Consider the following 57,671-nt stretch of genomic DNA (forward strand, 5'->3'; position numbering starts at 1 on the left):
GCCCTATTGATCTCTGCAGAAGATAGACTGCTTTGCAGAAGGACCGCCTTTCCCAGTGCTTCGGTGAACGCTTTGAGCTCCCGCTCTGCTGCGTTTCGCCTTTCGCGAACAAGCTTCAGTTCCGCTTCTGCCGTCTTCAGTTTTTCGTTCTGCGCCTTGGCCGCATCGAACTTGCTCTGAGCTCTCTGAATGGCCGCCTTGCGCTCTTCTCTTTCCGCAGGGCTGTCGAGTTCGACAAGTCTCGCCGCTGCGTTTGCACGTTGGTCCAGCGCTTGGCGCAATCGGGTTACCTCGGCTGCCAGCCGCGCCTCAGCCGCGACGAGCCGATCTCGTTCCTCAATCGCAGCTGCATAGCGACCGCCAGCCTTTGGTCTGCCGGTGGCCGTGACCATGTCTGACAGGGCTTCTTTCGCGGCCGCCATGATGTCGGCCATCCGGCGCCCGCCGGTGACAGCCTCCACCTCGCCCTGGACGGATTCGAGCAGGCTTTGGCGGACCTGCTTTTCTCCTTCCTCCTCGGTCCGGCTTCGCTTTTCCATGCCCGTAATGCCCTGGCGCACCCAAAGGAGGCCTGCAGGTCCGGAGGTCCCTCCCCTGATCAAGCTGGTGATGAAGTTCTCTGCCTCATCTGCCTGGGCGACGAGACGGCCGGATCCAAGATCCAGCACACGGGCTGATCGCCCACCATAATACTGCTTGGTAATTCGGAAGCTGCCCTCGCCGGTCGAGATATCCGCTTCGACCAACGGGTTCCCACCGCTATAGGGGCGCAGTCTCTGTACATCGCCCGGGGTGCCGGAATGAGGTTGGAAGAAAAGTGCATGCAAGGCTTCAAAGCTCGTGGACTTGCCGTACTCGTTGGCGGCGCAAAGCACGTTCACGCCATCTCCAATGCCTTCGATGGCAACGCCGCGGCCGCCAAACCGTTTGACGTTGAAAAGGCGCAGGGCTGAAATCTTCATGGCGTGATCGCCTGAGTATAGGAGTAGAGGCGCATCAAGGCCGCTCGCGCGATCTCACGCTCAGACAAGGGACGACGTTCATCCGTAGACTCGGCAAGGAGAGCATTGGCAGCTTCACGCAGGGCGCCGCCACGATCGATCTGGTCCAGGTCTTCCAGCTCGCATTCTGTGACCAACCCATCCTGGTCTAGCTCCAGAAAAGCGAAATCCGGAACTGCCCTTTCAACGGCGGCGACAAGCTCAGCGCGCGCTGCAAGGCGAGTATGCCCAGTTGCCACCACCCGGATCAGCGAGCTCCTACGTTCCCTTAAAGCCGGAAGAAGAGAATTGAGAGCAACCTCTGGGGCGTCGCCCTCAAGCAAATGAAGATCAAGGCTTCGCCAAGCGAACGTTGCCGTGGGCAAAACCTGGATTTCGGGTAGCATCGAGGGACCGGGAATCGTGACCAGAAGAGCTGTGCCTGGCGCATCATGCTTGAAACGGTCCGGCTCTGGCGCCCCACAATAATGGGTACGCTGGTCCACACTGACCGAACCGTGCCAGTCGCCAAGCGCAAGATAGTCGAGCCCTGCACGTCTTGCCCGATCTGGTGCAATGACCTCGGAGGTGGCCCCCTCTTCTGAAAAACTGCGAATGGCTCCATGAGCCAGTGCAATCCGCAGCGTCCCATCGCTCGTGGCTTGACCGTCCATCCACTCCGTCAGGTCTCGGCCAGGCCGGCGCGTCGTGCACGGTGCAGGGAACAGGACGGCACCGCTCGCCAATTCGATCGGCCGGGGCTCGACCGCAAGCACGACGTTTTCGGGTGCTTCTGCCTTCAACGTGGTCCACAGTTGAGAGGACTGCAAGGAATCATGATTACCTGGCAAGATCACCCATCTGATCTCGGGATCATGCGCCATCTCGGCAAAGGCCTGGCGTCGCACGTGCGGTGCCGGCGTCTCGGTATCGAAGGTGTCTCCTGCGAGCAGCACCGTTGTCGCGTTTTGCTCGCGAGCGTGTGCAGCCAGCCGATTGATCACGTGGTGTCTTGCTTCGCGCAAGCGGCTGGGCAGGTCACCCTCGAAGTTGCCGAAACGCTTTCCGAGATGGAGATCGCTGGAATGAATAAATCGAAACATGACCACCGGATGTTGAGAGGCACACGAGTATCTGCCCCGTTATGTTCACCCAAGTCTATCTCATTCTTTCCAGCGATGGCCATTGGTTTGAGCGAGTGGTGGCACCAGTCGACATGTCAAGCGAAGCTCCAGGCCTCAAGCTGGCCAACAACCCGGATGAGCGACAGTGGCAACGATGGCATCGAACGCTTCTTTGGCCTACTCTGCTTCGGGCGGGAGTGAGAAACTGGTTACAACGCAACCGACGACCTTCACCTTCCATCGGCACTCGAGTGAAATTTCTTAACGCCAGAACATCGGGTTTCTTTTATGTCACGCAACGCGCCGCACCGCCATCACTACGTTCCACAAATGGTGCAGCGAAACTTCGCCAACGCGAGCGGGGGGCTATTCTTCTGGTGGCGGGGCATGCCGATTGGAGAGGTGCGGGTGTCAAAGCCGGCGAACCTGTTCGTCGAGGACAACTTGTATACACTTGTTGATGAAAACGGTGTACGCGACCATTCGATTGAATATTGGTTTGGTCGATTGGAAAGAGCTGTAGCGCCGTTCATCCAGGAGTTGCTCGTCAAAGTGCGGGCTGGGGTGACGCCGATCATGCATCGAACGCATTTGGATTTGTGGCACACCTACGTTTACCATGCACAGAAGCGCACTGTGGCCTGGCATCAACGATTTCTCACTCCGGAAGACCTGCTGGTCGTCGTGAAGGAAATTGCTTCAGAGCAGCAGTGGCATGAGCATATCCGGCGTTGGGAGAAGGACCCGAAGGATGCTTTGCGCGAGATGAACAACGCGCGCATTGCTTCGCAGGTGACTCCGATGCCTGACGAAATGTTGCAAGAGTTCCGAAGCATGGGGCTAGCCATTTACATAGCACCCGCAAGGACTTCATTCATTCTCGGAGACGATATGCGCGGAGATGCGCTTCTCAGCCCGCGCTGGGTTCAGTTCATGCCAATCGCGCCTGATGTTGCTGTAGGATACTGCGATGCTCCTGGCGTGCGTATGGAACGTCTAACAGCCATGGACGTAAGGCGAATGAACGAAGCGATGACGAAGCAGTCGTATCTGATTGCTGGCCGATCGGAGGCGCAGATCGCTTCATTGTCACGAACCCCCTATGCTCCTCCCGAGATACTGAAGAGCTGGCTTGATCACCGACAGGTGCCCGCGCAATGAAGAACCAGCTGTGAATTTGGTGAGATTCATTTGCTGTCTGTGACCACGATGGGCATGATGAGGCGCATCAAGTGTTTCACGCACTGCAGCAGTAGTTTCAGCGATATGTTTGTTACCGCGTTTTGGTTTTGATGAGAAGCGAACTACAGACCTTTACTTTTGGGGCCTATCAAATTGGCGAATTTCTCCATAATTCAGAAGCTTAATCGGTAAGTTCTCGCCCAATTGCTCCGCCGCCCGCACCCTTAGATGGTCAAGAACATATGGTATCATCGCCTGCCTTGAATCAATCTCGACTAACATTCTGCCTTCACGTTGGCTCATCCCGAATTCTCGCGCGGTGACGAGCTTCTGACCTTCGGAGAGGTGGTCGGCGAGCCCCACGATTATCCTGGCACGGTCATGCCAATTCTTGTCGCGAGGTAGATCTCGAATTTGATTGATGAATGTTGAGCTCAGTATTCGTGCGAGAGCGAAGTCACGATAATCGGCATGCCGTTCATCCCAACCTCGCACTAGCCATCGGTGCCCTGTAAGAATCAGAGCTCGCGGCCAGAAATCTCGCTTGACGGAATTTGGCGTGCTCATTGACTGATACTCGATTGCTACGCCCTTGCCGGAGGTAATTGCTCGGCAAACCAACGCAAGAGTGTCTTTCTCGATGGCGGTCGGAAGCGACTTGACGGTGTCTACCGGCGGAAGAAACCCCAACAGCCTGCCGCGGTCCTGGTCTGGAAGCAACGCCGTTGCCCCGATTGTGGCAAGCACCATCGACGCAGTCTCATCAGCGAAAATGGGCTCGAATTTGTCGGTAGGGCGGAAGCATCTCTCAGTTACATCGTAGGTGAGATTACGCGGCGCGATTTCACGGTATCTCTGAAAATCCAGCGTGACATTACTGACGCTGACATCGAATGCCGCCGCCACGGCGCGACGTCCAACCTGCCCCGTCCAGATGGCTGATCTTTCTATAAATTGCAGCCGCCGTAGCTGATCAGCCGTAGGCAACTCACCGGCACGCTTGCGCGGCCGCCCTCTGCCCTGCCGGTCGGCGGCATTCATGGAAGTAATCATACGATTTATAATGACAATAAGAATAAATTTGTCTATCATTATTTTAATGATATTGGCGCTTTATGCTCTCGCCGTTAGAAGTTGAAAAATGGATAAGCTCGCCAACTTGACTGGGCCTTGGGTGGCGGATTTCGGGTATGCTGAAATCGACGGTGCCATGGTGCAAGGGACAGACGACTCCGTTGGCTTTCACCCCTTCGCTCCCGAGCTGAGGGCTATTTTCTCTTCGGATCGCGGCCTGTCGTGTGACGCGGTTTTCTGTGTCGATCGGGTGCCGACGGTTTGTCTGATTGACGAGCGGCGCCTGAGCGCCGATTCCGGCGAACGCCAACGCCAGATACGCGCGTTTTGCGAGCGCCTCTGGAACCAGAACCTGGCTCGCGTGGTGCTCGTGACAGATACGTCATCGTTGGAGGCGTGGTCTGTGGACAATCCGAACGCCAAGCCGCATCGCTACTCGATCAGTGAGCGCGAGGCCGCGCGCCAGGCCTGGTCCGTCTCTGGCCTTCTCGGCGGGGAGGCGCTGCGTGAACGCGATGCGTGGTTTGATCCGCAGAAACGCGTCGATAAGACCCTCCTAGACAGCATCTTGGTTCTAGTCGGAAAACTGGCGTCCTGCGGACTGGATCCTGCGGCGGCGAGGCGGCTTGTCGCGCGCTTGATCTTCATCACCTACCTTGAGGACCGTGACATCATTGGGGAAGCCTATCGCTCGCAACGCGGCGTGAAGCCCCTCTTCGAACTTGTGAGTGGGCGCGACCGCGCGGGCTTGCGGCACCTCATCAGCAAGTTGCGCGGCGATTTTAACGGTGACTTCCTCACGACGGCGGATAGCGAGCTCGGCTGGGAAAACCTGTCGGACGCCGCCTTCGACTGGATCGAGGGGTTTCTTAGCCGAACAGCGCTGCGCACTGGGCAAACCAGTTTCTGGCGGTACGATTTCAGTCAGATTCCGATTGAGCTGATCGCCAGCATCTACGAAACCTTCCTTGCCTCGAAGGATGAGGAGGCTGACGATCAGTCCAGTGATCAGGCAAAACGAAAGCAGGGCGCCTACTATACGCCCCGGCTGCTCGCTGACTGGGTTGTCGACTTAGCGATCGCGGACCGCAACATACTACGTGAGAAGATTTTCGATGGGGCTTGTGGGTCCGGTATGTTGCTGACAGCCGCATTTCGAAGAGTCGTCCGGGCATATGAGGTTCAGAACGCCAACGCAGGGATCGCCACTGAAGCGGATTTTGCAACTAGGCGGCAACTCCTGCTCGATCACATTTTCGGCGGAGACATCGACGAGGACGCCTGCCAACTAACTGCGTTCAGTCTCTACTTAGCCCTGCTGTCGGACCTCAACCCGCGCGATCTTTCGGTATTGCGAAATGGCGGGCACAAGCTTCCGACCCTCAGGAAGAACATCCGTCGCGGCGCCGAGGGTGATTTCTTCGGAGTGGACAGCGAAAAACACAATCGCGAGCGCTACACAATCTTCCTCTCCAATCCCCCTTGGCGGAAGCTGCGGACCAATGAGCCGGGCGCGCTAGCGATGGAGGCGTGGCGCGACAGGCAGGCGGCGCCCAAGCCCCATGTGCCCAAGCGTCAGATTGCCGCGGCGTTCGCGCTTGCCGCGGCCGATACCCTCTCGGCTGGCGGAAGGGTCGCGCTTATCCTGCCAGTGACGCCGTTCGTCTCCGGTGATCCTACTCAGCGCGATTTTCGGGCGCACCTGCTCGGCCGTTATCATATAGAAAAGATAGTCAACTTCTCCGACATGCGGCGACTGATCTTCGCCGACGCGGTCCATCCCTTCGTCGTTCTGATCGCAACAACGAGAGTTAGGGATGACCGTTTCAAGAGCATCGAGCGCGAGAGCTTCGCATATTGGACTCCCAAGACCGACATCGCTTTGGCCTTTGGTCGCTTGGCGGTCCACGGCGGCGATCGCGCCATCCTGCCGTCCACCTCGCTGCTAGAGGACGAGTCGCAGCTGGCTATCCGCTACTGGGGGAGCGAGCCAGACGTTGCGCTGCTAAAACGACTTAGGCGCCGGGGGTCTATCAAAGATCTAACGCGGAACGGCTGGGCTGAAGCGAAGGGATTTCACGCCAAGGACGAAGATCGCCGCCGGCTCCCTGAAACCTGGTACTGCGATGTTCCGCCCTGGATGGCCAAGGAAGGCTTCCTGCCGGCAAATGCACTTCCCAAGGATCTCCCATATGTGCCGCAAAGCAATCTTCGATCCTTCCCATTCGAAAAGATTGCGCGAGTGCCGGAAGAGCGATTGTTCCGGGGGCCGCGCGTCCTTTGGACCGATGGCGCTCATCCAGAGGACGGTGTCAAGGCGGTCTATGCCGATACCCCGTTTTCGTATCAACACTCGCTTGCCGTTCTCTCTGCTCCCAACACTGTCGAAGGACGTCTGACCGCTAGGTTCTTAACCGCTTATCTGCGCTCGCCAATGGGATTGTGGTTGCTTTTGCTGCTAAGCAGCAGCGTAGCGTCCGAACGTCCGAAATTGCATGTGCAGGAAGCGATGGACTGGCCGTTCTGGTCACTCGACCGGCACCCTTCGCCGGCGCGCGCCCTTGAGATCATGTTCGAGGTCGATGCGTTACTCACTTCCGTCGAGGCTGAGCATGAGTTCCTGCAGGCCGGAAAATGGCAAGACGTGCAGGAGCAGACGAACGCGCTGGTCTATCAATACTTCCAGCTCTCGCCTGACGACATCGCGCTGATCGAGGAACTATCGAAACTGGCAGGCGCGGCCCTCCAGCCGACCAGCCTCAGCCACCGGGCGCTTGCCAGGCCGCTGCGGCAGGCGCCGTCGGCTGCTCTCATGCGAGGTTACACGAATGCCCTGTCGCATACGCTCGCTGCATGGCGCGACGCCACGGGCGGATCCGGCAAAATCCATGTCGCGACCTGGACCGGACGAAGCGTTCCAATCGGGGCCGCAGTTCTGACGCTCGGTGAGCAAGAACCGTCCGATCGCCTATTCGATGACAGCATCGTCGAGACGCTCTCAAAGGCGCTCCAGCGGGTCACTTCTGAACCAATGGAAGGTCTGCTGACCATCCCCGACATCGCGATTGTAGATGGGAACCGAATATTTCTCATTAAACCACTCGTTTCACGCTTCTGGATGCGGCGCTGCGCAGTCGAGGACGCGAACCAGCTGGCCATGCAGCTACAGGCTCTTTCTAGGCGCCGGATGCAAGCATGACGCAACTCGCTGGTTTGCAGAACGACTCAGCCTGGACATATCTCGTCCGCCGTGCCCCCGCTTCCGATCTTCTGCGATATCTGCTCGAGAAATGGCGGGAATACGAACAGCTCTATTCGGGCCAGGGACAGCCTTTCGCAACTCGCTCGGAGCCCGAACTGACGGAGGGACTGACAGGGTATCTTGACGAGCAACGCGAGGCAAACGCCCAGCCATTTGATGGCGAGTTTTTTGCCGAACTACGACGTTTTGATTTGGGACCGGACGGAAAGCGTAGGGTCATCGGGCGATCGGACATCGAATGGCGGTTGCATGGCTCACCAAACTTCATTGTCGAGTTCAAGGTGATTGGAGGCGGACGTCCCGCAAAAGCCTACGTACTTGACGGCATGATCAGGTTCGTCGACGGCCGCTACGGACATCGTTCGACAGAAGGTGCCATGTGGGGCTTTATTCGACCTGGCTCGAAGGAAGGGGCATCAGATGTTGAAGCACTTATTGACTCGCACATCACCCCGTTGCGGTGTCAGGTGGACAATGGCGTTCATCGCTTTACGCCGTCAACGATTGCACCGAGCACTGCGAGCTTCGATTCTATCCATCTTCGTGATCCACACGCGCCAAACATCCGGCTAGCGCACGTTTTCGTCGACATCGCCCCACATCCGCCTTAAGCGACACATCGACATTTGGTTGGGCGGGAGCGCCTTATGGTCCGCCTCTAGAAGGAACCAGGTAAAAACCTGCTTTCTGACCTCATTCGGCGAATTGACCACCATAGAGATTGTCGCATCAGTCACTTCGCGCGATCTTTTTTGCTGGTTCAGAACTCACACTACCCCCCAGGCGCGAAACCTCCCCCTCCCCGTCATCTCGCGAAGCCCAAGCTCCTGCACAATGCGCCGCGCGCCTTGCGGCGTGACCTCAAGCGTCTTCGCCACCATGCCAGCCGAGATCAGCGGCCGCGCCATGACGAGTTCGACGAGCTCCGGCAGCCTGGATGACGTTCGCCGCCCCTCCAGTTTGCGTATCATCATCTGCCGCGCCAGCATCAACCGGTCATGCTCTTTCAGCCCCGTCTCGGCCGCGATGATCACCGCCCTTGCCATCGCCAACAACCGCGTCTCGCGATCACGATGCCGGCGCCGATCGACAGGAATGGCCTTGAGCCCCAGATTGATCGCCGCAAGGTGTCCACCGGTGGTAACGCCGCCCTCGCGCAGGATCGAGGCGGCCAGCAGCCGGCCGAGCCAGGGCGCGTGCTGGAGGACGGCGATGTCGTTCCAAGCATCGAGGGCGACGATGGCCTGAAGCACCGGCGGCAGATCCTGGGTTCGGCCGAGGACGGCCTGCCACTCCGCCAGCCGCTCGTCTTCATCCCAGTCGAGATCGTAGACGAAGGGATCCTTTTCCGGAGCGTTTTTGGCGCGCGCCGGCTTCTTCGCCTCTTCGATCGCGGCTTCCGAGCGGGCAAGCACCGCATCGATCGCGGCAAACGCATCACCCAGACCATCACTGTCGGGATCCACCGCCTCCCCTCCCCCGGCCGGAACTTCGCTTACCTGAACACTCCCCTCCGGCACCCCCTCCCCGTCTCCTCCCGATGATGCCGCGGGCCACGCCCGCCCGCGCAGCGAAGCGAGGCCTTGAGCAGAGAGAGCCCAGGCCGGGGGATGGGCGGCGATGCGACGGCGGGTTTTCAGGATGTCGCGGGCGATGGTGAGTTCGTGGGTGGGCGCGCGGATATCTCGAAGCGCATCATGCAGGACGAGGTCTTCGAGATGGACGAGTTCGCCATCGACCCAGAGCGAGGCGTGCGCATCGAGGAAATGCGAGCGCTCGAGGAAACCCTCGCCGACGGGGGAACGGGCGATGCGCTCATCGAGACGGGCAAGCGCGACGGCGGCCTCGGAGATCGGCCGCAGCAGTACCTGGAGCAAATCCGGTGGCACGAGGGATTCCTGTTTCCGGTAATTCATGATTCACTCCCGTTATGACGAAGCGCCGCCTGCCCATGGCCGAGCATGCCGACACGCTGTCGCTGAAGGCGCTGCGAGAGCTCGTGACCGGTCTGGTGGAGCGGGCTGATCGGGCAGACGCCCGAATTGAGAAGCTCGAAGCTGAAAACCAAAGACTTCGCGATGAGAACGATCAGCTCAGGCTGGAAAACACCCGGCTGAAGATCGACAACCAGCTTCTGCGCGACGAGATTGCGCGCCTGAAAAATCTGCCGCCCCGCCCACCCTTCAGACCGTCGGGCATGGAGAAAGCAACGGGTGACAAGCCACTCTCGGGCAAGGATCCCGCACCCCGGCCGCGAGGGCCGAAGAACGACACGAAGCGGGTGACGCGTGAAGAGGTGCTGCCTGCCAGTGTACCGCCCGGATCGCGCTTCAAGGGCTACAAAGACTGCTTCGTCCGGGATCTGGTGCTCAGCGTCGAGGTGGTTCGTTACCGGCGGGAGTGCTGGGTGACGCCAGAGGGAGAGACCATCACAGCACAGCTGCCTGCGGGGATAAGAGGTGGCTTTGGACCCAACCTGCGGCGGTTTTGTCTGATGCTGCATGCGCATGGGCAGGTCACGACGCAGCGAATGACGACCTTGCTCAACGACGTCGGTGTCGAGATCTCCAAGCGCCAGGTGGTGCGGTTCCTGACAGAAAGGCTGGATGGCTTTCATGCCGAGGATGCCGCCGTGCTGCATGCCGGCCTCGTCTCGGCGCCCTACGTGACGGTCGACGACACCGGTGCCCGTCACGCCAACCGCAATTTTCATACGACGCATATCGGTGGCGAGTATTTCACAGCCTTCCGCACGGCGTCCTCGAAATCGCGTCTGAACTTCCTCGCCCTGCTGCGCGGTAATTATCAGGACTATGTTCTCAACGACGCCGCTTTCGCGCTGCTGGAAGACCGCCAGGTCGACCCTGCCCTTGCTGCCCGGTTGAACACCCATGAACCGCTGAGGTTTGCCAACCGGGTGCCCTTCCTCCAGCATCTCGCCGAACATGGTATCGACATCTTCGATACGGAGACGCTTCGGCCATTTGCGGAGGCCGGCATATGGGGCGCCATCCGCCATCATGGCCTCGTTGGAAACGCGGTGATCGTCTCCGACGATGCCGGGCAGTTTCGGGTCGGTACACACGCGCTGTGTTGGGTCCATGCCGAACGGCTGCTGCAGAAACTGATGCCGGCCACGCCCGGCCAGGTGAAGCACGTCGAGACCCTGCGCGAGCTCATCTGGCACTTCTACAAGGCTCTCAAAGCCTATCGACGAAGGCCTGACCCAGCTATGGCCAAGGGCCTGCGGGCTCGCTTCGACCGGATTTTCTCCATTCGCACCGGCTATGGCGATCTCGACAAACTGCTGTTTCGCCTCAGGCGCCGCAAGCCGGAATTGCTGCGGGTTCTGGAGCGGCCGGAGATCCCGCTTCACACCAATGCGTCGGAGCGCGATCTGCGCGGCTTCGTCATCAAGCGGAAGATTTCCGGGGGCACGGTCAGTAGAAACGGACGCCAAGCGCGCGACAGCATGCTGGGCCTTTCTAAGACCTGCCAGAAGCTCGGCCTGTCGTTCTGGCACTATCTGGGTGATCGGCTGGGGATCAGCGACAAAGATCATCCTATTGCCCCGCTCGCCTCCCTGGTTGCGGCGCGTCCCTGACGAGCACCCTGCCCTCTCAGCAGCCGGTCCTGGCAGCGCGCCCAAGCCCCCGAAACTGCAGATTTTCTCGCCATTGCCACCGGATTAGCCCCGCTTACCCCGCAGCAGGTACCTGGAGCAAATCCGGTGGCACGAGGGATTCCTGTTTCCGGTAATTCATGATTCACTCCCGTTATGACGAAGCGCCGCCTGCCCATGGCCGAGCATGCCGACACGCTGTCGCTGAAGGCGCTGCGAGAGCTCGTGACCGGTCTGGTGGAGCGGGCTGATCGGGCAGACGCCCGAATTGAGAAGCTCGAAGCTGAAAACCAAAGACTTCGCGATGAGAACGATCAGCTCAGGCTGGAAAACACCCGGCTGAAGATCGACAACCAGCTTCTGCGCGACGAGATTGCGCGCCTGAAAAATCTGCCGCCCCGCCCACCCTTCAGACCGTCGGGCATGGAGAAAGCAACGGGTGACAAGCCACTCTCGGGCAAGGATCCCGCACCCCGGCCGCGAGGGCCGAAGAACGACACGAAGCGGGTGACGCGTGAAGAGGTGCTGCCTGCCAGTGTACCGCCCGGATCGCGCTTCAAGGGCTACAAAGACTGCTTCGTCCGGGATCTGGTGCTCAGCGTCGAGGTGGTTCGTTACCGGCGGGAGTGCTGGGTGACGCCAGAGGGAGAGACCATCACAGCACAGCTGCCTGCGGGGATAAGAGGTGGCTTTGGACCCAACCTGCGGCGGTTTTGTCTGATGCTGCATGCGCATGGGCAGGTCACGACGCAGCGAATGACGACCTTGCTCAACGACGTCGGTGTCGAGATCTCCAAGCGCCAGGTGGTGCGGTTCCTGACAGAAAGGCTGGATGGCTTTCATGCCGAGGATGCCGCCGTGCTGCATGCCGGCCTCGTCTCGGCGCCCTACGTGACGGTCGACGACACCGGTGCCCGTCACGCCAACCGCAATTTTCATACGACGCATATCGGTGGCGAGTATTTCACAGCCTTCCGCACGGCGTCCTCGAAATCGCGTCTGAACTTCCTCGCCCTGCTGCGCGGTAATTATCAGGACTATGTTCTCAACGACGCCGCTTTCGCGCTGCTGGAAGACCGCCAGGTCGACCCTGCCCTTGCTGCCCGGTTGAACACCCATGAACCGCTGAGGTTTGCCAACCGGGTGCCCTTCCTCCAGCATCTCGCCGAACATGGTATCGACATCTTCGATACGGAGACGCTTCGGCCATTTGCGGAGGCCGGCATATGGGGCGCCATCCGCCATCATGGCCTCGTTGGAAACGCGGTGATCGTCTCCGACGATGCCGGGCAGTTTCGGGTCGGTACACACGCGCTGTGTTGGGTCCATGCCGAACGGCTGCTGCAGAAACTGATGCCGGCCACGCCCGGCCAGGTGAAGCACGTCGAGACCCTGCGCGAGCTCATCTGGCACTTCTACAAGGCTCTCAAAGCCTATCGACGAAGGCCTGACCCAGCTATGGCCAAGGGCCTGCGGGCTCGCTTCGACCGGATTTTCTCCATTCGCACCGGCTATGGCGATCTCGACAAACTGCTGTTTCGCCTCAGGCGCCGCAAGCCGGAATTGCTGCGGGTTCTGGAGCGGCCGGAGATCCCGCTTCACACCAATGCGTCGGAGCGCGATCTGCGCGGCTTCGTCATCAAGCGGAAGATTTCCGGGGGCACGGTCAGTAGAAACGGACGCCAAGCGCGCGACAGCATGCTGGGCCTTTCTAAGACCTGCCAGAAGCTCGGCCTGTCGTTCTGGCACTATCTGGGTGATCGGCTGGGGATCAGCGACAAAGATCATCCTATTGCCCCGCTCGCCTCCCTGGTTGCGGCGCGTCCCTGACGAGCACCCTGCCCTCTCAGCAGCCGGTCCTGGCAGCGCGCCCAAGCCCCCGAAACTGCAGATTTTCTCGCCATTGCCACCGGATTAGCCCCGCTTACCGCAGCAGTACCTGGAGCAAATCCGGTGGCACGAGGGATTCCTGTTTCCGGTAATTCATGATTCACTCCCGTTATGACGAAGCGCCGCCTGCCCATGGCCGAGCATGCCGACACGCTGTCGCTGAAGGCGCTGCGAGAGCTCGTGACCGGTCTGGTGGAGCGGGCTGATCGGGCAGACGCCCGAATTGAGAAGCTCGAAGCTGAAAACCAAAGACTTCGCGATGAGAACGATCAGCTCAGGCTGGAAAACACCCGGCTGAAGATCGACAACCAGCTTCTGCGCGACGAGATTGCGCGCCTGAAAAATCTGCCGCCCCGCCCACCCTTCAGACCGTCGGGCATGGAGAAAGCAACGGGTGACAAGCCACTCTCGGGCAAGGATCCCGCACCCCGGCCGCGAGGGCCGAAGAACGACACGAAGCGGGTGACGCGTGAAGAGGTGCTGCCTGCCAGTGTACCGCCCGGATCGCGCTTCAAGGGCTACAAAGACTGCTTCGTCCGGGATCTGGTGCTCAGCGTCGAGGTGGTTCGTTACCGGCGGGAGTGCTGGGTGACGCCAGAGGGAGAGACCATCACAGCACAGCTGCCTGCGGGGATAAGAGGTGGCTTTGGACCCAACCTGCGGCGGTTTTGTCTGATGCTGCATGCGCATGGGCAGGTCACGACGCAGCGAATGACGACCTTGCTCAACGACGTCGGTGTCGAGATCTCCAAGCGCCAGGTGGTGCGGTTCCTGACAGAAAGGCTGGATGGCTTTCATGCCGAGGATGCCGCCGTGCTGCATGCCGGCCTCGTCTCGGCGCCCTACGTGACGGTCGACGACACCGGTGCCCGTCACGCCAACCGCAATTTTCATACGACGCATATCGGTGGCGAGTATTTCACAGCCTTCCGCACGGCGTCCTCGAAATCGCGTCTGAACTTCCTCGCCCTGCTGCGCGGTAATTATCAGGACTATGTTCTCAACGACGCCGCTTTCGCGCTGCTGGAAGACCGCCAGGTCGACCCTGCCCTTGCTGCCCGGTTGAACACCCATGAACCGCTGAGGTTTGCCAACCGGGTGCCCTTCCTCCAGCATCTCGCCGAACATGGTATCGACATCTTCGATACGGAGACGCTTCGGCCATTTGCGGAGGCCGGCATATGGGGCGCCATCCGCCATCATGGCCTCGTTGGAAACGCGGTGATCGTCTCCGACGATGCCGGGCAGTTTCGGGTCGGTACACACGCGCTGTGTTGGGTCCATGCCGAACGGCTGCTGCAGAAACTGATGCCGGCCACGCCCGGCCAGGTGAAGCACGTCGAGACCCTGCGCGAGCTCATCTGGCACTTCTACAAGGCTCTCAAAGCCTATCGACGAAGGCCTGACCCAGCTATGGCCAAGGGCCTGCGGGCTCGCTTCGACCGGATTTTCTCCATTCGCACCGGCTATGGCGATCTCGACAAACTGCTGTTTCGCCTCAGGCGCCGCAAGCCGGAATTGCTGCGGGTTCTGGAGCGGCCGGAGATCCCGCTTCACACCAATGCGTCGGAGCGCGATCTGCGCGGCTTCGTCATCAAGCGGAAGATTTCCGGGGGCACGGTCAGTAGAAACGGACGCCAAGCGCGCGACAGCATGCTGGGCCTTTCTAAGACCTGCCAGAAGCTCGGCCTGTCGTTCTGGCACTATCTGGGTGATCGGCTGGGGATCAGCGACAAAGATCATCCTATTGCCCCGCTCGCCTCCCTGGTTGCGGCGCGTCCCTGACGAGCACCCTGCCCTCTCAGCAGCCGGTCCTGGCAGCGCGCCCAAGCCCCCGAAACTGCAGATTTTCTCGCCATTGCCACCGGATTAGCCCCGCTTACCCGCAGCAGGCTCTGGATGGGCAATTTGGCGAGATCGTAAGACATTGAAATTATGGTAAATGATTCGTTAAGCGAAATCTATCTCTACATTTGAGTTCGCCACCTTATAGAATGCTTTAGGCCACGGCTCACCCCCGATAAGTAGCCCTTATCGGACGCTATGAGTACATGCTTGTTGTACGCTTCGATTTCGATGATAATCTGCCCTCGAAGCGCAAAACCGGAGCCAGCAATGCCTCAAACGCACTACAAGATCAGCGAGGCGCGCAAGAACTTCGCTGAGGTCCTCGATCGCGCCAATCAGGGCGAAGAGATCATCATCATGCGCGGTAATGAGATTTATGCCCGGATCGGTCCGGCAGATCCCGCCGGCAAGAGACCTTTCGGGCTTCTGGCGCGGCGGGGTCTTCCGGACGACCTGTTTGACGAGCATGATCCTGAGCAGGCCGCAATCGATGCCGGCGACTGGAACGACGACCTCGGGATCTTCCAAGGTGAAGCGGGCAACGGGGACAAGAGCTCGTGAAGCTTCTTCTCGACAGCCATGCAGTCTATTGGTGGACGATTGGTAGTGCACGACTTTCACCGAATGCGCGCTCCCTGATCGAAGACAAGCATAATGCCGTTCTCGTCAGCGCCGTCTCCTTCTATGAACTCGACAACAAGATGCGGCTGAAGAAGCTTGATCTCAAGCCGCAGGAATTGCGCGCCGCTATCACCTCCAGCGGCTTCCAGACTCTCGCCATCAGTGACTTGCATGCAGAACTTGCGGCGGCCTTCGACTGGGAGCACCGGGACCCATGGGACCGGATCCTCGCTGCGCAGACACGGCTCGAGCATTGCGCACTGATCTCGACGGACGTGGTTTTTGATGCCGTGCTGCAGGAGAGGGTCTGGTGAGGAGCAAGCTTTGAAAATTCTCGTTGACGTAAGGGAAGCGGCAGAACGGCTCGAGGAGTTGATTGACCTGGCATGTCGTGACGATGAGATCGTGATCTGCCGAGACAAAAGACCCATCGCGATGCTCACGCCGATTGCGCGGAAGATCACACCTGATGAGGATTTCCTTTCTCTGGCGGAGGAGGGTCGCAAAACTGTGCTGCCCGGCACAACCCCCGACCGTTCCGATTTTTACGATGAACACGGCCTGCCCAAATGAGTTCGGTTGATCGCCGCGTCCAGGATCTCGACACCATCGCCGCAGTCTTGCCGATGGAGCGCCGTGACGAACTGGCTGAGCTTCTGACCGACCAGGATATCGAGACGCTGCGTCACCTGGTCAACGAGGGCATGGGCGATAATACCCTTCGAGCCCTCACCTCTGATCTTGCATATCTACAGGCTTGGTCGCTGGCTACCACCGGCCGCTCGCTGCCTTGGCCCGCACCTGAAGCACTGCTTCTCAAGTTCGTCGCCAATCATCTCTGGGATGCGGAAAGGCGTCTTCATGATCCGGATCACGGCATGCCAGCTGACGTCGAGCAGAAGCTCCGCATTCAGGGATTGCTACGATCGCCAGGCCCTCATGCGCCTGACACCGTGCGGCGGCGGCTCGCGACCTGGTCGACGCTGACGAAATGGCGTGGGCTGGACGGCTTTTTCGGTTCCCCCGCCCTCAAGTCTGCAATCCGACTGGCCGTGCGTGCGACGCCGCGGCCAAGAAGGCGGAAAAGCGCCAAAGCCGTCACTGGAGATATTCTGTCCAGACTGATCGCGACCTGCAGGACGGGCAGCTTACGTGATGCCAGAGACCGGGCGATCCTGATGGTCGCCTTTGGATCCGGCGGCCGTCGCCGCAGTGAGATCGCAGGTCTCAGGTTCGAGCAGCTGCAGCCGGAAGAGCCGATTCATATTGACGGGGCCTCTCCCCTGCCCTCTCTTTCCATTCATCTCGGCCGCACTAAGACCAGCGGCCCCGACAACGATGAAGTCGTCTACCTTAGCGGGCGGCCCGTCGATGCGCTGAACGCGTGGCTTGCGGTTGCAAAAATCGACAAGGGCAGTGTCTTTAGGGCCATTGACAGGTGGGGGAATGTTTCGCGCCGGCCGCTGGACCCGAAAGCCATCAATGACATTCTCAAGCACAGGGCAGAAATGGCCGGGCTAGATCCGACGGAGTTTTCGGCTCATGGCCTGCGCTCCGGCTATCTGACTGAAGCTGCCAATCGCGGCATTCCCCTCCCAGAAGCAATGGAACAGTCCCGCCACCGATCTGTCCAGCAGGCGTCGAGCTACTACAACAATGCTCAGAGACGCAGCGGTCGTGCGACACGAATTCTCGACTGACAGCGGCCTAAGCAAGCAAGCCACAATCCGTCATCACTTGAGAAGCTGGAGCCGCACGGCGTCAAGCTGCCATATGCGTGTCTTCTGCAGCAAAGCTGTCTTCAATGGACCAGCCAAACAACCAGGCGTCGAATTTCAACTGCCACTGCACGAAACAAAAGCCGTTGTGTGCAGGCTCCGTGTGCGAAAGGGGGTTCGCACCCTTTGGAATACCCGCTTTTCGCGCGCTCATGCCACGGGTTTGCCAGTCCAGCAAAGTCTCAATCTCTGATGCCATAGCGATCCTCATGATCTTCATCAGCCAGTGCATCAACCTCAGGCTTTTCAGGTTGATACTTGAATCATAAATGATTCGTCATGAATCTAGCCCGGCGCAAAATTCTAGTCATGGAGATTTTTTGCATGCACCCCTCACCCTGATTTTACCGTATTTAACCAAGCTGAAACCCGAAAGTAAGCGCGCCGTGGCACTTGGGTAGTTCTTGAGTGAACAGGTGACACGATGCTTCATCAACTACAGCACGATGGCCAAACGGCACTGTACCCGACCAAGGCAGACGAGGCAGACCGCCTGACAGCACTGCAAACACTCGGACTCCTTGATAGCCCGCCAGACGTCAATTTCGAGATTATAGTCAAGCTGACCGGCATACTGTTTGACGTGCCCATCGCCTTCGTTGCAATGGTCGACGAACATCGCGAATGGTTCAAGGCCATTACCGGATGGCAGATGACCGAGGCGCCTCGGGAAGTCGCCTTCTGCAACTACACAATCTTGCAGGATGATGTGCTGGTCGTTGAAGACGCGACGCTCGACACCCGCTTTGCCCAAAATCCGCTCGTAACAGGAGCACCTTACACCAGATTCTATGCCGGCGTTCCTGTTGGACTTGACGATCAGCGACACCTCGGAACGCTGTGCATCGTCGACACCAAACCACGCGCACTCAGCAATAAAGACGCTGAACTTCTCAAAGAAATGGGCAAGGTGGTCTCAAACCTTCTAAGCCAATTTCATCAAACAAAAGAGCAAGTTAAACTCAGTGAAGAACTCGCAAGGGAGCGCTCTGCTGGTGAAACACGGGAGCAGCAGCTCAAGCGCAAGCAGGACCTTTTGGGCTACGCCTCCGAAATTGCCGCCATCGGGTCTTGGGAGTACGACCCGGTCAGGGATAACATCGTCTGGGGATCCGAGACTTATCAGATCTTCGGCATCGATCCGCACTCGGACGTGGACGTCGACACCATGGCCGACTTGCTCACAGACGACGGATGGGAAAGTTGGAAACAGGCCCTTAGTCACTTCTTAATCTCTGGTTCCTCGTTCCATTTTGAAGGCAAGATCTGCACGCCCAACGGGGAGAAGTGGATCCGCGTGTTGGGCAAGACCGAGATCAGCGCCGGCCTCCCGTATCGCTCAGGACTGGTGCAGGACATCACCCAAGAGCGTCGTTCACAGGAGCGCCTGAATGACCTCGCGACGCTTGACGGGCTAACCGGTCTGGCTAATCGCCGCAGTCTGATCCAGGAACTGCAAAGATTGCAGGCGAGCGAGGCGGCTTTCGCCTTCGTCCTTCTGGATCTAGACAGCTTCAAGACCATCAACGATACATTTGGTCACGCAGCTGGCGATGCGTGCCTCAAGCAGGTCGCCAACGGTTTATGCTCGCTCCCTCCGGACTGGAGGATCTATGCTTCGCGCGTGGCCGGCGATGAATTCGCGATCATTCTGCCGACGGAACTGGACAGTCCGCAGCTTGATCGCTGTCTGGACTATATTTGCACAATGCTGACATTTCCCGTGACCATCCGTGAGCAAAGCATCCAGGTGACGGTTTCTGCGGGCGTTACGATACACAAGCCGGACACTGACACCAGCCCAGAAGAACTGATGGCCCAGGCAGATCTGGCCCTGTATCAGGCAAAGAGTGGAGGGAGAAACCGGTACCAGCACTTCGAGGCCCGCATGAAGGAGGAGGCCGACCGGAGTTGCCGCATCCTCGGCGAGGTACGGCATGCGCTGCGAAACCACGAGATGCGTCTCTTTTATCAGGAGAAACTTCTTTTGGCCGACGGCAGCCATGCCGGTTACGAAGCGCTGCTGCGCTGGTGTCCTCCGGACGGCAGGGTCATAACACCAGAAGCTTTTCGGCCTGCCTTGGACGATCCGCTCCTCTCCGCGGAAATCGCAACTTTCGTCATGAACGAAGCGCTTACGCAGGCAGTCACTTGGATGAGAGAGGGAGGCTGCTGCTCGCCCATCTCAATCAATGTGGGCCATCACCAGTTCCGCGACCAGAAGTTTGCTTCCACTCTGATCGAAGAACTGGAGCGACGCGGGCTGCCTGCGTCCGCAATAGAGATAGAGGTGACGGAGGATGTATTCCTCGGGCGTGACGTGGAGGCGGTGTTAGAAACCTGCAAGAACTTCACACAACATGGCGTTCGGCTTTCGTTCGACGACTTCGGGACCGGGTTCGCGTCGTTGACCCATCTGCTGGATTTCCCCGTTCAGGCGATCAAGCTGGACCGGTCCTTCGTTAGTCGGCTTCTGATAGAGCATAGAGCGGCCGGCTTTATCAAGTCCGTCTGCGACCTGGCCCATTCCCTGTCAATCGAAGTCGTAGCAGAGGGCATCGAAACCGAAGAACAGTACACGATGCTCAAGGCACTTGGCTGTGACTACGGCCAAGGCTACCTCTTTCACCGCCCGAGCCCGCCAGAAACTATTGGTGAGTACGTTCGGGAAAACAGATCTCTTGCTTCATTGGGGAGAGGCGCCGCCTTCAGCTTGGACATGGCCTCTTAAAAAATCACTTGCCATACATTCGAATCTAAGCTCCTTGGAACTTGATCTGACAAAAGTCAAACTGACCTCAGGGGAACTTTACGATGAAAATACTTATCGTTGAGGACGAGGTCCTGGTTTCTAGGGCAATTGTCCGTGATTGGCCTGTAGCGTCGGACGAATTTGACATCGTTGCAACCTACTCTAGATGTTCTAGGATTCTCGCGAGCTCACGTATTTACGAATACGACGCTGTTATTCTTGACATGAACCTGCCGGACGGAAACGCCATTCAGCTGATCAGTGAGCTGCGATCTCGATCAGACATGCCAGCTGTGGTGATTTCCGGAGCTGGAAGTCCAGAGACACGTGCGAGCACGATTGACATTGGAGCAGACGACTACCTCATGAAGCCGTTCTCGATCCGAGAGCTTCAGGCCCGAGTTGCGCGAGCAGTCAACCGGCTCCACGGGCAGTTGAAGCCATCTGAAGTTATCGATTTCGGCAATTTCCAATTCGACTTGACATCCAAGTCCTTGAGAACGGCGCAGGGGCGATGGCGCTTGACGGATCTCGAGTTCCGACTTCTGTTTCAGCTTACCAGCCACGTTGGCAGGGCCTTCAGCAGGCAACACCTGTGTGAAACAGCATGTCTTCGAACCTACCGCCCGAATGACAAGACGGTCGACATTTACATCGCAAGGCTGCGCAACATATTTAGCCAGTTTGTCGAGGAAGAAGTGATCGAGACAGTTCGCGGTTTGGGTTACCGTTTTGTCCTGCGACCGTCAGCGTGAAAGGACCGGAAAGGTGGCAACCTTCAAGCCACTAATTCATATTCAACACTTTCCGCATCGTTCGGATGAAATTCTTACGAGTGAATGGTTTCGCCAGGAAATGCGTGGCAACAGCCCTGTCGCTCTCCCGAAGATGATTATCGGTATAACCGCTTATCAGAATAGCAGGAATTGGGGGCTCGCATTGGCTCGCAGCTTTAATCACATCTATTCCAGATCTAGTGCCTGGCATAACCAGGTCTGTAATCACGAGCCGAGGGCGCGCTGCTAGCATTTCGATCGCCGTCTCAGCCGAGTCTGCCTCGACAACCTGCGAGTCAAGCGAATTCAAGATACGTCCGATCTGGCGTCGCACGTCAGGATCGTCGTCGACGACGAGAACGGGGCCACCGGTCCCCAAGAAAGTTTCATTCGGGTTGTGCGCGTCAATTTCCTTCCTTCGCAGATCGGAGGCAGCCCGCGGTAGAATGAGAGTTAGAGTTGTACCATTAGGTTCGGCCCGGGATAATTTAACGTCGCCACCAGACTGTCGCGCGAAGCCCTGGACCATCGACAGGCCCAGCCCGGAACCGCCACGGTTTTGCTTTGTGGTAAAGTATGGCTCGAACACCCTCTCCACAATTTCAGCAGCAACTCCAATACCGTTATCGGTGACAGAAACTCCGACGTATTCTCCCGCAGGCAGCCAAGCACTTTCAGGCTCCAGGACCTTGAGAGGACGAATCTTGATATCGATACGCCCTCTTCCCTGCATGGCGTCGCTGGCATTTCTGACGAGGTTCGCCAAAGCTGACGTCAAGCCGGGTACATCCACATCGCAAAACTGCTTTTTGGGGCAAAAGGAGTAGTGCAAACGGATACCCTCCGGCACACTACCCGCCAATAGCCTCTTGATCTCGCGGATTGCTGCGTTCATGTCGATTCGGGACGGGTTCAGGTTCTGCCGCCGCGCATATGCCACAAGTTGCGAGGTTAGGCTGGCCGCTCGGCTAGAAGCAGTGATAATGTCGTCGACGACCTCTTTGTCTGCCGGATTGGTGAGCGTGGCATCCAAATGCTCGGCAGCGCTGAGGATTACCATCAGGAGATTGTTGAAATCATGGGAGACCCCGCCAGTCATCCGGGCAATAGTCTCAAGCCGAGTACGTTCAGCCATATCACGTTCTACACGTAGTTTTTCAGATATGTTACGTAAAACAGATATCGATCGGCGTTCACCGGAATTCAAACTAAACAAAATAGACGTCACTTCAATCTCGACAGGTCGTCCACACTTGTCTTTGAAGGTCAACTCTCCTTTGAAGGTACTTTCTCTAGCTCGCTGCGCTATTGCATATTCCAACGTTTCGTCTCTGGCAAAGAACAATGCCTCGCGACTCATTCCTACCATCTCCTGCTGAGAATATCCCAGCAGATCGCAGGCCGGCTTGTTGGCTGCGATGATAGTCTCGAGATCCAGGCCATCGTTGCTGGTCGCCGTGTAAACAACGCCGTCGACGCTATTCTCAAAAAGGAAACGGTAGAAAAAGTCTTTCTCCCCCAGCTCCTCTTTGAGCAAGCTCATCGTTGCGAGTTGTGTCGAGAGTGATCGCAGCCGCGGTTCCAAACGAAGAACCAAATCCAACGAGCTCTCTTCGGTAACAAGTTCAGAGGGCCACAGGACGAGTGTCTTTGTTTCCCTGCCACCAACAGAAACGAACTTCACAAATGCCACGTGTTCTGCATGGCCATCTCGACTGAAATAACCATCCAGTTGTATGACGCCGCAACTTTTGCCTTCGCGATGCCTGACGACAAAATCGAGCAAACTGGATGCATCTGTCGGCTCCAGCGCCTTCCTCCACTCCAGCTGCCCAGTGTGGCCACGGTTGTTCGAAATAAACGCCGCCTTAGCGTCAAGCTCATTTTGAGCTAGTAGCTCCTGTAGCTTCGCGCTGATAGGCGAAGGTCCTTCCTGCCCTCCTTCCACCGTCATGTTAAGCAAGGCGTTTCGTCTTTCGGCAATGGCGTGCAGCGTCGTTTCGGTTGCGATCGAAAGGATGCCCAGCACGGAGCCATCAGCTGACACGACGGGGCTGTAGCAGAAGTCGAAATAGCACTCTTGGAGCTCACCCTTGAATCGCCGTAGCGGCAGCAGGTAATTGGTGAACTCTTGCGGCTCGTGCGTTGTAGTAACGTGCACAAGTGCCGGCTCGAGGAATGGCCAGATTTCTGGCCAGCTTTCGACTGCCGGCGCACCAAAGGAAGCAGGATGCTTGTCCCCGTATATGAGGTTATAGCCATCATTGTAAACTTGAGTGTAGTTTGGCCCCAAGGCCAGACACATCGGAAACGTGGAGCGCATAATTGTCTCCACCAGGACGCGCACCTCTGTCGGCCAACTGGAAAATTCCCCAAGGGGGGTTGCCGTCCATTCCGTCCCGCGTAACAATTCTAAGTTATGCATTTTTTACCTCCACACGAAGCCACTCATGTACGGTACTGAATTCCTGTGACCATTGCCTATAGGCAACTCGTTTCTCTTTTTTGCCAAATCGAAGAATGAGATAAATCGACTAAAATCACATTATACTAATTTATACATGCTGCTAACCTCTCATTGCGTAAAATGCGGCACCCTCATCCGACACATGCTGAGGATGCCGAAGGGATGAACAAAAACTATCTATGGAAGGCCGTGTCTGGAGCAGAACGCCGATCATACGAAAGGTTTAAGTGCAACGCAGTTGTCCACCTCGTTTATCGCCGCGTAAGCCAAAAGATGAGCCAGTCCAGTCGTGCGGTCTTGATCGACATTTCCCAAGGCGGCTGTCGCATGAGGGTGACGATCCCCGAGCTCCCCGATTATTTTTACATCGTGATCGGCAAGTTCGACTACGCCATCGGATGCGTTACAATACGTCGTGAAGGCCAAGAATATGCGGTGGAATTTATAAAAGAGCAGCCACTGCGCCTGGTTGAAGCTTTTGCACTGCTATCCCTTCCAATGGCGCCGCTGTTCAGCCTGAAAGGTTTACTGAAAAACGAGATCGATATCACGCCAGTCGGCACGGCAATAGCTGCGGAATAAATTCATGACACACATCCTCTTAGTAGAGGACGAAAGTCTTCTAGCAATATTGACATGCATATCGCTCGAAGATTCTGGCTTTGAAGTCACTGTGGCTCGCGATGGACAAGAAGGATTCGATATTGCAACGAAAACCGCACCGGATATCGTCATAACTGACGTCCAGATGCCGATAATGACAGGCCTGGAGTTGATAACTCAGTTGCGGGCAGGGGGTTTTTCGGCGCCAATTATAATAGCAACTGCAATACAGCAAGAAATGCTGCCAGCTCGGGGAGGATATAACGCGTATATCGCCAAGCCTTATTCGCAGGAGCATCTGATCGACACCATATCTCGGTTGTTTCAGCCCATTGGGTACGCCGAGCCTGTGCGAGACGGCAGTTGAGCCGGACAACGCCGTTGAGATGGGCGAAGTGATTGAATAAGTGCGGCTCACCTCGAGTTTTGATTTTGGCCAGTCAAGCCATAATGAGTTGGCGGAACCGGCGAGATAGTATCTGCATGCATGGCAGGAAGGCGTACAACGCTGATGCGATCCACTGCGACCTGTCCAGCGAAAGACCTCTACCGGGTAAGACGCAGGGCAGATGGGATGATGGGTTAGCGCCGGGCTGAACTGTGTTCCATTCGTCGGTAAAGCCTATCTCGATGCCGCACCATTTCGGGCTGGCAGCTACGGTATCTCAGCCGCCTCAGTGAGGTATGCGCGGCAGCCTTGTTCTGCAATGCACACTGGGTGCTCGGTGGCGATAGGAGATGACACGGAAGATGGAGATAGCAAAGCTCGGCTTGACGTGCAGCTAGCTCCAGGCATTTCATGCTGTCACCGACAATCAGGAGCGAATCATTGTCGAAATTTTACTGGGAAATGGCGTGTTCCGCGAAAGAGAGACTGCCCTCAGAACATAGAATCCGGCAGATCTAATTTTCGGGTAACACTATTAGTGTACGATATGACTGACCTGCAAGGTCTCAGGCGCGAAACCTGTATTTTGTCTCAACTTTAGCAACAATTGTGGTAAATGTCAGACCTGAAGAAACAATCCGGCTATCCGTCAGTCTTGGTGCTTGATGATCAGAATGATGTGGCGGCGACGATAGCAAATCTTGTCGGATCACTCGGAGGAATAGCGCGAACATCGGACAGTGCAGAAAGCTTTTTCCGTCAGTGGGAGAAAGATCCGCCTGACGTTTCGATCATCGATCTTAAAATGCCGCAAAGAGACGGGCTGGACGTCCTGCACGAACTGGGATCCAGATCGAATGCTCAGGTGATATTGGTGAGCGGCTTCGACCTGAGCGTATTGGGGGCGGCACGCCAAGCGGCGCAAGCAAACGGCCTCCACGTCATAGGTGTACTAACCAAGCCGGTGCGGCGATCCGAGCTGGCAAAGCTCTTGTCGGAAGCTCAGTCTGGCCTGAAAACCGGACTCACGACCAAAAGTAACGTTGCTCCGCATGATATCAGCATTGAGGCGTTGACGGACGCGTTGAGACATGGACGAATAGTACCATACTTTCAACCTAAGATACGGTTACGCGATCGAACCATTACTGGCTTCGAGGCTCTTGCTCGGTGGCAGCAGCCTGATGGTAGCATCATTCCGCCCACAAGCTTCATTCCACTCCTTACCACGGCAGGGCTAGATCTAGAATTTATTGAAGAAATTTTACAGAAGTCGCTTGTGTTCCTGAGCTCGATTGGTAAACCCCATCTAACGATGGCGATAAATGTGCCCATGCATGTTTGCTCTGACGCGAATTTCGCCCGGACACTGCAGGATGTGCTGTCTGAACATCACGTAGAAAATGACAGAATAACAATTGAACTGACAGAGGCTGGCCCGTCTGAAATCTTGCAGCCCCAGATTGATATGCTGACGCGCTTAAGAATGGACGGGTTTAGATTGTCCATTGACGATTTCGGCACTGGAGTGTCCTCGCTGGAGCGGCTTGTTCGCATTCCTTTCAATGAACTCAAAATCGACAGACAGTTTGCGCGAGACATTTGCCAAGCGCCTCGCGCCCAACAACTTGTGCGTCATTTGGTGGGAATCGCGAGATCCATGGAGATGTCTACCACAATCGAAGGCGTAGAGAACTCATCGACCCTGGAACTGGCAGCGCTGCTTGGCTGCGAATATGCGCAAGGATATCATATCGGCAAGCCTATGCCGGATTCAGATGCGCGAGAGTGGTCTCTCAAGCGGCTAAACGGAGCATAGACCTTGTAGCGCAGCGGCTCATCGCAACCAGGCAATTTTCAGGTCAACTTTCGGCAACCGTATCGTCCAGTGCTTCGCGAATTTTCGCGGCAAGTTGGTCGCGTCGATACGGCTTGCTAAGCAGCTTCACGCCTTGATCCAGTCTTCCGTGATGGACAATGGAGTTTTCTGTATAACCAGATGTGAATAGCACCCTCAAACTCGGCCGTAGTTCTCGCGCGGCGTTCGCTAGCTCCCGCCCGCCCACACCGCCGGGCATCACCACATCGGTGAATAGCAGATCGATATTTTCTGAAGTTCGCGCCAAAATTTGCATGGCGACGGCTCCCGTTGACGCCGAGAGGGTCTTGTATCCCAATCTCTGAAGCTGAGCGATCACATACCCACGTACAGCATGATCGTCTTCAACAACCAGAATTGTTTCACCGCCTCCATCTATCTTGCGCTCCGCCCTATTTGTCACACCAATCCCCTGATTTGCCACACAGCGCGGAAAGTACATCTTGACCGCGGTTCCCTCACCAAGCTCCGAATAGATCCGAATATGCCCACCGGATTGTTTGACAAACCCGAACACCATACTCAGGCCCAATCCCGAGCCTTTCCCCACCTCCTTGGTTGTGAAGAATGGTTCAAACACCCGTTCGAGTGTCTCTGGCGCCATTCCGATGCCCGTATCGGTCACGACGATCACAACATACTGTCCGGGCCTGATATCGGGTTCCATGGCAGTGTAATCAGCATCGAGCATCGCATTGGCCATCTCGATGGTCAGACTACCTCCTTCAGGCATCGCATCGCGGGCATTGAACGCCAAGTTTAGAAGGGCGGACTCGAGTTGCGGCGCGTCCGCCTCGATTTTCCAGAGACCACCCGATCTAATAATCTCGATATCAACGTTCTCGGGAAGTGTACGACGTAGAAGGTCTTCGAGCCCCTGTACAAGTTGCGCGACATCTAGGACCTTGGGTTCCAACGCCTGCTTGCGAGAAAACGCCAACAGGCGACGGGTAAGTTCTGCCCCACGCTCGGCGGCATCAAGGGACATCTTGGCCAGCCTCTGCAATTCAGGCATCTCATTGAGTTCACTCTCCAGAATCTCAGAATTACCAAGAATGACGGTCAGCAGGTTGTTGAAATCATGGGCGACTCCCCCGGTCATCTGGCCGACCGCTTCCATTTTTTGCGCCTGGCGCAGCCTGTCTTCGAGCAATTTGTGCTCCGAAATATCGGTCAAGGATCCAAGGACACGGATTACGCCACCTTCGTCATTCTGCATCGCGAACGCGTTATCTTCCACGAACGCCCAGGTACCGTCAGCGCGCTGAAAGCGATACTGCAATCTTAGACGGGTATCCATGCCGGAAACCAGCCGCTCGGTAGCTATATCAACACCTGCCAGATCCTCAGGGTGAACATGCCATCGCCACGCTGTTTGCATTGTTCCATATGGACCTACCGGGTGTCCAAAGATGTCTTCCAACCCTTCACTCCACCAGTGCGTATCGCTTTCAACATCCCAGTCCCAGATCGCACTCCCCACTGCTTTGCTCACCAAACGAAAGCGTTCTTCATTGATTCGCAGAGAGAGTTCTGTCTGTTTGCGCTCCGTGATGTCCCGCTCCACGGCGATCCAATGAGTAAACCACCCCACCTCATTGGCGAGCGGCACAATGTCCAGCTCCAGCCAAAATTCCTTGCCAGACTTCGTGTAATTGATGAGCTCAGCACGTACCGGCTGCCAAGTCTCCAATGCTTGCCTGATACGGTCGAGTTCCTTCCGCTGGGTTTTGGGACCCTGTAGCATTCGAGGCGTCTGGCCTAGGACCTCTTCGCGTGAAAAACCGGTACGCCTCTCGAAGGCGTCGTTCACGTAGACGATCTTTGGTCCTCCGCCCTGAGCGTCAATTGGTTCTGCCTCAGTGATCAACAGGATGTCGTTCTGGCGCGAAACAGCTGCTTCAAGTAGGCGTAGCTGTGCGCCTTGTGCACGTTGCTGTGTGATATCCCGGAAATAGACTGCAAGCCCCCCAGGCGTCGGGTCCGCTGTTACCTCAAACCAACTTGTTAATGGCGCGAAGTACTCTTCGAACCTAACGGTAACCTTGTCGACAACCGCGCGCTTGTAATTCGTGTCGAATGCACTTCCGACAGCCTCTGGAAACTCATCCCAAACCGATTTGCCGATGAGCTCGTTCCGCGTCCTTTGCAGTAAGGATTCGGCGGTCGAATTGATAAAGGCGAAATGCCATGCATCATCGAGAAGGAAAAAGGCATCATTCATGCCTTCAAATGTTCGACGCAGGCGCTCCGACAAATTGCTTGCCTCGTCCTGAACTGCAATCAGGTCGGTGATATCTTGAAACGCACCCTCAATTGCAATGACCTTGCCTGTGTCGTCGTGAATCGGTTCGCCGAGGGCGCGAACCCAAACCCGCCGCCCTTTGGCGGTTTCGATTTGCATCGTCTCATTGAAGGGCCGGCCTTCATTGGCGCATGCCTCAACACAAAGTCGAATACGCTCCCGGTATTCGGGTAGGTAGTAGGAAATCCCCTGCTCTACAGTTGGAGAGAAGCCCTCTGGCTCGTCATGGATCAGGGCGGTCTCCTCACACCAGGTGACATGCGTTCCATTCAAGTCGAGGCTCCAGCTCCCGAGGCGTGCCAGACGGCCAGCCCGTCGACGGCGACGGGCCTGGCGCTGCAGTTCTGCTTCCGTCAATTTGATCGCACTGATGTCCTGGACGAAGCCAACAACAATTTCCCGACCGTCGACATGATGTCGTGCCCCGACACCGCGCACATATGTAATTCCCCCGTCAGCACGAACTATTCGATGCTGAAATTCGATTTCAGGTGTGCCGCTCTCAAAGAAATCCGTGTAGGTTGCGACCATTGCGCTCCGGTCATCGGGATGAACGAGGGCCACGTAATCATCAAAATCTGGCGCCCCCCGATCGCGAGGAGCGCCGTAGATGTCGAACACCCTATCCGACCAGTTTAATGCACCGCGTTCGAAGTCGTACTCCCAGGCCCCTAAATCCAAAAGCTTCTCTGCGGTCTTGAGGCGGACTTCGCGCTCCCGTAATGTGATGATCGTCGCGTGAGCCTCTGATACCCCCGAAGGTTCACGTCCGTTTGCGTCCTCCCTGTCTTCAAGCTGCGGGTTCGACGCTGCAAAGATATCCGTGACATCCTCTACGCGATGGACAATGTAGATCAGGTCGCCATCTGCGTTCAAAATTGGCTTGTTGCGAGGAAGCCAGAAGCGCACCTGGAATCTACCATCAGGCTGGCGCACGGGATAGCGTTGTACGTTCATCACATCCGTGACGCGTAACGCCTCAACACGTCGCAAGGACGCACGAAGGTTCCTAGTTCCGTCAGCGTCGGCTTCAGTCGGATCATCAGGAAATAGCTCAAAAAGGTGCCCGCCGAGCAATATGTCGCGGTCCACCATAACGGACTGAGCGTATTCATCAGTTGCTGCGACTATGCAGTATTCGCGAGGCGTAAGTACAAGCAGCTTACCTGGAAGACTGTCAAACAGCAAAGAAAGCTGGGTCGCAGACAAGTTAGCCCGCAGGCGCAGCGTCTCGTTCTCCTCGCTCAATGTAGCAGCAATCGCTTCAGCCCTAGCAATTTGCGTAACATCACGAATGCTCGCGACGATGGCCTCAACACCTTCGAAGGTGACTCGGCTCCAGGTAAACGAGGCACTGTATGTGTCGCCTGATTTCGAAACGATGGTCCAGGTTCCCGCTTCTGAGCTCGGTCCTCTAAACTGCCGAACCCGATAAACTATCCTGTCCCGTTCTCCTTCAGGGCGCAGATCGGCGATGGTCATGGCCTGAAGGGTCTTCTCGTCATATCCTGTCCAATCGCAGGCTGCCGCGTTAGCGCTCAGGATACGAAGAGTATCCACCGAGAACACCCACACAGGAACCGAGAGAACGTTGTAGGCGTCCAAGGATGCGCGAGAAATGAGAGGCAATTTCAACTTAGGATCCCCAAAGAGCTGATCAGGCAGTAAAGCGATTTCTTGTGTCTTCTCGAATAGGTACGTGTCAATGTCGAGCGAACTTTCCCAAGAAATGCTGAAGAAAAATTCCCCATTATGCCGACGCGGACGCCAGTGATTCTTCGACGCCACCCTTACGGCCAGCCAGATAATTTCGACCAACGGCACGACGAAATTATTGAATCAGAAAAAAACGACGGTAGGCCTCACTCCTTCGGCACAGATTAACATGGAAACAAATCTTCAAATATTACCGGTTTTGGGTGCCTTTTTGCCATTCTGAGCAACACAGTTGCTTAGACTTTGAATTCCCATTGTTCGCACAGTCTCATCTGAAAAACAGGTATTTCACCAGCGCGGCTGCAAGAAGGACGATCAGGACGATCCCAACAAGACTTCCGATGCCCATTCCCCACATCATCCCACTACCCATTGCATCATTCATCATGGCCTTTGTCCTTCTAACCGCCGGAGCGAGGAGCTTAAAAGCGTCATCTCCGAACCGCCTAGCAAACCCCAGCCCTTGATTGTTCCGTAGACCGCCGGGATCACGACCAGTGTCAAGATTGTTGATGATACCATTCCGCCGATCATTGGCACAGCTATCCGCTGCATTATCTCCGATCCAGCACCCGTGCTCCAAAGGATCGGGAGCAAGCCCGCCATAATTGCGACGACCGTCATCACTTTGGGCCGCACTCGTTCGACGGCTCCGACCATAATCGCTTTATCAAGGTCTTCCTTTGCAAATGGTCTGCCTTCAACCAGGCATTTCGCCTTCTCGTCCCGTAGAGCATGGTCGAGGTAAACGAGCATGATAACCCCTGTCTCGGCAGCGACACCGGCCAGAGCTATGAAGCCCACGGCGACTGCGACCGAAGCGTTGAAGCCAAGCCACCACATCATCCAGATGCCGCCGACCAGAGCGAACGGCAAAGACAGCATGACGATCATCGTCTCGATCAAGGCCTTGAAGTTCAGGTAAAGCAGCAGGAAGATCAAGGCGAGCGTCAGCGGGACGACAATGATCAGTCGGTCCCTTGCCCTTTCGAGATATTCATACTGACCGCTCCATGCGACTGAATAGCCAGCGGGCATCTCGACACTCGCCGCCACGGCAGCCTGGGCGTCAGCGACATAGCCGCCGAGATCGCGGTTGGCGATGTCGACAAAGATGTAGATGGCAAGCTGGCCGTTCTCGGTCCTGATGCTTGTCGCCCCGCGCGTAAGCTTGACCTCCGCCACTTCGCCAAGCGGAATTGTGCCGCCTCCTGGCAAGGAGATCTGGACGTCACGGGCGATGGACTGCGGATCACTGCGGAAAGCCCTTGGGTAGCGGATAGCAACGCCATAGCGCTCCCGCCCTTCGACGGTAGATGTTACAACCTCCGAGCCCAGAGCAATTGCAATGACATCCTGAACGTCATCAATTGCAAGACCATAGCGACCCAAGGCGATGCGATCGGGGATTACATCAAGATAGTACCCTCCTATGACGCGCTCAGCATAGGCGCTTGAGGTTCCCGGCACTGTCTTGAGGACTGTCTCAATGTCGCGCGCCACCTTCTCCATCTCATTGAGGTCTGTGCCGTAGACCTTCACGCCTACGGGTGTCCTGATGCCAGTCGAAAGCATGTCGATGCGAGCCCTGATCGGCATGGTCCAGGCATTCGAGACGCCAGGGAACTGAAGCGCCGCATCCATTTCCTGCTTGAGGCTGTCGGTGGTGACACCCGGCCGCCATTCGGTCTTGGGTCTCAAAGTGATGATGGTCTCGAACATTTCCATCGGAGCGGGATCGGTTGCGGTCAATGCTCTGCCCGCTTTGCCGAACACAGTCTCCACTTCGGGGAACGACTTGATGATGCGGTCCTGTATCTGCATCAGCTCAGCGGCTTTCGTCACCGAGAGGCCTGGCAGTGTCGTTGGCATATACATCAACGTGCCTTCATCGAGATCCGGCATGAACTCGCTGCCAATCTGCTGAACCGGCCATACTGTTCCGGCCAGAATTGCGATGGCCGCGACAATAGTCAAAGTCTTGGCCTTGAGGACGCCGGCAATGACCGGACGATAGATCCAGATCAGAAGACGGTTGAGCGGGTTCTTGCGTTCTGGAACGATGCGGCCGCGCACGAAGAGGATCATCAATGCTGGCACAAGCGTGATTGAGAGCAGCGCGGCTGCTGCCATCGCAAAGGTCTTGGTGAAGGCAAGCGGACCGAACAGGCGGCCCTCCTGCGCTTCCAGCGTGAAGACCGGCAGGAAGGAAACGGTGATGATTAGCAGGCTAAAAAACAGCGCCGGACCAACCTCGCTTGCCGCTTCGATCAGGACTTCGCTTCGCGGTTTATCCGGGGGAGCACGCTCCAGATGCTTGTGAGCGTTCTCGATCATGACGATGGCAGCGTCAATCATTGCGCCAATGGCGATTGCGATGCCACCAAGGCTCATGATGTTGGCACCAAGACCCAGCGCTCGCATGGCCACGAATGCCATCAGGATACCAATCGGCAGCATGATGATCGCCACCAGCGCACTGCGGACGTGCAACAGGAAGGCAATCGTCACAAGCGCAACAACAATTGATTCCTCGATCAAAGTAACTTTCAGGGTTTCGATCGCCGCTTCAATGAGTTGCGAGCGGTCGTAGACCGGTACGATTTCAGTACCCGCAGGCAGACTGGTCTCGACTGCCGCGAGGCTTTTCTTAGTATTGTCGATGACGGTCAGGGCGTTTGCCCCGTCCCGCTGCAGGACAATCCCGCTCACGACCTCGCCTTCGCCATTCAGTTCGGTAATGCCTCGGCGTTCATCGGGGACCAGCTCTACCCTGGCAACGTCCGAAAGGCGCAGCGGGGTGCCGGACGCCGTCTTGAGGACGATGCTCTCAATGTCCTTGATGCCCTGCAGGTAACCTTTGCTGCGAACCATGAACTCGAACTCGGCAAGCTCGATCGTTCGCCCGCCAACGTCCCGGTTGCTCGACCTCACCGCGTCGGCAATGTCGGACAGGGAGACGTTCTGCGACTTCAGCCGTGCGGGGTCGACGACGATGGAGTATTGCTTGACGAAACCGCCGACGCTTGCGACCTCCGCCACACCTTCAGACCTGGAGACAGCGAAACGCACCACCCAGTCCTGAAGCGAGCGCAGCTCCGCGAGCGACAGCTCCTTGGCGACCACGGCATACTGGTAGACCCAGCCCACGCCCGTTGCGTCCGGGCCGAGGCTCGGGGTGATACCATCAGGCAGGCGGGCGGCTGCGACGTTCAGATACTCCAGCACACGGCTGCGCGCCCAATAGGGGTCGGTTCCGTCTTCGAAAATCACGTAGACGAATGATACGCCAAAGAACGAGAAACCACGCACAACCTTTGACTTAGGGACGGTCAGCATGGAGGTAGTGAGGGGATAGGTAACCTGATCCTCCACGACTTGCGGCGCCTGACCTGGATAGTCGGTGAAGACGATGACCTGGACGTCGGAGAGGTCGGGAATAGCATCGAGGGGTAGCGTGCGAAGCGCGTAAACGCCTCCAGCAATGGAGAGCGCCGCACCGATGAAGATGAGAACGAGGTTTCGGGCTGACCAGGCGATCACCTTGGCAATCATGGTGTCACCTCGGCACCTGCCAATGCGCTCAAGGCTGCATTCAGATTGCTTTCGGCGTCAAGAAGGAAGTTGGCGGAAACGACAACGCGGTCGCCGGCTGCAATACCTTCCGTGATTTCCGTCAGATCCTCACCGCGGACGCCCAGAACGACGTCCATCGGCTCGAACCTCCCGCCCCCCCTGTCAACAAAGAGGATCTGACGGTCGCCCGTATCGATGACTGCACTGTTGGGAACCGCAATGACGGCTTCTGCTGCCCCGGCCTCGATCTCGACTTCCGCATACATGTTGAACATGAGTTGGCCATCAGAATTGGGAAGCTCGATCCTGACCTTCGTTGTGCGCGTCTCCATCTGGACCTCTGGATAGATAAGATCGACCCTGCCTTTGAAGGTCGTGCCGGGAAGGTTGCGGACACTCACGGATACGCTCGCACCTTGGCGAACGGCGTTCAGCTCATATTCGGGAACGTCGGCGATGACCCAGACCTTGGACACATCCGCAATCCGAAACAGGACATCACCCGCCTCTGCCATCATGCCACTCACGGCCATGCGTTCCAGTATCACCCCGTCACGTGGAGCGGTGTAGGCTATGCTCTGTGGCACCTTCCGCTCAGCTGCGATGCGGGCGATCTCCTCTGTTGGCACGCCCAGGTTCTTCAATCGAAGTGCCACGCCTTCGTCCGGGTTGGGCCTCGCCCCAGCGCGCATTTCTGCAGCATACTCAGCGCCGACGGTCGCGATCTCTTTCGAATAGAATCGGAAGAGATCCTGGCCTTGGATGATGCGATCACCAGTCGTTACATCCGCAACGTCCTCGATAAAGGCATCCGCTCGCATAGCGACGATGCTGACCATGCGCTCGTCAAGCATGACTGTGCCAGGCACTCGGATTTTCCGGCTGACGGTGGTCGATTCAGCAATGGCAGTCTTCACGCCCGTGCGCTGCAACTTGCCGAGTGGAACCGTGACCGAAGTACTGTCGCTCGCCTCCCCGTCATAGACGGGCAGGTAGTCCATCCCCATGGAATCCTTCTTCGGGACCTTGGAGGTGTCGGGCAAGCCCATGGGATTGCGGTAGTAGAGGATCTTTCGCTCGGCGGTGGCGGACGCCACGTCGACTACGGGCGCCATCGCGCCGCTCGCGCTGAGGCTGAAGTCTTCGCTGGCTCGGACAGCCAAAAAAGGCCGCCCATCGTCAGTGTTCCTTGGCTGGGCGGCGTATTGTGGGAGCCCGTCCGGGTGGCGGAAATAGATCACCGCACCCGTTCCTTCCGGCTGCGTTACCGTCTCGGTCGGCGCGACGGTCAGGCGACGGGAGGGGAGCAAGTCGGCTCCGACATCTTTTTTCCCAGCCCAATAGCCTGTGGCGCCGACGAAAGCAGCAATAAACACAGTGGTGATGATGCGCCCGGCGGTCATGGAACCGCCTTGAGGATCAGTTCACCGGTGACCGTTTCAGCTTCACCTTGCACCTTGGCCGCCAGCTGGAAACGCCACCCCCCTTCCATGGAGAGGTTCGTCGTGAAGGTATAGACGCCAAGCTCCGCTGAGGCAGATGGTTCCACGGTCGTGGTCATCGTTTCCATGCCATCGGGAGCCATGTCCATTCTCGTCGCAAAGATGACTGCGTCAGGGACGGCGTTGCCAGTTCGCTTGTCGATCAGCCTCACCGAGACAGTCGAACCTACTCCCTGCTTGATGTCAGTCTGCACCGCCTGGAATTCGTAGTCTGCTGCTCCGGCCAACGCGGCCGTCGCCCAGCCGAACAGGAATGCGCTCACGAGGCGACCTGCCCTCGCGTTCAAAATTATCGTTTTCATATTTCATGTCTCATCCGGACGGGTCAGGGACCGCGTCATCAATCGAAAGGAATCGTCAGCGCTTTCGCTCGTGCAACGCGTTGCACATTGCCGAAGACGTTGACCTGAACTCGATGCCTTAGGATCAGATTTTGGGAGGTCGTGCCGGAGGACTGACCAAAGAAGATGCCAGTTCGGCATCAGAAGCACTCAGGAGAGGGCTGCCATGCATGCGGGGACTAATCGACGAAATCGATTCAAACTCTGGATTAGCGACAATCACCGTGGTGCAGACAAGGGCCAAAGGACAAGCGCTACCGCCTGAGCCGGGTTTGATCGGCATATCGTCAGGGCAACACGGCATATCTGCAGACATATCCATCATGGACATCGCGATTGCTGAACCGTTTTCGGCGGCCCGCATGATGCTCCTTGCATGCCCAATGCTCATCGGACCAACGACGATCCCGAGCAGGGCAAGCACGAACAGCATCGGGCGGACAGACATTTTTGCCATGATGATATTCATTCGCACAGCTGGCTCCCCGGGGGAAGGTGCTCACGCAAAATTGGGCTCATGAATTTACCCGCAACGGCGCCTTTTGTTTCGGCTTGGTCAGCAAGCTCAGCAGCCCTATCTGTCCACATCTTGAATGCGCTCATGCCGCTGAAACTTATTCGCTCCTTCCTCCGTCCTTGTAAAGGTCAGTCAATCTGAAATCCTGGGAGGATCCAAAAATGCGTACTCAAATCCGAAACATCTTGCTCGCTGCCGGCTGTGTTCTTGCATTGGCAGGCACCGCTTATGCGCAAAACCCGATGGTTGGTGGCGCACCGATGTTCGCCGACAAGAACATCGTAGAAAACGCTGTGAACTCAAAAGACCACACGACTTTGGTCGCAGCCGTCAAGGCGGCTGACCTTGTTGACGTACTTCAGTCGGCCGGCCCTTTCACCGTATTTGCGCCCGTGAATGCCGCATTCGAGAAACTACCTGCTGGCACTGTCGATACGTTGCTGATGCCCAAGAACAAGGACGCGCTCGTCAAAGTGCTGACGTCGCACGTTGTTGCCGGCAAGTTATCCGCCTCAGATCTGGCACGGCGGGCTAAGGCGAACGGAGGGCGCTACAACATGCAAAGCGTCAGCGGAGCTCCATTGACGGCTGTTCTACGGGGCACCAAAGTCTACATCTTCGATCAATCCGGCGGCGCTAGCCTTGTGACGATTGCCGACGTGAACCAATCGAACGGCGTCATTCATGTCGTAAATCGCGTGCTGTTGCCACGTTGATCCGATGGATGAGCAAGGCGGGTGACATCATCCGCCTTTCCCAAAACCGGAACTGTAGGATGCAAACGCACGTCCTTCCTAATATTGCCCTATTGGCCGGACGTTTGCTTATAGCGGCACTATTTTTCAGTGGAGCCGCCCAAAAAGCTCTCGCGCCCGAGAATGTCCAGGATCTGTTGGTGACACAAGGGTTGCCAACATTGCTGGTATGGCCGGCATTGGTGTTTAACTTCTGCGCAGGCGTGATGCTGACCCTTGGGCTGCTTCTGCGACCACTCTCGGTCCTGCTTGCGGTCTATTGCGGTGTCACCAGTTTTTTCCACCTCATACCGCAGGACCCTTGGCAGATGTCTATCTTTGTAAAGAACTGGTCGATTGCAGGCGGCTGTCTGGTGATGGCAGTGGCAGGCCCCGGGCGCTACGCTTTAGCTCCTCAAAACTAAGCGACATTTTTCTCGCCGCCGCAACTCAAGCTCCGCATACCGCGACACGCGGAATTCGGCATCCGTTTTACCGTGCCAATCGCCAACCAATACAGGGAAGTAATTGACGCAGAAGAATATCACAGGCGAACTGGAGTTATTCAAGAATCTGGCCTTTAGGCCCCGACAAGTCCGCGCTTTCGGATCGCCGCTCTTGTGAGAAGCCGCCCCCAGAGGGCGGCCTCCAATGGTCGCTCTTCAGCCCTAACGGAAGAGCGAGAGGATGACTTCCGAGGAAGAGTTGGCGATTGAGAGCGACTGGACCGCTAGCTGCTGCTGGGTCTGCAGTGCCTTGAGGCGGGTCGATTCTTCGTTCATATCGGCGTCGACGAGACGGCCCACACCAGAGTCGAGAGAGTCGGACAGCTTGTTGATGAAGTCCTCTTGCAGTTCGATGCGCATGGCGATCGAGCCGATGTCTGCCGCCGCGCTGGTCATGCGTTGCAGACCATATTCCACCAGGGACAGAGCCTCCTGCATGCCAGCCGTGGTCAGGCCGGTAATGTCGAGCTGGTCGATAGATACACCCGCGATCTCGACAGCCGCGGCACCAGTTGTGCCATCGTTATCCCAGTCGACAAAAGCGTCGAAAGCTCCAGACGCGCTGCCGAGAATACCGGAATTATAGTCAATGATGCCGGTTGCGTCACCGCCGAACATCACAGTCATACCGTCTGCAGTCGTCGCATCGAGCGAATAGAGGGTCGTCGAAACGGACACGTTGCCGCTCGAGTCGCGAATGAAGCCGGAGACCACCGAGACGTCAACGGGCGCTGTTATCGTATCGGCCCCAGTGGCGACCCAATTTTGGCCGCTAAATGTTCCCGATTCGGCGATCGAGCGAAGCTGCTCCTGCAGCTGGTCGATTTCTTCCTGGATTTTTTGCTTGTCGAGACCCTCCTCGGTGGCGGCAACAACCTTTGCCTTGATCTCCTTCACCACGTCAATTGCGCTTTCCATCGCAGCATAGGCCGTGTCAATCTTGGCCGCGCCAAGGCCGAGGGCGTCCTGCACGGCGGACAGCGCCATATTGTCGGAGCGCATGGTGGTTGCGATCGACCAGTAGGCAGCGTTGTCAGAAGCTGCACCGACCCGCTGACCGGAGGACACCCGCGCCTGAGTGTCCTGCATATTCGAGTCGATGGAGCGCAAGGTTTGGAGTGCCGCCATTGCTGCGATGTTTGTTAAAATGCTGGTCACGATCGTGTCCCTTACTGCTGGATTTGGGGACATCCGGGTTCTTTCCGGGAACGATGAGGCGGCGTAAGGCCCTTAACCACTTGTTTGGTTTGGTTAACTCACCGTTACGTAACTTCCAATAATCGGGTCATGGTTAAAGCTTGGTTAACCGATTAAGTGAAGCCTAATTTGATCGTTGCTCAAGCCGTCCTTCAGTCGCGGGTGTCAAGCCGGTCGCAGTTGGCATTGCAGGTCAGGCTCATTGTTCTCCTTGAGGCCAGAGGTAACCCGGCAAAGTCGAACGTCGGGGCATGTGGGCCAGCGGCCGCATCATCAATTGAAAGCGATCACCAGCGCTTTCGCTAGCGCGACGCGTTGCTGATTGATGAAGACGTTGACCTCAACTCGATGAATTCGAACCAGATTTTTTTGGGAGGTCGTGCCGAAGACACTAACCAAAGACGATGCCACTTTGTCATCAGACGCTAGCAAAAGGGCTATCAGGCATGCGGGAACTGAACGACAAAACCGATCCAAACGCTGGATCACGGACAATTAAAAACGTGCGCAGAAATGTCAAAGGACACGCGTTACCGCCCCTTTTCCCCGAAGGAGACGTTTTCGGCGGCCAACGTGACGCATCTCGCCTTTCGCAAGTCTTATCGAGATGACGAGATGCCGAGCAGGGCAAGCAAGGCAGAAACGGGATGCTGTAGCCAATCGAGTTCGAGAAGCAGCAGAAACTTTGACCGGCTGGGATCTACGACACTCAGGGCTATTCAGTTGTTGATAAGGACCTCACGCAAATGTGCACTGATCCCTCTTCAGAAATACCCCGTACAGGAGGGGTGGTTGATCGTTGGGTAAGTACTGGCCTGCAAAATCGCCGGTGTGGGTAGGGGAAACGCATGAAGATACTTCATGAGGCAATGCGCCAGATCGCGGAGCGTAACGACGCGGGGAACGACGTCATACAGCGGGCCCTTGAAGCGGTGCGTACCCATCTGGGGATGGAGGTGGCCTATCTCTCCGAATTCGTCGGAAACGATTCCATCTTCCGTGTGGTAGATGCCCCGGGCCTGGAGGACCTTATAAAGCCGGGCGACACACGGCCACTCGATGAGGTCTATTGCAGACATATCCTCGCAGGGAGACTTCCGGAGCTGATACCAGACACAGCTGCGGAGCCACTTTGCCAGGCGATGCCGATCACGCGTGCCGTGCCGATCGGTTCACATGTCTCGATCCCTGTCCTTTTGCCGGACGGCAAGCCATACGGCATGTTCTGTTGCTTGAGCCCGCGCGCAAACCCGACATTGACAGATAGAGATCTCAACGTCATGCGCATGTTCGCTGACATGGCGGCCCATCAGATCGGCCGCGAAGTCATGCAGTCGCGCAGCCTGGAAGAAAAGCGCTCCAGCGTAGCGACACTCGTGGAACAGCGCAGCTTCTCTCTCGTGTTTCAGCCGATCATCGACCTTGGTTCAGGCGAGGTCAAAGGTTTCGAAAGCCTATGCCGTTTTAGGGCGGAGCCCTACAGAGCACCGAATTTCTGGTTCGCAGACGCCGCAGCAGTCGGGCTCGGTGCGGAACTAGAGCTTGCGGTAATCGCCTTGGCGATCGACGAAGCAGCAAAATTCCCTTCCGAGATCTATATCTCGATCAACGCATCGCCGGAGACGTTTCTCGATACTCGGCTTTCCAGCATCATCGACGGACGTGACCTTTCCTCTATCGTGTTTGAGATTACTGAGCATGCACCCGTCAGCGACTATGATGAGCTGACGACTGCGCTTGATCGGCTGCGCGCTCAGGGCGCACGGATCGCAATCGATGATGCGGGTGCAGGTTTTTCTAGTCTGCGTCATATCGTGCAGCTACGTCCGGACATCATCAAACTCGACATTTCGCTCACCAGGGCTGTCGACACGGATGTCGCAAGGCGAGCACTCGCCTCCGCATTGATATTCTTCGCGCGTGAGATCGGCGCATCCATTGTGGCAGAGGGTATCGAAACCGAAGCCGAGCTGCAAGCATTGAAGGCCCTCGGAATCTCTGCTGGGCAAGGCTACCTGCTCGGTCGCCCCGGTGACATCGTTACAGCTATTCTTCGTCATCGCGTGGCCCTTTAAACGGCCGGGGGAACTCACCTGGTGAATAATAAAAACCAGAGGATCAACGGTGCGGAAAGAGGCTCAGAGAGACCCGCGCCTGATATAACGGTGCAGAGCGGCGCAAGAAATTTGAAATAAGTAAGTGAAACAATAAGCCGATGAACGACCTACCAGATCCACCGGCGAGACCCCTGCGCCCTCATCGTCCTCGGGTGCTGAAGCGAGCGACTATTGTTAAGGGCCCGACAGACTCGGAAGTGCCCTGCACAGTACGCAACATGCACGCAGAAGGGGCCGAACTGAAGGTCGACGGGCTCGCTGCCGTACCCGCATCCTTCGCTCTGTATGTTCCATCAGATGGAACTGCATATGCCTGCGAATTGCGCTGGCGCCGAGAAGAAAGAATAGGAGTGAAAATAACCGGCGTGGTTCCCAAACCGAAATGGCATTACGGTTGACAGGCTGGAAATCCGCGTGGCCAAGCATGCGCATCTACGTCATTAACTGGCTCCCTCGCTCTCTCTCAAAAGGGATTTGAAGAGAGATCAAACGAAAATAATTCTGAGCCTCGCTCTTTGAACATAAAAGGCTATGTCTTATAGTAACCATGAGCATATTGTCGCCGCAATAGCTCCCCCCACTATGGAGCCCGTCAGATCTCTGACGGGCTCTTTGTATCGCTGGCGACCCTATCCAACGAATTCATGTTTTGGGTCAGAAGTTTATTGATCTGTGCCGCCTATGCTTGCCATTCTGTTTTTATGCGCAAATCTCTAGAATCGTTCACGAGCTGTTATGCAGCCGCTGTCGACTAAGGGTACCAGCGCTACGGGCATAACAAGGCTGGTGCGGGACCCCGTTGGCACTGCGTGTTCGCCGCTCACGTGCGCGGCGGAGGCTGTCGTCCTTTAGCAACGCAGACTGTTCAGTTGCAACAAGATAAGCCGTCCCGAATCCAAAGCAGGCTGATGATTACGAACGCGACGACAAGTGACGATCAGGCTGGGTGAGCGTGGCCGGGGCTGTCAGACAAATGAGTGTCCCCCTACCCTCGCATCAGTGGGAACGGATCGAGGTTCATTCCTGACAAATGCCGAGACAGCCGCCGTAGCTGGCTGAGGGCGATGGAAAAGGTATCCTTGCGCCGTCTTGCATCCAATGCTTCGAAGGAAGTCGGCTTGTTCCTGTGTTTCGACACCCTCGGCGACGACATCCGCGCCGAGACTTTCACCGATATCCACAATGGCTTTCACCAATGCTGTGGCACCGGCTTTCGTCGACAGCCGAGCGATGAAGGACCTGTCGATCTTGATCACCGACAAAGGAAAATCCAAAAGGTGTGTCAACGATGCGAAGCCGGTCCCAAAATCATCAAGCGCGATCATAACACCAGCGTTCCGCAGCTTTTTGCAAACGTCCTTAATCACGTCTGCCCCACGCTGCAGCAGCACATCTTCGGTGATCTCGATCTGGAACTGTTTCGGCTCCAAGCCTCGAGTGCTTAACCCTTCTAACAATCGATCGGTAAACACCGGATCTATGAGTTGATTTTGACCTACATTGATTGCAATTGAACCGAAATCGAAGCCGGCGTTGTGCCATGCAGCGGCTTGATCCAGGGCCGACTGTAGAACAAATTCTCCGATCTCCAGAGAAAGCGTCGGGTCTTCGATAGCCGGACTGAACGTCCCCGGCCCCCGAACTCCCTCGGCGCTGTTCCATCGCAAGAGAGCCTCGTAGCCGGCAACATCGCCAGCCGTCAGGGATACCTTAGCCTGATAGTGCAGTTCAAGTTGTCCCGCCGCGAGTGCATCGGAGATAGACGCAATGCTCTCAACTTTCCAATCCGCAACCGCCTTCATCAGCGGATCGAAGAAAAAATACCGATTACGCCCAGCAGCCTTGGCACTGTACAATGCGAGGTCAGCCTGACTCATCAAATCAGCCTCGATGAAGCCACCTCCACCTTCGTGGACCGCTATCCCTATTGAAGTACTGCAGCGAAACGACGCTCCATGAAAGTAGAGGGGGGCGGAGGCAATCTTTAGAATTCGGCCAGCAATGCCATCCAATTCCAAGCGATCGGTGACGCCCTCAATTACGAGCGCAAATTCATCACCGCCTATACGGGCAAGCATTCGTCCATGGGCCCGAACAGCATCCAGTCGCCGCGCAATTTCTTTGAGGCATTCATCACCAGCGGCGTGACCATGCGTGTCGTTGATGTCTTTGAAACCGTCAAGATCCAAGAGCATCAGGGTAACTGGACTGCCACGATGTTTGACATCATGGAGACGCTCCAATAGCTGGCCACGGTTCCTCAACCCGGTCAGTGGATCGCGCTCAGCAAGCCTCTTGATCTTCTCAATCGCCTCTTTCTCCTCGGTGATATCCTGCTTCATCCCGAAGCGGCGCACAGGCAGGCCGTTCTGGAGCTCGACATGGCCCGCGATCCGCACCACGCGTTTGTTACCTTTAGCTGTAACCATCTGCCCCTCGAAGACATAGGCTTCATTGGTTTCGCGAGAATGTGCGATTTGCGCCACAAGACGTTTGAACTCTTCAGGGGAATAAAATTGTTCAAGCGTGTCGAGCGAAGGCAGGAAGGTCTTGTCGACCTCATGAAGCGCGTACATGCCGTCGCTCCACAGAAGCTCGCCCGTCTTGCAGTCAATCTCCCAAGCCCCGATTTTCGCCAGATCAGAGGCGCAGTCGAGCAACCGTTTTTGTGTCCGCAACTCCTGGCGTTGTCTTTCGAGCACATCGGACGCAAGAGCCAGTTCAAGCGACAGTTTACGCATCGTGCCAGCATCGCGGTATTGGTTGAGCAGCGCTGCCGTCGTTGCACCGAGCATTCTCAGTTGCTCGAGTTCTCGATCAGTCATCGTCCGCGGGGCATCATCGAGGATGCACAGACTGCCGGCCATCAGACCATCCTGCATTTCCAACGGGCAGCCAGCGTAGAAACGTATATGCGGAGCCCCTGTAACAAGGACGTTCTGCCTAAAGCGCTCGTCAAGATGCATATCTGCGACCACCAGTAGATCTTGGGACAAGATCGTATGGTTGCAGAACGCCGGCTCCCGATCCATTTCATATTGATCAAGTCCTCGTCGAGCCTTGAACCACAGACGATGTTCATCAACAAGAGTGACCAGCACAATTGGAACGTTGAAGATTGACTTTGCCAGCTCGACAACATGCTCGAATGCAGGGTCAACTCCCGTATCCAATACATTCAACTGCCGAAGGCAACTCAGTCGATCCGTTTCATTCGGAGCTACCGGGTATGTATCGCTGGTATTCGGCATGTCTCAGCACCTATGTGGGATAATATCCACTTGTCTTATCAGAGTTTCCTTAAGTTTTAGTTGGCCCACCAAGTCTTCTCCCGAGTTCGCCACCGCCTCATCTCTAAGCGTGCCGGAAAAGCTCTGCCCCTCAGCGCGCTCCGCAATCTTCCGCGCGGGCAGACGACAGCGGGAAGCTCATACTTGACTATCAATCTCATCATATTTAAGCCCCCTCCAGATTGGAGGGGCAGTGCACACTGACAGCTATTCCGCATTTCCGCTGCGTGCGGGCGTCCTTGCGTCGTATGGCGACAGACCTGCGCTCGTGTTTTCCGGTGGTAGAATTATTAGCTATCGCGAATTGGCGGAACGTGTCGAACGCCAAGCATCACTTTTGCACGGCAGACTCGGATTGGTAAGCGTTGCGGCCGAACTCTCGGAGCACGCCATCATTGGCTATCTCGCCGCGTTCGAGGCTGGGCATGCGGTGGCCATGCAACCACCGTGTAGAACCGAGGCGTGTGGAACAGTCTTTGAGCCGGAGTATAGCTACCGGCGCTTCGACGGGCGTTGGCGCTTGGAAAGGCAGGAAGTAGGACAGATAACTCTTCATCCGGATCTTGCGGTCGTATTGTCAACCTCGGGCAGTACCGGACAAGGTAAGAGTGTGCGGCTATCCTGGAAAAATGTAGCCGCCAATGCACAGTCAATCGCAGAATATCTCGAACTAACCGCCAGCGACCGCGCCTGCCTTATTCTACCACTTCATTACTCTTATGGGCTCTCCGTGTTGAACGCGCACCTCTTGGTGGGTGCAAGTCTCTACATTCCAGGAGTTTCGATACTTGATGACGGCTTCCTTGACGGGCTTGCCGCAAGCAGAAGCACCAATCTTTCCGGCGTACCGTATACGTACGAATTGCTCGAGAAAACGAATTTCCGGAGGCTGACCTTTCCGGACCTGCGCTTCATGACGGTCGCTGGCGGACGCTTGGCTCCAGATATCGTGCGTAGCTACAATGAACATTTAAGCGCGTCCGAGGCGCGCTTCTACGTGATGTATGGCCAAACCGAAGCGACCGCGCGGATGGCATACATGCCGCCCGATTGTCTCCCTGGCAGAGAAGACCGGATCGGGATAGCGATTCCGGGCGGCAGCCTGCATTTAATAGATGAACAAGGGCGTCTAATTTCCGAAGCATATAAGACTGGCGAGCTTGTTTATCGCGGCCCGAACGTCATGATGGGTTATGCATGCTCCCGTAAAGATCTCGCTCGCGGGGTTGAACTCGCTGAACTACGAACCGGCGATCTGGCCGAGCGCGACCCTTCTGGCTTCTTCCGCGTTGTGGGTCGCAGTAAGCGCATATCGAAAATTGCTGGGCTACGCATCGGACATGACAATTTAGAACGAGTCCTTGAGGGGCTTGGCCTGACGGCCGCTGTTGTCGGTGATGACGCAAAACTGCACGCATTTTACGAGGGAAGGCAGGACTGCGAGGATGTGCGCCGAGCGCTCGTCAAAGAGAGCGGCCTGACATTGTTTCAGGTAAAAGCCACTCGGATTAATGCGCTACCGAGGCTGGCATCCGGAAAGATCGACTACCAAACATTGCGTGACAGGATGAACGGCGAGCTTGACAGCGACCGAGTGACAGGCGGCGTCCAAGGTTTGTTCGAGCAAGCTTTCTACCCACGAAAAGTTACGCAAAGCGACAGCTTTCTCTCGCTCGGCGGCGACTCGTTGCGCTTCGTCCAACTCTCTCTGGAACTTGAGAGGGTATTGGGTGATCTGCCGGAGAAATGGGAGACCTTGCAAGTCCGCGAGCTGACGGCTTTACCGCCGAGGGAGACTAAACTACCACACATCGGCATCGATCTGGTTGTTCGAGCGCTCGCAATATTGCTGGTCGTGGTCCACCACGAAACGCTGTGGCCCATACCGGGAGGAGCCGCGGCGATGGTTATCCTCGTGGGCTTTGGGCTTGCGCGCTTCCAAAGTGGCACTCTTCTGTCAGGTTCATATTGGCGGTTGCTACGCCCCCTGCCCCACATCCTTCTTCCCTACTACATGATCGTCGCGGGTTACTCGATCGCGTGGGGTGAAGTCCCCTGGGCTTCTGTTTTTCTGGTCGGGAACTTCGGATTTGCTGACCCCGTTCGGCATACTATGGTGCCCTATCTGTACTGGTTTATCGAGGCCTATTGTCAAATTCTGATCGTATTTGGACTCATCTTCGTCTCACCATTCGTTCGACGGTTCGCGTCCGCCGACCCGTTCAAGTTCGGCATGGTATTGCTCATTGCTTCGGTGACAGCACGTCTCGTTTTGCCGCAGCTTTGGGACATAGGAAACCGCCAGATCTTCACCCTTCCCTGGATCTTCTACCTCGCAGTGTTCGGCTGGTGTGCGGCAATCGCCACGACCTGTCGTCAACGGCTGACGCTCATGTTGTCGGGAGCCGCGATCTTACTCTACTTCGGCTTCTATGACGCCGTTTGGATCGGAACGACGGTAAAATACACGTTTCAGATCGCTGTACTCGCTGCATTGCTTTTTCTGCCACACATCTCCTTGCCGCGATGGACTTTTCGACTGATCTTGCCGCTGTCTGCAGCTGGCTTCCACATCTACATCCTACACCGATTTGTGCCCGAGTTTCTGCTTGCATCGACACAGTCGATCCTGTCACCAGCAGCTTATTCCGTCTTTTCGATCGTGGGGGGCATCTTACTCGGGATCGCGGTCAGGTCCGCTCAAAGCATGCTCATAGATTGGCTCCTTCGCGCAAAAAGTGAGAAGTCTGCGAATGTTGTGAAGCCCGCTGCGCCGCCGCCAGAATATTTCCAGAACCCCTAGATTTTTAAGGTTTCCTGAAACGCAAAGTGAGTAACCCCGCTAGTATATGAGAACTATCACACATAGGGGGTCAGCGTCTCATGGCACAGCAACTCAGGACAAAACTCTGGTTTTTAAGCTCGGATACGGCCGGCAATTTTGCGATTACCACGGCTGTGCTCATACCTACTCTTTTTGTTGCTGCTTCTGTTGCCCTGAACCTAACCACAGCGGTTGCAGAGAGTGATCGAATGCAGGCAGCACTCGATGCTGCAGCAATAGCCGCGGTGAAAGCATACGGTGAGGGTGCCTCTGAGACCAACGCCAGCCAAGAGGCAAAGTCTGTCTTCTTTGCTAATTTCTCCCGACCCTCGACGGAAACTGGAGTGGGAGCAACAGATAGCGCCCCCTTTGACGAAAGGGCATTCCAACTTACCTTCAACGCAAGCGAGCTAGACACCCGGGCAACCGCTTCGTTTTCTACAAATTATGATCCGATCTTCTGGGGATTGGCGCCATACGACATTTCGAGATTGAGTGTAGCGGCTCGCGTCCCTGACAAAGAAGTCTGCATACTCGCCCTGCATCAGACAGCGAGCCGTGCGGTCGAAATCAGCGGAAGTTCCAAAGTCGATACGGGAAACTGTACGATTACATCCAATTCCGACAGTGCGCAGTCAATCTATCTCAGCGGAACCGCCACTTTAAAAGCTGCGTGCCTTTACACATCAGGCCAAGTTGCAGCTACGCTTGCCCAACTGAAGCTTGACTGTGACGAAGCCCGTGAGCGCACTGCTCGCACGCCGGATCCGTTCAAGTCGAAAGTACTTCCCCGAGCGCAGTCCTGGGTGAACCTGCAAGGTTGTGGACAGAGTTTTGTAAGCGGCGGCGGGGGAAACGGTGACTGCAATGGGACCGGCCGCACTCCGAACAAGGTGCCGGACAGCTACAGCGTAGTCCTGAAGCCAGGCACCTATGGTTCTCTTGAAATTAGAGGCAAGGTGAACCTCCAACCTGGCAATTATATAATCGACGGGGGTCCACTTCGCTTCACCAGCCAGTCCATTGTGACGGCGGAAAACGTTACCTTCTTCCTTCTGAAGGGGTCCGATATAGGTATTCATGGCGGCGCAACGTTTCGTATCACCGCTCCTACAGAGGGCGACTGGGCCGGCTTTTCGCTGGTTGCCGCTCGCGACAACACGGAACCTGCGGTCATAAATGGCAACAGCGGGTCTGTCTTTTCAGGCATCATCTACATGCCCGCGTCGCAGGAAATTCAATATGCCGGAAATAGTACAGCCGAGGGTGAATGCGTGCGACTGATTGCGCAGGAGATCACGATGATCGGAAACAGCAGTTTCAAACTGGATTGCGGGCAGGAGCTCGCGGAGAAAACAATCAGCAATCCCGGCGCAATTCGTCTAGTACAATAGCAAAGTGAACAGTGTTGCCCCACTCTCTTTAGAGGCGTGCGCTACGGCGATAACTCGGATAGTGTGTCAAGCCTGCTCATATGCTCGGAGCGTGGTCCGTGCATGCTGGCAAACAGACCTCAAATCATTCCCGCCGTCACGTGCGTCCTCAAAAGCCAGAAGAGCCACGGTGCGCCGAGTTCCCAGGATCTTGCATAATCTGGAGAGCGTGTCCGGGTTAGCCGGCACTAGCTGCGCTATGGCGTCTAGCTCGCGAGTGGAGACGTCGTCCAGTCCTAGGAAGTTGAAATTAGCTTCGAACACTTCAAGATACCCTGCCGCGCGGCGCGCATATCGGAATTCGTATCAACCTGACCGCATATGGATGATTGATGCTTCGAAACAGGCGCTGTCGACAAGGCGTTTCAGGCCTGACGTGCTCCAGCACCAACCTCATCGGCCCATCCGTTAGCCAACGAATGGCATGTTAACGGCAAAAACTGGGGCTGCCAGAGCCATCAGGGATGCGAGCACGGAGAAGGCGACTTCATACGGCGTATTCTACGTGTGCGTGTACCGGTCCAGTCATAGGCCATCATCAACACTCCTAAGCCAGCCTTGATAGCCGACCGATCTCATACTGCGACCTCAAGCTTGACCCAAGCTTTTCGAATGGAGTCCTGCGAAGCGGTGGGCGCCGGATGTTTGGCAGCCTATGTTGAATCGACAAGTCACGTCTCTCACGCTCGAGCCAGGTCGTCGCCAAATTCCATTGATCTTTGATATCCCGATCTTTAGCTAGGAACATCAGTCGAGAGCCGGGCGTCATTGCGTGGGAGATGGGCGAGTGAGTATGAGCGGTTCTACCCGGTCAGTTTCGAAGATCGCTGCGTTTGCCACCGCGGCGGCTCTTGTCGCGCTTCTGTCCATTCTCGGTACTTGGGCCGCACAGTCCTATTTTACGGTGATCAATCGGGCTGAAGAGCGCGCCATAGCTTCTGTGAAGATCGTCGCTAGCAATGCGTCCTGGATCCATCAGATGGGAACCCAGACCGTTCGCCGGATCGATGATGCGCTCCGCCTTTCGGATCTCCGGTTTGATGGAAACATCCGTGATATCGACGTGGCGACGCAAGGTTTGCCAGGCGGCGTAAAGGCCTATGTCGTCGACGCCACTGGCCGAACCCTCTACTCGACCGATCCGCAGATCAGGCCCGTCGACATCACTGATCGCGACTACTTCCGCGCCGTGAGGGACGGAACAATGGAGTATGTCTCGTCCCTTCTCATCAGTCGGTTGAATGGTGACCAGATCTTCGTCTTCAGTCGTCGAATTGTGCGAGACGGAGAGTTTGTAGGAGCGATCATGGTCTCGGTCCCCGCCGAAATTATGCGACCGATCTGGGATACCGTGGACCTTGGCGGAAACTACACTGTCAGCTTCATTCGCGACGACGGTATGCTTGTGGCCCGCTACCCTTTCCCTGAGTCCACCCTGGACATGTCCGGTTATGTGCTATTCACAGAGTACCTGAAAGAAGCGTCCTCCGGCACCTACCTCGCAGACGCCTCACCGATGGATGGCGTGAAACGGCTAGTGGCTTATCAACGTGTGGACGGCACACCGTTCGTGGCGGTGGCTGCAACAGAATACAGTGTGTTGATCCGCCCATTCTGGACAACTCTGTCCATGCTCGGTGCAGTCGCTCTCCTCGTCGTCAGCGGTGCTATAGCCGCCGGCTGGTGGATCCTGCATCTGTTGAGAGCCCAGGAGCAACAATCAGCCCAGCTCGCCAAAGCACTTGAGACCAACGAGATGCTCCTGCGTGAAATCCATCACCGGGTGAAGAACAACCTGCAATCCGTGATGTCGCTCGTTCGCCTGCAGATGCGAGGGAATGAAGGTGTCGAGTCACTAAGCAGCCGGATCAAGTCGATGATCGCGGTGCACGAGCAAATCTACAAGCACGACGCGTATTCCGAGATCGATGCTGCAGAGCTCATCCGCGCTGTCGTTTGCAACGCGGTGTCAGCTCATGATGCAAAGCTGACCGTCGAATTTGAGTTGCAGCCGCAACCGGTCTCGGCTGAGAAGGCGACTGCGCTTGCCTTGCTCGTCAATGAAGTTGTGACCAACGCCATCAAATACGCGTACCCTGACGGCAGCGCCGGGCCGTTGTCAGTCTCTCTGGCAAAATCCGACGAGGTGGGGAAAACTCTGCTGACCATCAGCGACGAAGGTGTCGGTTTCGACATCAATGCGGTCGCGTCTGGGACCGGCACGCGGCTGGTCGACGGATCCGTTCGCCAGTTGGACGGCCACTATGATTTCGACACGCATGCCGGAACCCGGTTTTCTGCGACGGTCACCTTGGCTTGAAACTCTACGCCCGCTACGGCCGAGCGCACGTCCTTTCAGTCGGATGATCGGTCCTCAAGCCGACTTCAGTGTCCGCTCTGCTGCCAGCCTCTGAAACCCCACCCGATCACGCCCGGCATCCTTGGCTCTCATAGAGCGCGAAGTCTACGCGAGCAACGAGTTCCGCCGGGTTGATTATCCTGGACTCACTGGTGAAGACGGTAGCGCCGAGGCTGGCAGCAACGATGCCGAACTCGCTCCCTTCATGCGACATCCCGACTTCGCTGATCGCCTCGCTGACAAGACCTGCCGGTTCAACCTCGGGCGCCCGCACGTCCCGATTCATTCGATCTCAGTTCGAATTATGTTCCAACCACGCCCAATATTGGTCTCGGATCGTTGAGTCATTAGGACAGTCAGTAGCTTAGGCTGGTGGGTGCAAGCTCTATCAAAGGAGCTCAGATAGCCACAGCAGTCGCACTCGCTGAAGGACACAGCGGTCACGGAAACTTCCGGCCGGTCAGCATCGCGACCAGCTGATGTCTGTTCCGGATGCCGCTCTGATAGAGCATGATGAGCAACTTCGCATGCTGTTCAGCTTTCGCAGAAGTCGGTTCCTCCCCCCGCAGTTCGCACACCCTAACCAGCGCGGTTTGCAATACCGCCAGGTCGTCGGGCCGCAGGGTGGCATCCAGTTTATGTGCGATTTCGTGGATCATGGGCGGAAAATAGGCAACGGCATAGGGCGGACAAGGGTATTGCCTAATATACCGATTAACGATCTCGGAAAACCAACGAACAGTTTAGTACATTTATCCATACCGGGATTTCTTCGCCGAAGAAGTCGTGCGGCGCACCTCTCATCCTCATGGCACGAGCGGGCAAAATCTGCTCTTGGCTTACTCCTAGCTGCGGAGGCGCGACGCCCTCTGGAGATGGGGGGTGCGCCCCTAGAGGTTTTCGGCCAGCCAGATTTTAAATCTCGAGATCAAGTCCTCGTTGCGCCGATACCGCACGCTGTTCCCGACCCTCGTGGCGTGCAATAGTCCCGCTCTTTTGAGTATCCCGAGATGACTTGATACCGCCGACTGGGAGAGACCGTTACGCTCAAAGCAGCCGGCACTTACTCCGAGGAGTGTCTCATCCTCAGATAAACCGAATGTCTGCTCCGGATCTTTGAGCCAAGCGACAAACTCCATGCGACCCGGGTGGGACAGTGCTTTCAACACCTCTTCGACATCCATATCGGACCCACCCGCGGATTACTGCCGCAATCCCAGCTCCGCCATCAAGCGGATGACCACATCGCTCTCGCAGCGGTAGTATCGCACCTGGCTATCGATCCTCACCTTTACTAGATTGGCAGTTCGCAATTTCCCAAGGTGCTGGGATAAAGCCGACTGGCTGAGATTAAGCTCCTTGGCGAGCTCATTAACCGACCACTCGCGCTCGATCAGACGGATCAACGCACCGAGTCTCGTTCTGTTGGACATGCTGGAGAGCAGCACGGCCGCCTCGTCCAGCGAAAGTCCAGTCCCGTGCTGGCCGTTGCTCCACAGGCGTACACCATCGGCAATTTGCATAGGACAACCTTTATAAAGAGAATTTACGGTAGCTTGCTTAATTATGGTTAACCAATGCTAAAATGCCAGGGCAGGATCCTCCTACATCGCATTAGACGTTAGTAGTGGAGTTGATCACTTAATCAGGATGCTGGCGCTTACCGCTTCTGGGAGCTGCTCTAGGCAATCTAGCCTGCCCCTTCACAGAATCTCGACTCAGCCTCATTCAGAGCACCCAAGAATACTGTGATTGTTTTCACCATATGCGGCGCAGATGGACCCGACCTCTTTCATCGGCGCATAAGAGTGTTATAAAATGCGATGGAACATCCTGTAGACCGCAAACGCTACGGGTTTAAGAACATCCGCTTTAGGACGACATATGGGCACCCCAAACGACGATCTGGCCAAAGCTTGCATTGCCCTCATTGACAGGACGGAAACGCTGTCAAAGCAGGTTCTCGCCCTCATTAATCTCAACGCATTGCTGTTCCGGGAGGTGTCCCTCGCCCACGAAGAACCCCTCCAGCATTTTGGGAGCCTCGAGGCTGAGCTCGGCGGTCTCGGCGAAGCAATTGCCCTCGGTGCGCGCAAGTACGAGGACGTTCAGGTCTCATCGCAAGCGATCACCGAGGTCTACGAGCAGGTCCTTCGCCAAGGCCGTGACCTGCTGGAAGCACGTCCTCAACTGTACCCGGAAAAGCCGTGAGCTTTACCTCCGGACCCGGTAAACAGAAGAAGCAGCTCCACGTTCCGTTGAGCAATTGTTAACTACCCATCGTCATCCGTCAGCAAGGGGCTGCGTTTAACCAACGCGTTCAACTCTTCTTCGCTGCGAAAACCGGATTTGAAGAGGGCTACCAGCTCCTTCGCGAGGCTGAGCTTTTCATCTTCATCCAAATCGCCGGCCTCACCCCGAAACAGGTTTGCAAACACTTTCCGCAAGATGGCCAGCCCTTGCGGGTTGATCTCCTGTTCATCATCGAAGTAGGTCCCACCCATCCGCCAGCCTTCTCCCCAAGTGCCATGCTTCAGCACGCTATGATGATGACACCAGCTTGAAACGGTTCGCAAGACATTCTCCGCTGACATCGTGGTCTATCCAGCTACATTCCGCTCCAGAACTCGTTGTCTCCATCAACGCTGTTGCGGAAATCAACGACACCTGACTTCTCGGACCTCTAAGTCATCCAGATCAGTTGGGTATACCTCCTGAGACAATCTCCGTGAGACGCAAAACAGTGTCTCATTTGGGTTGATTTTGAAGTTATGAGACGCTACCCATTGAAGGTCTAGAACCTAATGAGACGTTTCATGGCAATTTACGGGTATGCGCGCGTCAGCACCATCGATCAGGATCTGGCGATTCAAGAGGCGGCTCTGAAGGCGGCCGGATGCACGGTCATCCGAGCGGAAAAGAAATCCGGATCGACCAAGCAGGATCGGAGGGAGCTTAACACGCTTCTAGAATTCATGCGCGACGGCGACAGCCTGGTTGTAACGCGGGTCGATCGTCTGGCGCGGTCAGTTGGGGATCTGCAGGACATCGTACGGCTGCTCAAGCAAAAAGGGGTGACGCTGAAGGCGACGGAACAGCCGATCGACACCAGCTCGGCGGCCGGGAAAGCTTTCCTCGATATGCTGGGCGTATTCGCTGAGTTCGAGACGAACCTTCGAAGAGAAAGACAAATGGAAGGCATCGCGGCAGCAAAAAGCAGAGGGGTCTACAAAGGCAGGAAGCCCCATGTTGATATTGCTGAGATCCGCCGACTGAAATCCGACGGGATGGGGCCAACAGAAATTGCCAAGACGCTGAACATAGGTCGGGCGAGTGTGTATCGCGCCCTTAGAGAAGCCGCATCATCGTAGGGCAAGATGGCGGCTTCGCGCCAATAGGAGAGATGACCTGCCTCGAGGTCGGAGGCTGAAATTGGGGCTGACAGGAGACAGCCCGTCCCCAACTGTGGTCCTGGCAGCGGACCTCGCGCTCACAGCTCCGTGCTTTTGGTTCGCTTGACCGTCGAGGCCATCATTGATGCGAGCAGCGCGTAGGCGAAACATCCCAGCGCTTGGCTTTCCAGCGAAACTCCTGCATCGATCAGCAGACCCATGATGATCGGCGAAGCGCCGCTGGCGAGGACGGTACCTGCCTCGACGAAGGAGCGAACCCTTGCCAATTCCAACGGGCCAAACAAGTCGACCCACAAAGCGGTGGCGAGGGTCGAAGCAAGTGCCATCGAGGTTGCCATGAGCAGCATGTAGACCGGCGCGATCCACGGCGCGCTAATGTATCCGAGCAAGAGCATGGCGAGCGCCTGCGGCAGAAGGAAGAACGGCAGCAGCCTCCTGGGGCCAACCTTATCAATCACCGGGCCGACGGCCACCGAAGCGATCGCCTGCACGATTGCGAACACGGCGAAACTGGCGGCCACCGTCGCCAGATCCCAGCCTTTCTGCTCGGCAAGACGCGCCTGGTGGAAGAAGAAGCCGGTGACGATAAATGGTCCGGCCAATATCGCCGGAAGGGTGAGAAGAAGGCGTGCATCGCGCCAGACCGCCGGAGCCTTTCCTGCGTTGGCATCGGTACGGTCTTTCCGGCTTCGGATCGGCCTATCTCCCTGACGCGGCAAGAATATCAGAGCGACCGCCACGCCTGCGATAACCAGAACAGCATTGATCCCCCAAGCCGTGCGCCAGCCGAGCTGTTCCATCATGGTCACTCCGGCGATGGGGAACAGACCTTGCGCCACGGAGAGACCGAGCGCGATCACCCCGAGTGCCTTTCCAGCATCCTGCGGGAATGCGCGTGCCGTTGCGGTCAGTGCCGTGTGCGTCATGAGCCCCTGTCCACCGAGGCGGAGGAAATAGAAGGCGACGGCCAACATCACGAAGTTGGCGCTGATGGCAACCAGCAGACACGCGGTCGCCAACAGCAGTGCCACCGCCCAGGTGAAGCGGCGAACGCTCGTATAGTCGATCAGCCGGCCTGCCCATGTCAGGGTCAGCGCACTGGCAAAGGTTCCAGCGGCATAGGTGGCTCCAAGCCCACCATCGGTCAGATTGAAGGCATCGCGGAAATAGGAGCCGGATACGGAGACAAAGTAGGTCTGGCCGAAGCTGGAGAGAGCCATCAACAGCGCGCCGAACAGAAGCTGCTGCCAGTTGGCGCTGGCGAAATCGAAATAGCTGCGAACCATATGCATTTTCCAAGGAGATATGCGCCCGAGGCGAGACCTGGACGTTGACGAGACGTGATCGAAACGGATGAGCGCTGCATTTGTAGCGCAGCATTTTCTGACGCGCTACCTGCAATCGATGTGACCTAGTCCGATCTGTCGGCAGTGGTCTTATCGAGACTCAACTGCGTAATGATGGCCCGGAGATCAATGAAGGTGCCCGCTGCCTTGATGAGGATAGAGGCCGGGGCAATCGTGTTGGGTGCATCGAGCGTCGAGATCAGAGTGGTCTTGATATCGTAGTCACGCAGGGCAGCAAGCAGCGGCTCAAGCTTGGCATCGCTTGCGAGGATCATGACATGATCGCCAGGCTCAGCCATTAGAAGTGCATCGACGGCGATTTCGACCAGATTGGTTCCGTAGCGTTCTCGCGGTTCGTCCGCGCCGTGCGTGCGACCTTTGACGATGAAACCATTGTGTCCCAACCAGCCGAGCAGCGACCTTTGGCGCTCTGCCTCATTGCCGTCGCGCAGGTCTCGATAATAGACCATCTGGACGGCTGGCGTTCCGTTGTTGACCAAAGTGGCGAGCTTGCCCAGGTCGAATGGGGTCTCCAGGACCGAGCGAAGGCGGTCGTAATGGCTACCGTCGATCAAGAACAAAGTCTTCGTTTGTCGCGACATGATGTCTCCTCGCAATCGTGACGACCAGCGTGGTCAGGGTGCGCAGCGGACGCAGGCTTCAAAGGTGGGGTCTATGTCCAGGCGCCTGACCGCGATGGGCTCCCCGCACCCGATGCAATAGCCGAACTCGTCATCCCGGATACGAGACAGGGCCCGCTCGATGGCGATCTTTCGGTGTTGACGGCGGCGATTGAGATCCTGGGCCATGGCTTGGCTCTGCATGGCATCCATGCGGGACAAACGCCCGACGCTTTGTTGGTCCAGCTCGACCGGAGCCCGATACTCCCGGCTTTCGTCAATCAGCCGAACCGTCTCAACCAGCTCGTGCTCAAGACGGTTCTTGAACAGCTCGACGACATCGGGATCCTCGATGGTCTTTATTGTTTTCCTCCGGGCAAGAGGGCGGGCAACATGCCCGCCCGTCATGATCTCAGCGGAAGATGACGACCGGCACCTTGCAGGAGCGGATCATTTCCGTCGTCGTCGAGCCGATGAAGAGGGAGCGCAGCCGCGAATGGCTGTAGGCTCCCATGGCGAGAAGGTCGAAGCCTTCCTTTTCCACCATGTCTGAGATCACCTTGTCGGCCGCGCCCTGCACGAGTGCGACTTCTGGGGCATAGCCCGCGGCCTTGAGGATGATCGCAGCATCATCGAGCTTCTTCCGGTTCTCGCTCGTGTCCGCACCCGCCATCACCACCTTGCAGCCGAGACCGTCAAGGATTGGGCTGCGAGACACCTGGTCGACCGTCTTCATCGCCATGCTGCCGCCGTCATAGGCTATCAGCAGCTTGGCGACCGGCTTGAAGGCGCGCGAGGCGATGACGATCGCCTTGTGGGTCGAGCGCACGACACGTTCCAGGTTGGAGCCGAGATGGCCCTTGGCGAAGTCCGCACCCTCCCCACGCTTGCCGATGACGATGATGTCGGCATTGGCTTCAAATTCCAACACGGTGTCGATCAGATCGCCGTTGCGCAGCTTCGTCTCGACATTGGCAACGCCAGCCTCGTTGAGCCGGGCCTTTGCCTCGTCCAGCAAAAGACGCCCGCGCTTGTGGGCAACCTTTGCCTTCTGCGCATCGAGTTCCGCCAGTTCCTCAAGAAGTGCAGTACGGGCACCAAGCCCGATATTGCCGCTGAGGTTGACTGGCTCGGAGGCGAGATCCCGCCTGCCGATGACGTGGAGAAGGTCCACGGTCACGTCGGCCTTGCCTGCGATCCAGGCAATGTGGTCGCATACGCTTTGGGCATAGGGCGAGCCGTCGATCAGTCCGAGTATTCTTGTCATTGTTGATCCTCCCTCAGTGGCCCATCAGGCGCTCCATGGCGCCGGGCTTGTCGTGAATGGCGAGCTTGTCGACGATGGTCTCGCTGGCCTGATTGAGGCCGATGATCTCGACATCGGCGCCTTCGCGGCGGAACTTGAGCACGATCATGTCGAGGGCCGCGACGCTGGAAATATCCCAGATATGAGCATGGCTGACATCGATCGTGACCTTGTCGAGGGCTTCCTTGAAGTCGAAGGCCTTGTTGAAATCGTCGACCGACGCGAAGAACACCTGGCCCTCGACCGTATAGGTGCGATGCATGCCGTCAGCCGACACCGCCGAGGTGACACGGAAGATCTGCGAGATCTTCCAGGCGAAGAAG

Annotated in this window: 45 protein-coding genes (2 of these 45 running past the window's edge); 23 read left to right on the top strand and 22 right to left on the bottom strand. The window is 56.7% G+C overall.

Annotated elements, in window-relative coordinates; all coding sequences use genetic code 11:
* Together M1E12_RS22590 and M1E12_RS22595 are read right to left on the bottom strand one after the other, a co-directional pair.
* Nucleotides 1-962 carry the beginning of an AAA family ATPase gene (locus M1E12_RS22590; protein WP_479564964.1) on the bottom strand. 1,663 nt of this gene lie to the left of the window's left edge, so only the first 962 of its 2,625 coding nucleotides appear in the window; it begins with the start codon at nt 960-962; its stop codon lies off the left edge, out of view.
* Entirely contained in the window at nt 959-2,083 is a 1,125-nt protein-coding gene (locus tag M1E12_RS22595; RefSeq protein ID WP_479564965.1) for a metallophosphoesterase family protein, read from the bottom strand. The genes M1E12_RS22590 and M1E12_RS22595 overlap by 4 nt, the downstream gene beginning before the upstream one ends.
* 309 nt (nt 2,084-2,392) lie before the next feature.
* Here M1E12_RS22595 and M1E12_RS22600 point away from each other — a divergent pair, with 309 nt between their 5' ends.
* Complete coding sequence (locus M1E12_RS22600; RefSeq protein ID WP_479564966.1) at nt 2,393-3,265, top strand: DUF4238 domain-containing protein; 873 nt, start codon at nt 2,393-2,395, stop codon at nt 3,263-3,265.
* Nucleotides 3,266-3,418: 153 nt separating this feature from the next.
* On the opposite strand, the gene M1E12_RS22605 is transcribed toward M1E12_RS22600, so the two are convergent.
* Nucleotides 3,419-4,327 carry a BrxR family helix-turn-helix transcriptional regulator gene (locus tag M1E12_RS22605; RefSeq protein ID WP_479564967.1) on the bottom strand — a complete coding sequence of 303 codons (909 nt, stop codon included), beginning with the start codon at nt 4,325-4,327 and terminating at the stop codon, nt 3,419-3,421.
* Nucleotides 4,328-4,427: 100 nt separating this feature from the next.
* Here M1E12_RS22605 and M1E12_RS22610 point away from each other — a divergent pair, with 100 nt between their 5' ends.
* Nucleotides 4,428-7,559, top strand: a complete 3,132-nt coding sequence (locus M1E12_RS22610; protein ID WP_479564968.1) for an N-6 DNA methylase — start codon at nt 4,428-4,430, stop codon at nt 7,557-7,559.
* A complete protein-coding gene (locus M1E12_RS22615) occupies nt 7,556-8,233 on the top strand; it encodes a hypothetical protein (protein WP_479564969.1) in 678 nt (225 codons plus the stop codon). The genes M1E12_RS22610 and M1E12_RS22615 overlap by 4 nt, the downstream gene beginning before the upstream one ends.
* A gap of 156 nt (nt 8,234-8,389) precedes the next feature.
* Here M1E12_RS22615 and M1E12_RS22620 read toward each other — a convergent pair whose 3' ends face one another.
* Nucleotides 8,390-9,538, bottom strand: coding sequence for an RHE_PE00001 family protein (locus M1E12_RS22620; RefSeq protein WP_479564970.1), 1,149 nt, complete (start codon nt 9,536-9,538; stop codon nt 8,390-8,392).
* Nucleotides 9,539-9,552: 14 nt separating this feature from the next.
* Here M1E12_RS22620 and M1E12_RS22625 point away from each other — a divergent pair, with 14 nt between their 5' ends.
* From M1E12_RS22625 to M1E12_RS22655, 7 genes are all read left to right on the top strand, one after another.
* On the top strand, nt 9,553-11,226 hold the full coding sequence (locus M1E12_RS22625; protein ID WP_479564971.1) for an IS66 family transposase: 1,674 nt from the start codon (nt 9,553-9,555) through the stop codon (nt 11,224-11,226).
* 174 nt (nt 11,227-11,400) lie between these two features.
* Entirely contained in the window at nt 11,401-13,074 is a 1,674-nt protein-coding gene (locus M1E12_RS22630; RefSeq protein WP_479564971.1) for an IS66 family transposase, read from the top strand.
* A 171-nt stretch (nt 13,075-13,245) separates the two neighbouring features.
* Entirely contained in the window at nt 13,246-14,919 is a 1,674-nt protein-coding gene (locus tag M1E12_RS22635) for an IS66 family transposase (protein WP_479564971.1), read from the top strand.
* 330 nt (nt 14,920-15,249) lie between these two features.
* On the top strand, nt 15,250-15,543 hold the full coding sequence (locus tag M1E12_RS22640; protein ID WP_479564972.1) for a type II toxin-antitoxin system Phd/YefM family antitoxin: 294 nt from the start codon (nt 15,250-15,252) through the stop codon (nt 15,541-15,543).
* Nucleotides 15,540-15,917, top strand: a complete 378-nt coding sequence (locus M1E12_RS22645) for a type II toxin-antitoxin system VapC family toxin (RefSeq protein ID WP_479564973.1) — start codon at nt 15,540-15,542, stop codon at nt 15,915-15,917. The genes M1E12_RS22640 and M1E12_RS22645 overlap by 4 nt, the downstream gene beginning before the upstream one ends.
* 10 nt (nt 15,918-15,927) lie before the next feature.
* Entirely contained in the window at nt 15,928-16,176 is a 249-nt protein-coding gene (locus M1E12_RS22650) for a type II toxin-antitoxin system Phd/YefM family antitoxin (protein WP_479564974.1), read from the top strand.
* Complete coding sequence (locus M1E12_RS22655) at nt 16,173-17,303, top strand: site-specific integrase (protein WP_479564975.1); 1,131 nt, start codon at nt 16,173-16,175, stop codon at nt 17,301-17,303. The genes M1E12_RS22650 and M1E12_RS22655 overlap by 4 nt, the downstream gene beginning before the upstream one ends.
* A gap of 61 nt (nt 17,304-17,364) precedes the next feature.
* Here M1E12_RS22655 and M1E12_RS22660 read toward each other — a convergent pair whose 3' ends face one another.
* Entirely contained in the window at nt 17,365-17,580 is a 216-nt protein-coding gene (locus M1E12_RS22660) for a CrpP-related protein (RefSeq protein ID WP_162750604.1), read from the bottom strand.
* A gap of 225 nt (nt 17,581-17,805) precedes the next feature.
* Between M1E12_RS22660 and M1E12_RS22665 the strand changes: the two genes are divergently transcribed.
* Complete coding sequence (locus M1E12_RS22665) at nt 17,806-20,112, top strand: sensor domain-containing phosphodiesterase (RefSeq protein WP_479564976.1); 2,307 nt, start codon at nt 17,806-17,808, stop codon at nt 20,110-20,112.
* An 83-nt stretch (nt 20,113-20,195) separates the two neighbouring features.
* Nucleotides 20,196-20,888 carry a response regulator transcription factor gene (locus M1E12_RS22670; RefSeq protein WP_479564977.1) on the top strand — a complete coding sequence of 231 codons (693 nt, stop codon included), beginning with the start codon at nt 20,196-20,198 and terminating at the stop codon, nt 20,886-20,888.
* Nucleotides 20,889-20,919: 31 nt separating this feature from the next.
* Here M1E12_RS22670 and M1E12_RS22675 read toward each other — a convergent pair whose 3' ends face one another.
* A complete protein-coding gene (locus tag M1E12_RS22675; protein WP_479564978.1) occupies nt 20,920-23,334 on the bottom strand; it encodes a hybrid sensor histidine kinase/response regulator in 2,415 nt (804 codons plus the stop codon).
* Between the two features lie 204 nt (nt 23,335-23,538).
* Here M1E12_RS22675 and M1E12_RS22680 point away from each other — a divergent pair, with 204 nt between their 5' ends.
* The 3 genes from M1E12_RS22680 (at nt 23,539) to M1E12_RS22690 (ending at nt 26,186) form a co-directional block, all read left to right on the top strand.
* Complete coding sequence (locus tag M1E12_RS22680; protein ID WP_113378906.1) at nt 23,539-23,958, top strand: PilZ domain-containing protein; 420 nt, start codon at nt 23,539-23,541, stop codon at nt 23,956-23,958.
* Nucleotides 23,959-23,962: 4 nt separating this feature from the next.
* Nucleotides 23,963-24,346, top strand: coding sequence for a response regulator (locus tag M1E12_RS22685; protein WP_113378907.1), 384 nt, complete (start codon nt 23,963-23,965; stop codon nt 24,344-24,346).
* 637 nt (nt 24,347-24,983) lie between these two features.
* The gene (locus M1E12_RS22690; protein ID WP_479564979.1) at nt 24,984-26,186 is read left to right on the top strand and encodes an EAL domain-containing response regulator; all 1,203 of its coding nucleotides are present in this window, start codon (nt 24,984-24,986) and stop codon (nt 26,184-26,186) included.
* 43 nt (nt 26,187-26,229) lie between these two features.
* Here the strand turns inward: M1E12_RS22690 and M1E12_RS22695 are convergent, their stop codons facing one another.
* The 5 genes from M1E12_RS22695 to M1E12_RS22715 all read right to left on the bottom strand — a co-directional run bounded on the left by M1E12_RS22695 (nt 26,230) and on the right by M1E12_RS22715 (nt 36,155).
* Complete coding sequence (locus tag M1E12_RS22695) at nt 26,230-30,375, bottom strand: hybrid sensor histidine kinase/response regulator (protein WP_479564980.1); 4,146 nt, start codon at nt 30,373-30,375, stop codon at nt 26,230-26,232.
* A 276-nt stretch (nt 30,376-30,651) separates the two neighbouring features.
* On the bottom strand, nt 30,652-33,822 hold the full coding sequence (locus tag M1E12_RS22700; RefSeq protein WP_479564981.1) for an efflux RND transporter permease subunit: 3,171 nt from the start codon (nt 33,820-33,822) through the stop codon (nt 30,652-30,654).
* Nucleotides 33,819-35,246 (bottom strand): efflux RND transporter periplasmic adaptor subunit, encoded by a 1,428-nt coding sequence (locus M1E12_RS22705; RefSeq protein WP_479564982.1) that lies wholly within the window; start codon nt 35,244-35,246, stop codon nt 33,819-33,821. Before M1E12_RS22705 ends, M1E12_RS22700 begins: the two co-directional genes overlap by 4 nt.
* Nucleotides 35,243-35,647, bottom strand: coding sequence for a FixH family protein (locus M1E12_RS22710; RefSeq protein WP_479564983.1), 405 nt, complete (start codon nt 35,645-35,647; stop codon nt 35,243-35,245). The genes M1E12_RS22705 and M1E12_RS22710 overlap by 4 nt, the downstream gene beginning before the upstream one ends.
* A gap of 124 nt (nt 35,648-35,771) precedes the next feature.
* Complete coding sequence (locus tag M1E12_RS22715) at nt 35,772-36,155, bottom strand: hypothetical protein (RefSeq protein WP_479564984.1); 384 nt, start codon at nt 36,153-36,155, stop codon at nt 35,772-35,774.
* A 209-nt stretch (nt 36,156-36,364) separates the two neighbouring features.
* Here M1E12_RS22715 and M1E12_RS22720 point away from each other — a divergent pair, with 209 nt between their 5' ends.
* Nucleotides 36,365-36,919: a fasciclin domain-containing protein gene (locus M1E12_RS22720; protein ID WP_113378914.1), complete on the top strand. Its 555-nt coding sequence runs from the start codon at nt 36,365-36,367 to the stop codon at nt 36,917-36,919.
* 59 nt (nt 36,920-36,978) lie between these two features.
* The gene (locus M1E12_RS22725) at nt 36,979-37,362 is read left to right on the top strand and encodes a DoxX family protein (protein WP_479564985.1); all 384 of its coding nucleotides are present in this window, start codon (nt 36,979-36,981) and stop codon (nt 37,360-37,362) included.
* Between the two features lie 243 nt (nt 37,363-37,605).
* Here M1E12_RS22725 and M1E12_RS22730 read toward each other — a convergent pair whose 3' ends face one another.
* Entirely contained in the window at nt 37,606-38,601 is a 996-nt protein-coding gene (locus tag M1E12_RS22730) for a flagellin N-terminal helical domain-containing protein (RefSeq protein ID WP_479565073.1), read from the bottom strand.
* An 887-nt stretch (nt 38,602-39,488) separates the two neighbouring features.
* On the opposite strand from M1E12_RS22730, the gene M1E12_RS22735 reads away from it, so the two are divergent.
* Nucleotides 39,489-40,715, top strand: coding sequence for a sensor domain-containing phosphodiesterase (locus M1E12_RS22735; protein WP_479564986.1), 1,227 nt, complete (start codon nt 39,489-39,491; stop codon nt 40,713-40,715).
* 1,007 nt (nt 40,716-41,722) lie between these two features.
* On the opposite strand, the gene M1E12_RS22740 is transcribed toward M1E12_RS22735, so the two are convergent.
* Nucleotides 41,723-44,008 (bottom strand): putative bifunctional diguanylate cyclase/phosphodiesterase, encoded by a 2,286-nt coding sequence (locus M1E12_RS22740; RefSeq protein ID WP_479564987.1) that lies wholly within the window; start codon nt 44,006-44,008, stop codon nt 41,723-41,725.
* Between the two features lie 220 nt (nt 44,009-44,228).
* Here M1E12_RS22740 and M1E12_RS22745 point away from each other — a divergent pair, with 220 nt between their 5' ends.
* From M1E12_RS22745 to M1E12_RS22755, 3 genes are all read left to right on the top strand, one after another.
* Complete coding sequence (locus M1E12_RS22745; protein WP_479565074.1) at nt 44,229-46,850, top strand: AMP-binding protein; 2,622 nt, start codon at nt 44,229-44,231, stop codon at nt 46,848-46,850.
* Nucleotides 46,851-46,930: 80 nt separating this feature from the next.
* Entirely contained in the window at nt 46,931-48,265 is a 1,335-nt protein-coding gene (locus tag M1E12_RS22750; protein ID WP_479564988.1) for a pilus assembly protein TadG-related protein, read from the top strand.
* Between the two features lie 832 nt (nt 48,266-49,097).
* On the top strand, nt 49,098-50,624 hold the full coding sequence (locus tag M1E12_RS22755; RefSeq protein ID WP_479564989.1) for a sensor histidine kinase: 1,527 nt from the start codon (nt 49,098-49,100) through the stop codon (nt 50,622-50,624).
* A gap of 106 nt (nt 50,625-50,730) precedes the next feature.
* Here the strand turns inward: M1E12_RS22755 and M1E12_RS22760 are convergent, their stop codons facing one another.
* The 3 genes from M1E12_RS22760 to M1E12_RS22770 all read right to left on the bottom strand — a co-directional run bounded on the left by M1E12_RS22760 (nt 50,731) and on the right by M1E12_RS22770 (nt 52,096).
* On the bottom strand, nt 50,731-50,949 hold the full coding sequence (locus M1E12_RS22760) for a hypothetical protein (RefSeq protein WP_113378922.1): 219 nt from the start codon (nt 50,947-50,949) through the stop codon (nt 50,731-50,733).
* Nucleotides 50,950-51,103: 154 nt separating this feature from the next.
* Nucleotides 51,104-51,322: a hypothetical protein gene (locus M1E12_RS22765; protein WP_113462376.1), complete on the bottom strand. Its 219-nt coding sequence runs from the start codon at nt 51,320-51,322 to the stop codon at nt 51,104-51,106.
* Nucleotides 51,323-51,865: 543 nt separating this feature from the next.
* Nucleotides 51,866-52,096: an ArsR/SmtB family transcription factor gene (locus M1E12_RS22770; protein ID WP_479565075.1), complete on the bottom strand. Its 231-nt coding sequence runs from the start codon at nt 52,094-52,096 to the stop codon at nt 51,866-51,868.
* Between the two features lie 451 nt (nt 52,097-52,547).
* On the opposite strand from M1E12_RS22770, the gene M1E12_RS22775 reads away from it, so the two are divergent.
* Complete coding sequence (locus M1E12_RS22775) at nt 52,548-52,874, top strand: hypothetical protein (protein WP_479564990.1); 327 nt, start codon at nt 52,548-52,550, stop codon at nt 52,872-52,874.
* 62 nt (nt 52,875-52,936) lie between these two features.
* Here M1E12_RS22775 and M1E12_RS22780 read toward each other — a convergent pair whose 3' ends face one another.
* A complete protein-coding gene (locus M1E12_RS22780; protein WP_479564991.1) occupies nt 52,937-53,257 on the bottom strand; it encodes a hypothetical protein in 321 nt (106 codons plus the stop codon).
* A 222-nt stretch (nt 53,258-53,479) separates the two neighbouring features.
* Here M1E12_RS22780 and M1E12_RS22785 point away from each other — a divergent pair, with 222 nt between their 5' ends.
* Nucleotides 53,480-54,034, top strand: coding sequence for a recombinase family protein (locus M1E12_RS22785; RefSeq protein ID WP_479564992.1), 555 nt, complete (start codon nt 53,480-53,482; stop codon nt 54,032-54,034).
* A gap of 119 nt (nt 54,035-54,153) precedes the next feature.
* Here the strand turns inward: M1E12_RS22785 and M1E12_RS22790 are convergent, their stop codons facing one another.
* From M1E12_RS22790 to M1E12_RS22810, 5 genes are all read right to left on the bottom strand, one after another.
* A complete protein-coding gene (locus tag M1E12_RS22790; RefSeq protein WP_479564993.1) occupies nt 54,154-55,368 on the bottom strand; it encodes an MFS transporter in 1,215 nt (404 codons plus the stop codon).
* 119 nt (nt 55,369-55,487) lie between these two features.
* Nucleotides 55,488-56,024 (bottom strand): NYN domain-containing protein, encoded by a 537-nt coding sequence (locus M1E12_RS22795; RefSeq protein ID WP_479564994.1) that lies wholly within the window; start codon nt 56,022-56,024, stop codon nt 55,488-55,490.
* 33 nt (nt 56,025-56,057) lie between these two features.
* The gene (locus tag M1E12_RS22800) at nt 56,058-56,450 is read right to left on the bottom strand and encodes a TraR/DksA family transcriptional regulator (protein ID WP_479564995.1); all 393 of its coding nucleotides are present in this window, start codon (nt 56,448-56,450) and stop codon (nt 56,058-56,060) included.
* 4 nt (nt 56,451-56,454) lie between these two features.
* Nucleotides 56,455-57,309: a universal stress protein gene (locus tag M1E12_RS22805; protein WP_479564996.1), complete on the bottom strand. Its 855-nt coding sequence runs from the start codon at nt 57,307-57,309 to the stop codon at nt 56,455-56,457.
* Between the two features lie 13 nt (nt 57,310-57,322).
* A protein-coding gene (locus M1E12_RS22810) for a SulP family inorganic anion transporter (protein WP_479564997.1) crosses the window boundary here: on the bottom strand, nt 57,323-57,671 show its 3' end. Its footprint extends 1,157 nt past the window's final position; the window shows 349 of its 1,506 coding nt (coding positions 1,158-1,506); its start codon lies beyond the right edge, outside the window — the gene reads right to left on this strand; the stop codon is at nt 57,323-57,325.

It is taken from the genome of Rhizobium sp. K33, from assembly GCF_056501445.1.

Bases quoted from the DNA above. Each gene is read 5' to 3' on its own strand.
- M1E12_RS22595 (WP_479564965.1), bottom strand. From the start codon at position 2,083: ATGTTTCGATTTATTCATTCCAGCGATCTCCATCTCGGAAAGCGTTTC.
- M1E12_RS22600 (WP_479564966.1), top strand. From the start codon at position 2,393: ATGTCACGCAACGCGCCGCACCGCCATCACTACGTTCCACAAATGGTG.
- M1E12_RS22605 (WP_479564967.1), bottom strand. From the start codon at position 4,327: ATGAATGCCGCCGACCGGCAGGGCAGAGGGCGGCCGCGCAAGCGTGCC.
- M1E12_RS22610 (WP_479564968.1), top strand. From the start codon at position 4,428: ATGGATAAGCTCGCCAACTTGACTGGGCCTTGGGTGGCGGATTTCGGG.
- M1E12_RS22615 (WP_479564969.1), top strand. From the start codon at position 7,556: ATGACGCAACTCGCTGGTTTGCAGAACGACTCAGCCTGGACATATCTC.
- M1E12_RS22620 (WP_479564970.1), bottom strand. From the start codon at position 9,538: ATGAATTACCGGAAACAGGAATCCCTCGTGCCACCGGATTTGCTCCAG.
- M1E12_RS22625 (WP_479564971.1), top strand. From the start codon at position 9,553: ATGACGAAGCGCCGCCTGCCCATGGCCGAGCATGCCGACACGCTGTCG.
- M1E12_RS22630 (WP_479564971.1), top strand. From the start codon at position 11,401: ATGACGAAGCGCCGCCTGCCCATGGCCGAGCATGCCGACACGCTGTCG.
- M1E12_RS22635 (WP_479564971.1), top strand. From the start codon at position 13,246: ATGACGAAGCGCCGCCTGCCCATGGCCGAGCATGCCGACACGCTGTCG.
- M1E12_RS22640 (WP_479564972.1), top strand. From the start codon at position 15,250: ATGCCTCAAACGCACTACAAGATCAGCGAGGCGCGCAAGAACTTCGCT.
- M1E12_RS22655 (WP_479564975.1), top strand. From the start codon at position 16,173: ATGAGTTCGGTTGATCGCCGCGTCCAGGATCTCGACACCATCGCCGCA.
- M1E12_RS22660 (WP_162750604.1), bottom strand. From the start codon at position 17,580: ATGGCATCAGAGATTGAGACTTTGCTGGACTGGCAAACCCGTGGCATG.
- M1E12_RS22665 (WP_479564976.1), top strand. From the start codon at position 17,806: ATGCTTCATCAACTACAGCACGATGGCCAAACGGCACTGTACCCGACC.
- M1E12_RS22670 (WP_479564977.1), top strand. From the start codon at position 20,196: ATGAAAATACTTATCGTTGAGGACGAGGTCCTGGTTTCTAGGGCAATT.
- M1E12_RS22675 (WP_479564978.1), bottom strand. From the start codon at position 23,334: ATGCATAACTTAGAATTGTTACGCGGGACGGAATGGACGGCAACCCCC.
- M1E12_RS22680 (WP_113378906.1), top strand. From the start codon at position 23,539: ATGAACAAAAACTATCTATGGAAGGCCGTGTCTGGAGCAGAACGCCGA.
- M1E12_RS22685 (WP_113378907.1), top strand. From the start codon at position 23,963: ATGACACACATCCTCTTAGTAGAGGACGAAAGTCTTCTAGCAATATTG.
- M1E12_RS22690 (WP_479564979.1), top strand. From the start codon at position 24,984: ATGTCAGACCTGAAGAAACAATCCGGCTATCCGTCAGTCTTGGTGCTT.
- M1E12_RS22700 (WP_479564981.1), bottom strand. From the start codon at position 33,822: ATGATTGCCAAGGTGATCGCCTGGTCAGCCCGAAACCTCGTTCTCATC.
- M1E12_RS22705 (WP_479564982.1), bottom strand. From the start codon at position 35,246: ATGACCGCCGGGCGCATCATCACCACTGTGTTTATTGCTGCTTTCGTC.
- M1E12_RS22710 (WP_479564983.1), bottom strand. From the start codon at position 35,647: ATGAAAACGATAATTTTGAACGCGAGGGCAGGTCGCCTCGTGAGCGCA.
- M1E12_RS22715 (WP_479564984.1), bottom strand. From the start codon at position 36,155: ATGAATATCATCATGGCAAAAATGTCTGTCCGCCCGATGCTGTTCGTG.
- M1E12_RS22720 (WP_113378914.1), top strand. From the start codon at position 36,365: ATGCGTACTCAAATCCGAAACATCTTGCTCGCTGCCGGCTGTGTTCTT.
- M1E12_RS22725 (WP_479564985.1), top strand. From the start codon at position 36,979: ATGCAAACGCACGTCCTTCCTAATATTGCCCTATTGGCCGGACGTTTG.
- M1E12_RS22735 (WP_479564986.1), top strand. From the start codon at position 39,489: ATGAAGATACTTCATGAGGCAATGCGCCAGATCGCGGAGCGTAACGAC.
- M1E12_RS22740 (WP_479564987.1), bottom strand. From the start codon at position 44,008: ATGCCGAATACCAGCGATACATACCCGGTAGCTCCGAATGAAACGGAT.
- M1E12_RS22750 (WP_479564988.1), top strand. From the start codon at position 46,931: ATGGCACAGCAACTCAGGACAAAACTCTGGTTTTTAAGCTCGGATACG.
- M1E12_RS22755 (WP_479564989.1), top strand. From the start codon at position 49,098: ATGAGCGGTTCTACCCGGTCAGTTTCGAAGATCGCTGCGTTTGCCACC.
- M1E12_RS22760 (WP_113378922.1), bottom strand. From the start codon at position 50,949: ATGAATCGGGACGTGCGGGCGCCCGAGGTTGAACCGGCAGGTCTTGTC.
- M1E12_RS22765 (WP_113462376.1), bottom strand. From the start codon at position 51,322: ATGATCCACGAAATCGCACATAAACTGGATGCCACCCTGCGGCCCGAC.
- M1E12_RS22770 (WP_479565075.1), bottom strand. From the start codon at position 52,096: ATGTCCAACAGAACGAGACTCGGTGCGTTGATCCGTCTGATCGAGCGC.
- M1E12_RS22775 (WP_479564990.1), top strand. From the start codon at position 52,548: ATGGGCACCCCAAACGACGATCTGGCCAAAGCTTGCATTGCCCTCATT.
- M1E12_RS22780 (WP_479564991.1), bottom strand. From the start codon at position 53,257: ATGTCAGCGGAGAATGTCTTGCGAACCGTTTCAAGCTGGTGTCATCAT.
- M1E12_RS22785 (WP_479564992.1), top strand. From the start codon at position 53,480: ATGGCAATTTACGGGTATGCGCGCGTCAGCACCATCGATCAGGATCTG.
- M1E12_RS22790 (WP_479564993.1), bottom strand. From the start codon at position 55,368: ATGCATATGGTTCGCAGCTATTTCGATTTCGCCAGCGCCAACTGGCAG.
- M1E12_RS22795 (WP_479564994.1), bottom strand. From the start codon at position 56,024: ATGTCGCGACAAACGAAGACTTTGTTCTTGATCGACGGTAGCCATTAC.
- M1E12_RS22800 (WP_479564995.1), bottom strand. From the start codon at position 56,450: ATGACGGGCGGGCATGTTGCCCGCCCTCTTGCCCGGAGGAAAACAATA.
- M1E12_RS22805 (WP_479564996.1), bottom strand. From the start codon at position 57,309: ATGACAAGAATACTCGGACTGATCGACGGCTCGCCCTATGCCCAAAGC.